Genomic DNA, 56772 nt, shown 5'->3' on the forward strand with positions numbered 1-56772 from the left:
TCAGAAGTGAAACGCGGTAGCGCCGATGGTAGTGTGGCATTCGCCATGCGAGAGTAGGACACTGCCAGGCACCCAATACAAGAAACCCCGCTCATCGAGCGGGGTTTTTTATTGCCAGAAAATCAGCCTTTTCCTCTCTGAACCTCGTTTATCTGATCGCTCAAGGTCATCTTTCCTGACCCCGTTTTCTATATGCTCTGCTTCTTGTCTGGCTGATATTTGTTCATCAATTCAATTGCTGAACAGAAAAAGCACAGAATGTGATGCCTCTACCTTTCTTGTGATGCCCGCTCTGCTTTAATTCGTCTGCCCACGTTCGATGGGCCAAGGAATCACAATAATCTGAGGAATGGACACATGTTCAAAAGAACAGTAACGATGATGCTGGCGGCGGGAACCCTGGTATTAGGCGGTTGCGCATCTCACGGTGGCGCTGAGCAAGCGGCTGCGGACAACAGCGATTTCGGTGGTAAGTCCATCTACCTGCGTGGGGAGATGAACGACTGGATGGCAACCGACGCGAGCAAGGTGGTCAAGGTGGCCGACAAGCTCTACATGGCCAAGGGAACGCTCAAGAAAGAGTGGGCTCCCTACAAGTTCAAGTTCGCCGATTCTGGCTGGAGCTGTGGCACCAACTTCGGCTACAAGAGCCCGAGTGACGGTGTTGCCGTGCTGGGTGGTGAAGCCGTGCCGGTCAACCCCTGCTCCAAGTATGAAGACATGAAGTTCTCTCCGGATGCGGATGGCGTCTATGAGTTCTATCTGAACATGGCGGGCGATACCCCGACCGTGTACGTCAAGAAACCCTGATCTGGACCGGGAAGCACGTTTCCCGGGCGATGAATCGGTCAATGCCCCGGCTCAGCACACTGCTGGCCGGGGCGTTTTTTTAGGATGAGGCAGGCTCTCTTGTTATTAAAAATACTACATATAGTGTTTTTATTTTGTTTGTTCGCTATTGGTTGTGTTTGTTGCTACTGTCGTGACGTTGTTCCATTCACATGAGGTTGATTGAACATGGCTAAATCCAACCCGGTGCAGGAGAGTGAGAGCGCCTCTCGCCTGATCCCGCTGCAGGACACTTCCTTCGAGATCTGGGACAGCAAGTATCGTCTCAAGAGCAAGGATGGCGTCCCCATTGATGGCACGATCGATGAAACCTGCCAGCGGGTCGCCCTTGCCCTGGCTGGCCAGGAGTCGCAGCCAGACGTCTGGTATGAGCCCTTCCTGTGGGCGCTGCGCAACGGTGCCATCCCGGCGGGACGCATCACGTCCAATGCGGGAGCCTTCGAGCACAAGCCGGCGACCTCGACCATCAACTGCACCGTCTCCGGCACCATCGAGGATTCGATGGACGACATTCTCGGCAAGGTGCATGAAGCGGGACTGACCCTGAAAGCCGGTTGTGGCATCGGCTATGACTTTTCAACCCTGCGTCCACGCGGGGCTTTTGTCTCCGGTGCCGGGGCCTATACCTCGGGTCCGCTCTCCTTCATGGATATCTACGACAAGATGTGTTTCACCGTCTCGTCAGCCGGTGGTCGTCGCGGCGCACAGATGGGCACCATGGATATTCGTCACCCCGATGTGGTCGAGTTTATTCAGGCCAAGCGGGAGGATGGCCGTCTGCGTCAGTTCAACCTCTCCCTGCTCATCACCGAAGAGTTCGTCAAGGCGGTAAAAGAGGATGCCCCCTGGCAGCTTATCTTCCCCTACACCGCCAGGGAGGTGGAGCAGGACGGCATAGCGCTGGACGATCCTGCTCAGGTGTTCTGGGCCGACTGGCCCAACAGGGAAGGGGTGGTGTTCAACGAGCTGGGGCAGGTCGCCTGCAAGGTCTACAAGACCCTGCCTGCCCGCAAGCTGTGGAACGTCATCATGACCTCCACCTATGACTATGCGGAGCCCGGTTTCATCCTGATCGACAAGGTCAACCAGATGAACAACAACTGGTTCTGCGAGGAGATCCGCGCCACCAACCCTTGCGGTGAGCAGCCTCTGCCCCCCTATGGTGCCTGCCTGCTGGGGTCGGTCAACCTGACCCGGTTCGTGCGCGACCCTTTCGCCGAACAGGCCGCCTTCGACTGGTCCGCGTTTCGCAAGGTGGTGGCCATCTTCACCCGCATGCTGGACAACGTGGTGGAGATCAACCAGCTACCGCTTGCCAGGCAGCGTGAGGAGATCATCAGCAAACGCCGTCATGGCATGGGCTTCCTCGGCCTCGGCTCGGCCCTCACCATGTTGCGGATAAAATACGGCTCTGCCGCCGCCGTCGCCTTTACCGAGCAGGTATCTCAGGAGCTGGCCATGACCGGCTGGCGCGAGTCCCTGGCCTTGGCGAAGGAGAAGGGCCCGGCCCCCATCATGGAGCAGGAGTTCGAGGTGACCGGCAAGTTGCTGCGGCTGCGTCCCGAGATGGCGGCAGACGGCATCAAGCTCGGTGACAAGGTGAAGGGCAAGGTGCTGCACGCCCGTTACAGCCGCTACATGCAGCAGGTGGTCGAGGTGGATCCCGCCCTGGTTGCCGAGCTGGCCGAGGTGGGGGGGCGTTTCACCCACCACAGCAGCATTGCGCCGACCGGCACCATCTCGCTGTCGCTGGCCAACAACGCCAGCAACGGCATCGAGCCGAGCTTTGCCCACCACTACAGTCGCAACGTCATCAAGCCGGGCAAGAAGAGCAAGGAGAGCGTGGATGTCTACTCCTATGAGCTGCTGGCCTACCGCGAGCTGGTCAATCCGGCTGCCATGCCCTATGCCGAGGATGAGGCGACCCGGTTGCCGGATTACTTCATCACCGCCGACGACATCAGCCCGGCCCAGCACGTGGACATTCAAGCTGCGGCCCAGCGCTGGATCGACTCCTCCATCTCCAAGACAGCCAACGTGCCGACCGACTTTCCGTTTGAGCAGTTCAAGGACATCTACCTCTATGCGTCGGATTCGGGGCTCAAGGGCTGCACCACCTTCCGCTTCAACCCGGCAGCCTTCCAGGGGGTGCTGGTGAAGGAGCAGGATCTGGAGAACACCCTGTACGAGTTCACCCTGGAGGATGGCTCGGTCGTCACGGCGAAAGGGAACGAAGAGATCGAATACGATGGTGAGCTGCACACCGCTGCCAACCTCTATGACGCCTTGAAAGAAGGCTATTACGGTAAATTCTGAGGACGAGCGCATGGTCAAGAAAATCGACAGGAAAATCGTCGCCTACCAGGTGAAAACCCGGGATGAACCGCAGCAACCCCCTGTGCAGGATGACGTGGTTCACATGCACGAGACGGTGTTGCGGCCGGAGCGGTTGATGGGCACCACCTACAAGCTGAAGACGCCGGAGCATGTCTCCGAACACTCGCTGTTCATCACCATCAACGACATCATTCTCAACGAGGGGACGGTGCACGAGACTCGCCGCCCGTTCGAGATCTTCATCAATTCGAAAAGCCTGGAGCACTATCAGTGGATCGTGGCGCTGACCCGCATCATCTCGGCGGTGTTTCGCAAAGGGGGAGACGTCACCTTCCTGGTGGAGGAGCTGCGCTCGGTGTTCGATCCCAAGGGGGGCTACTGGAACAAGGGCAAGTACGTACCCTCGCTTATCGCCGAAATTGGCAACGTGATCGAAACCCATCTCACTGAGATCGGCATGCTCAAGGTGGCTGGGCTGGATGAACACCAGCAGGCGTTCCTGGCCGACAAGCAGGCCGAGCTGCAAGCCCGGCAACAGGCCGACGAGCAGCAGGCCGGCAGCGGCTTCCCACCCGGTGCAGCGCTTTGCTACAAGTGCCACAGCAAGGCGCTGGTGCAGAAGGATGGCTGCATGACCTGCCTCAACTGCGGCGATTCCAAGTGCGGTTGAGTGATTGAGCGCAGACAACAGGCCGGCCTTGGTGCCAGCCTTTTTCATTGCTGCTTTTCTGTTCGAACGCACTGGCAGCACACGCGATTTGTTGCGCGATAGTAAAATCGGGCGTAGCGTTGGGGGTAATAAAACTGTCACGGCCGTGTGGTTTCAATGACATCTGAGATTCACACACGTGGCACCTTCAGTGCCAAGGAGGATGCTTATGGACAACACGGACCGAAAGCTGTTTATCCTGGATACCAACGTTCTGCTTCACGAACCCCTCGCCATCTACTCCTTCAAAGAGCACGACGTGCTCATCCCCATGACGGTGCTGGAAGAGCTCGACAACATCAAGGATCGCCACAAGGACGTCAGCCGCGATGCGCGGGTGGCCATCCGGGCGCTGGAGGATGTATTCCGCGATGCAACGCCGGAACAAATTGCGCAAGGGGTGGCGCTGGCCGGTGAGGCGAGCGGTCACATCTCCATCTTCAGTGACCACCATCTGCCGCAGGATGCCGAGGTGTTCACCGACAAGGAGGCCGACAACCGCATCATCAACGCGGCTCTCTACCTGCAAAAGCACGAGTTGAAACGTCAGGTGGTGCTGGTCACCAAAGACATCAACATGCGGCTCAAGGCGAAGGGCGCCGGGCTTGCCCACGTCGAGGATTACCGCAGCGACCAGCTGATCGACGACATCCGCCTGCTGGCCAAGGGCTTCCAGGTGGTGCCCGGCAGCTTCTGGGAGCGGGTCGGCGAGTGCGACAGCGAGACCCATGGCCGCGATACCGTTCACGTCATCGATGCCAACCTGCTGGAGGGCATTCACGTCAACCAGTACCTGATCGATGAAGAGAACTTCTTCGCCGCCCGGGTGCTCAGCCACGACAGCCAGAAGATCCGCATCAAGGATCTGGGGCGCGAACGGCTGATGTCCCGCAAGGCGTGGGGGGTTCATCCCAAGAACGTCTATCAGGGGATGGCGCTCGATGCACTGCTCGATCCGCACATCGACCTGGTGATCCTGACCGGCCCGGCGGGCTGCGGCAAAACCCTGCTGGCCATGGCCGCCGCGCTGGAGCTGGTGATCGAGAAGGGGATCTACGAGAAGGTGATCGTCACCCGAAATACCCCGGAAATTGCCGAGAGCATTGGCTTCCTGCCTGGCACCGAAGAAGAGAAAATGATGCCCTGGCTGGCAGCGGTGACCGACACCCTGGAGGTGCTGCACAAGCAGGACGAGAACATGAGCGGGTCCCTCAGCTACATCATGGAGAAGGCCAACATCCAGTTCAAATCGGTCAACTTCATGCGTGGGCGCAGCATCCAGAACACCTTCGTGCTGCTGGACGAGTGCCAGAACCTGACCGCGTCCCAGATCAAGACCATCATCACCCGCTGCGGCGAGGGCACCAAGATCGTCTGCTCTGGCAACCTGGCCCAGATTGACTCCAACTACCTGAGCCCGGTGACCTCGGGGCTGACCTATATCGTCGAGCGTTTCAAAGACTTCGATGGCAGTGCCAACATCTTCCTGAACGGGGTGGTGCGTAGCAAGCTCGCCTCCTTCGCCGAGGAAAACCTCTGATTTGACTGTCTATCTTCATATGAAAAAGGGAAGCCACTTGGCTTCCCTTTTTTGATACCGCCACCAGTTCAGTGTTCTTGGGTCATTGTCCAAGATAGCGCAGCAGCCCGGGGTGGTCGCTGTTGTGCAGGATGTCCGGCGTACCCTGCAGGGCGATGTGCCCCTCGTCGACGAACAACACCTGATCGGCGCAATCAGCTGGGCATCCTCCGGCATGACAGGGGGATACCATCAGTTTTTAGCCATCTACTATGGCGCTAGCGCGCGGCCAAGGTAGCGCAGCAGCCCGGGGTGATCGCTGTTGTGCAGGATGTCCGGGGTACCCTGCAGGGCGATGCGCCCCTCGTCGACGAACAGCACCTGGTCGGCGATGAGCTGGGCATCTTCCGGGTTGTGAGACACCATCAGCACGGTAATGCCCTGTTCGCAGGCGAGCCTCGCCACCTCCGCCAGCATCTCCCGGCGCAGGGCGGGATCGAGTGCCGAGAAAGGCTCATCCAGCAGCAGCAAGGGTTTGCCACGCACCAGGGCACGCGCCAGCCCGACCCGCTGTTGCTGGCCGCCAGAGAGCTGTTCCGGCAGCCGGGTGAGCATCTCGCCAAGGCCGACCCGGCTCGCGGCATCCTTCACCTGAGCCCGTTGGGCCGCGTTCAGGCGCAGACCGGGGTGCAGGCCGATAGCGATGTTGTCGAACACCGACAGATGCAGGAACAGGTTGTGATCCTGAAACAGGGTGGTGACCGGTCGCGCGGCCGGGCCCAGCGGCAGCAGATCCTCGCCATCGAAGTCGAGGGTGCCGGACTCTACCGGCACGAAACCGGCGATCATGCCGAGCAGGGTCGACTTGCCAGCACCGCTTGGGCCGATCAGCGCAGTGATCTCCCCCTTGGGCAGGGTGGCGCTGAAGCTGACGCGCCAGTCCGGGTAGCTGGTGACCAGCTGATCAATATTCAGCATCTTCTCTTCTCCAAGGGGCTGTTCGACCGGCCGGAGCGGGCGAATAAACGGTTGGGGCGTGCGTTTCAATGTTCGGCATGCTTGCCTCCCAGGCCACGTTCAATCAGCCAGAACAGCGAGAAACAGAGGATCAGCAGCAGCAGGGCGGTGGCGGCCGCCTCGGTCAGCCGGTAGCTGCCGAGCTGCTGATAGAGCAGCCAGGGCAGGGTAGTGAGCTCCTGGCTGCCGAACATGGCGATGGCGCCGAGATCTCCCAGCGACAGGATCATCGAGAGCGCGGCCGCCTGGGCCAGCGGGCGGCGCAGCAGGGGCCACTCCACCAGTCGCAGGCGATGCAGTCCGCGTACCCCCAGGCTGTCGGCCAGCCGGTCGTACTGGCGCACCACCAGCTGCATGGGGGCGGAGAGGGTGCGCAGCACATAGGGCAGCGCCATCAGGGCATTGACCAGCACCACCAGCCAGGGACCGAGGGCGAACACGTCAGCGAACGGCATGAACAGGATGAACAGGCCGGTGGAGAGCACCACCGCCGGGATCATCAGGATCACCGAGCCGCTGGCCTCCCACATGGCGGCGGCCCGCCGCTTGCGATCCCGCACGCGCAGGTGACGGCTGGTGAGCAGCAGCGCGCTGCCGAGCAGAGTGGCCAGGCTGCCTGCCGCCAGCGCGATCAGCAGCGACTGGCCGCTGGCCAGCCACAACTTGCTTGAGGTCAGCGCGCCCGGCAGGCCGGGGTTGAGGCCGGCTACCACGATCGCCAGCAAGGGGGGCAGGAACACGGCCAGCCCGATCCCGAGGGCGAGGACGTCCACCAGACCGGTTCCCGGCTGATGGCGGTCCGGGCGCAGACAGGGACGCCGGGCGCTGATCCGGCTGGTCGGGCTGCTCTGCAGCTTGTGTTGCAGCATCAGCAGACCCGCGGTGAGGATCAGTTGCACCAGCGCCAGCCCGCCGGCGGTGGCGAGATCGAAGTCAAAGCGCAGCGCTTGATAGACGGCCACCTCCAGGGTGGTGGATTTGGGGCCGCCCCCGAGCGCCAGCACTGTGGTGAAGCTGGTGAAGCAGAGCATGAAGATGAGGCTGGCCAGACCTGGCAGCTGGGCCCGGATCAGCGGCCACTCCAGCAGCCGGAAGATGTGGGAGGAGCGCATGCCGAGTTGGCTGGCGAGGCGCCAGGAGGACTCGGGGATGCCCTCTAGGCTCTGCAGCAACAAGCGCGCCGCCAGCGGCATGTTGAAGAAGATGTGGGCCAGCAGGATACCGAACAGACCATAAAGATAATTGCCAGGGGCGAGCCCCAGCCCGTGCAGCAGCTGTGGCAACCAACCCTGTTTGCCGTGTACCGCGACGATGCCGAAGATGGCGATGATGACCGGCAATACCAGCGAAAGGCCGAACAGCTTGATGAGCAGGGTGCGACCCGGAAAGCGGCGCCGCGCCAGGGCGCGGGCCACCGGAATGGCCAGCCCCAGGCTCAGCAGGGTGGAGAGCAGCGCCTGCCAGAGGCTGAAGCCCAGCACGTGGCGCAGGTAGGGGTCGGCCAGCAGGGTACGGGGCGCCAGCGCCCCGGCCTGCCACAACAGGGCCGCCAGCGGCCCCAAGGAGAGCAGCAGGATGATCAGGGTGGCAGCACTGCCCGGCAGCCACCAGAGGGGACGAGCCTGCGCTCTGGCGAAGATACTGCTCACTGGGTGACGGCTTGCAGCCACTCGCGGATCCAGTTCTTGCGATTGGCGGCCACCTCGTCGCTGCTGAAGGCAAGCGGCTTGGCTACGGTGATCATCTGCTCGAAGCCCTTGGGCAGCGGCGTGTCGATCACCGGATACATCCAGTTGCCGGTGGCCATCTCGTTCTGGAAGGCGGGGCTTGTCATGAACTGCAGGAACTTATCCGCCAGCTTGCCCTGGGTGGCGCTGCTGAGCTTGGCGGCCACTTCCACCTGGCGGTAATGACCCTCCTCAAACGCCGCAGCCTGATACTGCGGCTTGTTTTCGGCAATCAGGTGATAGGCCGGGGAGCTGGTGTAGGAGAGCACCATGTCCGCCTCGCCGTCGAGGAACATGCCGTAGGCCTCGGACCAGCCCTTGGTGACGGTGACCGTCTTCTTGGCCAGCTGTGCCCAGGCGGCTGGTGTCTCATCCCCGTAGACCGACTTCATCCACAGCATCAGCCCCTGACCCGGGGTGGAGGTGCGCGGATCCTGATAGATCACCTTGAGGTCCGGGCGCGCTACCAGCTCTTTGAGGCTCTTGGGCGGGTTCTTGAGCTTGCTCTGGTCGTAGACGAAGGCGAAGTAGCCGTAGTCGTAGGGGACGAAAGTATCGTCCTGCCAGCCGCCCGGCACCTTGACTCCGTCCAGCTTGCTGCCGTGGGGGGCAAACAGGCCGCTCTGTTTGGCTTCGCTGACGAGTGCATCGTCCAGCCCCAGCACCAGATCTGCCTTGCTGTGTTTGCCTTCCAGCCGCAGCCGGTTGAGGATCGCCACGCCATCTTCAAGCGGCACCAGTTTGAGGGTGCAGCCGCACTCCTTCTCGAAGGCCTGCTTGATCTTGGGACCGGGTCCCCATTCGGCGGTGAAGGAGTTGTAGGTGTAGACGGTGAGGGTCTCGGCCGCGAAGGCCTGGGCACTGAGCAGGCTGGTGGCGACCAGCAGCAGGGTTTTCATGAGTGGCACTCCCTTAGCAATGAGGTGCCAGCGGATGAGGGCGCAAAAAATGAGCGCCATGCCTCAAATTCCTCCGCCAGCATTATCTGGATCAGGTTCACGGGTATAATCTCAGCGGTAAACCGCACCCCGTTTGAGAAACGAACCGCATTGTATTAACGTTCTTGGGGGGAGGCCAGCACAATTGTTCCTGCGGGCCAGCGAGACGGCGTCAGACAACAGAGGATGTTCGCGTGATCACCAGCACCAAGGAAAGGCGCGCCTTCCAGCGCATGATAATCAATGCCCCCGTCACCATCTTTCAGCAACAGCAGGTACTGGAAGGGGTCTGCCGGGATCTCAGTGCCAACGGCATGGGGATCGCCGTCGCCGAGCATCAGCTCGATGTGAGCCAACCCATTCGGGTGAGCCTGGCCACCAACAACAACCTGCTGCCTCCCTTCGAGGCGCAGGCCCGCATCATCCGGGTGCTGGAAGAAGAGGATGGGCTGCTGCTGGCCATCGAGTTCCAGGCCCTCGCCTGACCGGCCGTCACACCCTTCGTCATGCATCGACCAGCCCCGCGCTGGTCGATTTCATTCTGGCGTGCTCCCTCATGTTTACGACAGCTCCGACGAGCAGCGCTACTTGTCCGCGCGAACCGGCTGCACGCTCAGCTGCTGGCTGTCGATGAGGGTCTTGCTGGTGGGGGCCAGCTGGCCCATTGCCAGCTGGGCCGGGCCGGTGGGCTCCATCAGCAGATAGGTTTCCCCTTCCCGGTTCAGGGTGGCCTCACCCGGCTTGGCTGGCAGCGCCACTCCCAGCAGGGCATGACCCGGCACGAACACCATGGCCTGTTTCAACTCGGGAAAGAGCTGGGCCAGCATGGCGGCCATCAGGGTCACCTTGCTGTCACAGTCGCCCTGGTTCTGCTCCAGCACCTGGCGCGGGGTTAAAAAGCCCTTCCCCTGGCGCCCCGACTGGCTGTCGAGCAGCTGATAGGGGATGGATTGCACGAAGTCGAGCATATGGGCCACCGTCTTCAGGCGGGCTTCGGTCTCGGTGCTGCCCTGCTGCTTGAGCTGCTCGGCCAGCGGCGCCAGTTCGCTGCGGCTCTCCAGCGCGATACGCACATGGTCCTGCTTGATGGCGGCGGCGCCGTCGGGGGCGGTGAAGGGCTGGAAATAGTGCTGCTTGAGCCACTCGGACTCCAGCTTGTCCCGTTGCTGGGTGAGCCAGCCCATGGCCTTGTTGACCTGCTCCGGCTGGCGTCCCTTGATCTTGAGCTCCATCTGGGGGCGAGAGAGGGAGAGCTGCACGGTAGGGAATTCGGCCATCCCCTGTTGTAGCAGGCTCTGCAGCACGTCTTCCTGCATGCGGGCCGGCCGATAGGCGATGAGTGGCGGCAGCTTTCCCGCTTCCAGCCGATAGGTGAGCTGCTGCGCCTTGCCGTCCTTGTCCTGCCAGCCGACGTTGAGCTGCCCGCCGCTGCTGTTGAAATAGGTCTGCGCAGCGCAGACCGGCAGCGCCAGCCAGAGGCCGCAGAGCAGGGGGAGGGCGATCGTCATCTTCATTCAGGTGTCCCGTCGGGCATGCATGGCCTCACAATAAAACAGGGAGCCGCGGCTCCCTGTTGATTCTACTCGTTTTATGACACCTGATGGGTCAAATCCATCTCGGCTGCTTCGCCTCGAAGGCGCTGATGGCGGCCTCGTGTTGCAGGGTCAGGCCGATGGCGTCCAGCCCGTTGAGCAGGCAGTAGCGGCGGAACTCGTCGATCTCGAAACCGAAACGGAGGCTACCTGCGCGTACCTGATTGGCCTCCAGGTCCACTTCGATCTCGATGCCCGGCTGGGTGGCAACCAGCTGGAACAGGGCCTCGACCTCCTCCTCCTTCAGGCGCACCGGCACCATGCCGTTGTTGATGGCGTTGCCGTAGAAGATGTCGGCAAAGCTCGGGGCAATGATGGTCTTGAAGCCGTAGTCGGCCAGCGCCCAGGGGGCGTGCTCGCGGCTCGAGCCGCAGCCGAAGTTCTCGCGGGCCAGCAGAATGCTGGCACCGGCGAACTGCGGCTGATTGAGCACGAACTCGGGGTTGGGCTGCTGACCGGCATCGTCCAGGAAGCGCCAGTCGTGGAACAGGTGCTTGCCAAAACCGATGCGGTTGACCTTCTGCAGAAACTGCTTGGGAATGATGGCGTCGGTGTCGACGTTGGCGCTGTCGAGGGGGACGACGATCCCTTTATGCTGTTTGAATCCTGTCATCACTCTTTCCTCTTACAATGCGCGAATGTCGGCGAAGTGGCCGGTGACGGCTGCTGCAGCAGCCATGGCCGGGCTCACCAGATGGGTGCGGCCGGCGCGGCCCTGACGCCCTTCGAAGTTGCGGTTGCTGGTGGAGGCGCAGCGCTCCCCCGGTTGCAGCCGGTCGTTGTTCATGGCCAGACACATGGAGCAGCCGGGCAGGCGCCACTCAAAGCCAGCCTCGATGAAGATCTTGTCCAGCCCCTCGGCCTCGGCCTGGGCCTTCACCTGTTCGGAGCCCGGCACCACCAGAGCCTGCACCCCGGCGGCGACCTTGCGACCGCGGGCGATGGCGGCAGCCGCGCGCAGATCCTCGATGCGGCTGTTGGTGCATGAACCGATGAACACCTTGTCGATGGCGACGTCGGAGAGCTTCTGGCCCGGTTGCAGGTCCATGTAGGCGAGCGCCTTGCGGGCGGATTGCTGCTCCATCAGGTCGCTGAAGGATTCCGGTGCCGGAATCGGCTCATTGACGGCGATCACCTGACCCGGGTTGGTGCCCCAGGTGACCTGCGGGGCGATGTCGGCGGCGTCGAGCACTACTTCGGCATCAAACCTGGCATCGGCGTCGCTCTTGAGGCTCTGCCAGTAGGTGATGGCCTGTTCCAGCGCCTCGCCCTTGGGTGCGAACTCCTTGCCACGGATGTAGTCGATGGTGGTCTGGTCGGGGGCGATCATGCCGGCCTTGGCGCCGAGCTCGATGGCCATGTTGCACACCGTCATGCGCCCTTCCATAGTGAGCCCTTCGATGGCCTCGCCGGCGAATTCCACCACATAGCCAGTACCGCCGGCATGGCCAACCTTGCCGATAATGGCCAGCACCACGTCTTTGGCGCTGATGCCTGCGGCCAGCTTGCCGTTGACCGAAATGCGCATGGTCTTGGCGCGGCCCTGTTTCAGGGTCTGGGTGGCCATCACATGTTCCACTTCGGAGGTGCCGATGCCGAACGCCAGCGAGCCGAACGCGCCGTGGGTGGCGGTGTGGGAATCGCCGCAGACGATGGTGGTACCGGGCAGGGTGATGCCGAGCTCGGGGCCCATCACGTGGACTATGCCCTGGTATTGGTGGTTCAGGTCATACAGACGGACCCCGAACTCCTTGCAGTTGACGGCCAGCGTTTCCATCTGGATGCGGGCCATCTCGCCGGAGGCGGCGATGTCCTTGGTGGTGGTGGAGACGTTGTGATCCATGGTGGCCCAGGTCAGGTCCGGGCGGCGCAGCTGGCGGTTCATGGCGCGCAGGCCGTCGAATGCCTGCGGGCTGGTCACTTCATGCACCAGGTGGCGGTCGATGTAGATGAGGGGCGTTTCTCCTTCCACTTCCCGGACCACGTGGGCGTCGAATACTTTCTGATAGAGGGTCTTGGCCATTGCTCGGTTTCCTTGTTATCGATGCCGTGGGGTCAGATGCGCGCGGCGATCTGGCTGCCCATCTCGGCCGTGCTCTGCACCGGGTGACGGGCGCTGGCCTGATGCAGGTCGGCGGTGAAGTAACCCTCGGCCAGGGTCTGGGCTACGGCCTGCTCGATGGCCTGGGCGGCGGCTTCCTGGCCCAGGCTGTAGCGCAGCATCAGGGCGGCGGAGAGGATCTGGGCAATGGGGTTCGCAATCCCCTTGCCGGCGATATCCGGGGCCGAGCCACCGGCCGGCTCGAACAGACCGAAGCCCGACTCGTTGAGGCTGGCGGAGGGGAGCAGCCCCATGGAGCCGGTGATCATGGCGCACTCGTCGGAGAGGATGTCACCGAACAGGTTGGAGCAGAGCAGCACGTCGAACTGGGACGGATCCTTGATGAGCTGCATGGTGGCGTTGTCGATGTACATGTGATTCAGCGCCACGTCCGGATAGGACTTGGCGACTTCGGTCACTACCTCGCGCCACAGAATGGAGGAGGCGAGCACGTTGGCCTTGTCGATGGAGGTGACCTTGGCCTTGCGCACGCGGGCGGACTCGAAGGCTATCTTGGCGATGCGCTCGATCTCGAAGCGATGGTATACCTCGGTGTCGAATGCCTTCTCGGTGGGGCCTTCCCCTTCACGCCCCTTGGGCTGGCCGAAGTAGATGCCGCCGGTCAGCTCGCGCACGCAGGCGATGTCAAAACCGCGATCCGAGATGTCGGCACGCAGCGGCGAGAACTGCTCGAGGCCGGTGTAGATGCGGGCCGGACGCAGGTTGCAGAACAGCTTGAAGTGGGCGCGCAGGGGCAGCAGGGCGCCGCGTTCCGGCTGATCGTTGGGGGGCAGGTGCTCCCACTTGGGGCCGCCCACCGAGCCGAACAGCACGGCGTCGGCCGCCTCGCAGCCTGCAATGGTGCTCTGGGGCAGCGGGGTGCCGTGGTTGTCGATGGCGATGCCGCCCACGTCATGGCGCTCGTAGTCGAGGGCGAAGCCGAATTTGGCCTGCACCTTTTCCAGCACCTTGACGGCCTCGGCCATCACTTCCGGGCCAATGCCGTCACCCGGCAATACTGCGATCCGATAACTGCTCATACTCACACGCTCTCCGTATTGATCTTGTCTGTTTTTGCGACGTTGCGTTCCATCTGTTCGGCCACCTGATCGGCGCGCCAGATGCTGTTGATCACGTGGATCAACGCCTGGGCGGAAGACTCTATGATGTCGGTGGCCAGGCCCATGCCATGGAATTTGCGGCCCTTGTACTGTGCGACTATGTCGACCTGGCCGAGGGCGTTCTTGCCTTCCCCCTTGCCCTTGAGTTCGTACTTGTCGATGCTGATTTCGTAGCCGGTGATGCGGTTGATGCACTGGTAGACAGCGTCCACCGGGCCGTTGCCGGTGGCGGCTTCGCTGACGATCTCCTGGCCCACCTTCAATTTCACCGAGGCGGTGGCCATCACCGAGCTGCCGCTCTGCACGCCGAGGTACTCCAGCTTGAAGTGTTCCGGCTCTTCGTGGATCTGGCTGAAGAAGGCGAGCGCCTCCAGATCGTAATCGAACACCTGCCCCTTCTTGTCGGCCAGGGTGAGGAACTTGCCGTAGAGATCGTCGAGGTCGTAACTGCTCTCGGCGTAGCCCATGGACTCCATCCGGTGCTTGATGACGTGGCGGCCGGAGCGGGAAGTCATGTTGAGGTTGTTCTGGGTGAGGCCGATGCTCTCTGGGGTGATGATTTCGTAGGTGTTTTTCGCCTTGAGCACACCGTCCTGATGGATGCCGGAGCTGTGGGAGAAGGCGTTGGCCCCGACGATGGCCTTGTTGGGCTGCACCGGCATGTTGCAGAGCTGGCTGACCAGGGCGCTGGTGCGATGAATTTCGCTGTGGCGGATGTTGGTGTGCACCCCGAGCAGATCGGCGCGGGTCTTCAGGATCATCGCTACCTCTTCCAGCGAGCAGTTGCCGGCCCGCTCGCCGATACCGTTGATGGTGCACTCGATCTGGCGGGCCCCCATCTGCACGGCGCCGATGGAGTTGGCCACCGAGAGGCCCAGATCGTCGTGGCAGTGTACCGAGATGATGGCCTGATCGATGTTGGGTACCCGGTTGAACAGGGTCTGGATGATGCCGGAGAACTCGGTCGGTACCGTGTAGCCGACGGTATCCGGAATATTGATGGTGCGGGCACCGGCCTTGATGGCGGCCTCCACCATGCGGCACAGGTTGTCTATCGGGGTGCGGCCCGCATCCTCGCAGGAGAACTCCACGTCGTCTGTGTAGCGGCGGGCATGCTTGATGGCGTTGACCCCCATCTCCAGCACGTCTTCGAAGCTCTTCTTCAGCTTGCTCTCGACGTGGATGGAGGAGGTGGAGATGAAGGTGTGGATGCGAAACGCTTCGGCGACCCGCAAGGCTTCGCCGGCGGCGTCGATGTCCTTGGGCAGGGCTCGGGCGAGGGCACAGACCCGGCTCAGTTTGATATGGCGGGCGATGGTCTGCACCGATTGAAAGTCGCCGGGGGAGGAGACCGGGAACCCCACCTCCATGACGTCGACACCGAGCCGCTCCAGCGCCTGGGCGATCTGCAGCTTCTCCTTGACCGTCAAGCTGGCCGCCAGAGCCTGCTCACCATCGCGCAGGGTGGTGTCGAATATGATGACCCGATCTGACATGTGACTTCCCTCTTCCTAAGTTCGGTGACGTGCATCCTGCGTTGGCATAAAAAAACCCGTGCAGGGTGCACGGGTTTTTGTAAATTCCGGCTATGCCTGAGCCCGGCTACAAGGATCCCGCGCGACTGGTCGCGATTAGGGAGATTAGTAGTAGCGGAGCGGCAATACGCATGATGAATCAATCCTTCCAGTCGATAACGCTTTTACCAATATCGAGATTTTTATGCTGTGTCAACCGCGCAGACCCGGTTCATTTCGCTGGTTTATTTAATCGGATTGTAAAGGAGTGCAAATTTACTTGTCCCATATTCGGCCCTTGCACGATTATCTGGTCATTCCTGCTGTACTCGATCATCTGTGCAATCAGATCGACTTGTCAGTTTTTGCTGAATTATCCGAGGTATTAAATGGAAAAACGTAGACCTGGTCGTCCGGTCGGACGTTCTGACATTCGTGACAAGTTGCTCTCTGCCGCCCGTGAGCGTTTTCTCAACACCCCCTACAGCAAGGTGACGACCCGTGAGATCGCCGAGCTGGCCGGCTCCAATCTGGCGATGATCCACTACTACTTCGGCAGCAAAGAGGGTCTCTACAAGGCGGTGCTGGGCGATGTGGCCGAGCCGCTGGACCAAGCCTGGCACGATGAGGCCGGCAACCGCAGCCTCAACGACCTGCTCAACACCTACTATCAGGTGATGGCACCCAACAGCGAGCTGACCTCCGCCATCTCCAGCGCATTATCGACCGAGAAAAGCCCAGGTCGGGATTTTGTGCTGAACCGTCTGCTGGAACGCCAGCTGCCCCAGTTCGATGCCTTGCTGGAGTCCATGAAGAACAACGGCGAACTGGGTGACAACCTGGATCCCGAGATGCTGAAGATCTCCTTCCTCAGCATGATGTGGCAGCCGTTCGTGATGAAGGATCTCTACGAGCAGGTGTTCGGCCTGACCGTGGATGAACACTTCATGGCCCGCCTGGCGGATCACAACTGCCGTCTGATGGAAAACGGTCTGCGCGGCACCCTGAACTGATCATTTGCCACCTAAGACAGCAAAAAGGGCCATTCGGCCCTTTTTTCATAAATCTGTTATCCCACGTTCAACCAAGTGTCACCCCGTCGCCCTAGTCTGCCCTAAGACTTCAGGGAAGGAGGGGTTATGAACAAGATCCAGCAATGGGACCTGCAGGTGTGCCGTATCTGCCTGCTGCACGCCTATAACCGGCAGCAAGCCAGGGTGAGTCGCCTTGTCTCCCGCACCGGTGACGGCCCGCTCTACGCCGTGCTGGCGGCCCTGCTCTGGTGGCAGGGGGAGGCCGAGCGCGAGCTGGTGAAGCTGGCGCTGCTCGCCTTCGCCTTCGAGCTGCCGCTCTACCTGCTGCTGAAGAACCTGCTCAAGCGCCAGCGCCCGGTGGGGCTGCCGGTCTTCATCACCCCTTCCGATCGCTACAGCCTGCCCTCCGGCCACACCGCCGCCGCCTTCCTGATGGCAACCGTGCTGGCCGCAAGCTTCCCGCTCTGGGCCCCCTTGCTGTTTGTCTGGGCCGCGCTGGTGGGGGCGTCCCGTCTGCTGCTCGGGGTGCACTATCTGAGCGATCTGGTGGCCGGCGCCCTGCTCGGCGGTGGCTGCGCCCTGCTGGCGCTCGGCTGGGGCCAATGATGAGGATCCTGTTCGGGGTACAGGGCACCGGCAACGGTCACATCAGCCGCAGTCGTACCCTGGCGCGGGCGCTGCGAGCCCGTGGTCTGGAGGTGGACTATCTGTTCAGCGGCCGCCCCGCGGAAAGTTACTTCGAGATGGCCGAATTCGGCGATTATCGTGCCTTTCCCGGTATCACCTTCGTCAGCCACGAGGGGGCCATTTCGGGCTGGCGAACCCTCAAGGGGCTCTCGCCGCTGCGTTTCTGGCGTGACATGCGGGCGCTCGATTGCCGCGACTACGACCTCGTCATCAGTGATTTCGAGCCGATCAGTGCCCACGCCGCCCGTCGCTGGGGCAAGCCGAGTCTCACCATCAGCCACCAGGCGAGTTTCGACTGGCCCATTCCACGCTGGGGGGAGAGCGGCTTCAACCGTCAGCTGATGCGCCACTTCGCGCCGGTGCGCCAGGCGCTTGGGTTGCACTGGTTCCACTTCGGCCAGCCCTTGCTGCCACCCATCATAGACGCCATTCCGTCTGCGCCCGACAATCAGCAGATCCTGGTCTACCTGCCGTTTGAGCAGACCGAGGCGATCGCAGCGCTGCTGTCGCGCTTCAACCAGCAGCGCTTCGTCTGCTTTCATCCGGCCATTCGCAGCGCCAGTCAGTGGCGCAACATAGCGTTTGAGCCGCAGGCGAGGGAGGGGTTCAAGCAGATGCTGGCCGGCTGTCGCGGGGTCATCACCAACGGTGGCTTCGAGCTCGCCTCGGAGGCGCTCTCCCTTGGCAAGAAGCTGCTGGTCAAGCCGCTGGGGGGTCAGTTCGAGCAGCTGACCAACAGCAAGACCCTGGAGCTGATGGGGCTGGCCCGTCTGATGGATGCGCTCGATGCCAACGCGGTGCGGGCCTGGCTGGATGCTGCCGCCCCTGGCCAGATTATCTACCCCGATGTGGCCAGCGAGCTGGCAGGCTGGCTGGCGGACGGAGCGCAGGAGAGCGTGCCGGCGCTCTCCCGCCGGCTGTGGGCTCGTACCTTGTTCCCGGAAGAGGTGTGCGATCGGCTGAGCGAACTGGAGGGGGGCAGCCCGCTAAACAGCAGTTGGTTATCGCAAGTGAGCGCCTTTGACTAGACTGAGAGGGATCCCACCAAGGAGAGGACGGACACCATGCGCTTTACCAATGAAAACGGCGACACCATGAATCTGGCGGACAATCTCACCCTGCACGAACTGCTGGACATGGGGGTCAGTATCTCGGTCTGCGAGGAGACGGATCCGGATCAGCAGATCTGGCTGGCGGAGCCCGAAGAGGATCACTGATCCCCTGCCAGGCTTGCGGGCCCACCCTGGCGGTGGGCTTATTTTTTTCCATTCAGGGCCGCCGTGGCAGCATGATCCGCTGGTCATTCCCCCAACTTCCCCGCATTGTCCCCACCCTTTTTCTCAAGTCACTGAATGTTAATAGCTGTTTGAAATTTATGACTGTTCTGGTCAGACAAAGCCGTGGACAAGCGTTCACAAGCGGGTTAAGTTGGTTTTTCACCCGCTTTTTGGGTGAATGATGGAAAAAACCTATTTTTCTACTATCGACAGCGCCGAACTCGCCGGGTCCGTATTCAGACAACAACAATGCACGGACCGGCGGTGCCGGGAAGCAGCGGACTGCCGATAGCTTTCGCTTAACGGAGCAAAGCCTGGAGGGCTTTATCATGGAGATGTTATCAGGCGCCCAGATGGTGGTTAGAGCGCTGGAAGATCAGGGAGTTGAGCACGTTTTCGGCTACCCTGGTGGCTCAGTGCTCGACATCTATGACGCTCTCTTTGAAAACGGCAAGATGGAGCATGTCCTGGTGCGGCACGAACAGGCCGCGGTGCACATGGCGGACGGTTACGCCCGCTCCACCGGCAAGGTGGGCACTGTGCTGGTGACCTCGGGTCCCGGCGCCACCAACTGCATTACGGGGATCGCGACCGCCTACATGGACTCCATCCCCCTGGTGATCCTGTCCGGCCAGGTGCCGACCAGCATGATCGGGGAGGATGCATTCCAGGAGACCGACATGATCGGCATCTCCCGCCCGGTGGTGAAGCACAGCTTCCTGTGCAAGAAGGCCAGCGACATTCCCGATGCCATCAAGAAGGCCTACTACATTGCTGCCAGCGGCCGCCCGGGGCCGGTGGTGGTGGATCTGCCCAAAGACGTGCAGAACCCGAAAGAGAAGTTTCCCTATCAGTATCCCGAGACGGTTTCCTTGCGCTCCTACAATCCGACCAAGTCGGGCCACAAGGGGCAGATCAAGCGGGCCGCCAAGCTGCTGGTGGAGGCCGAGCGCCCGGTGATGTACGTCGGCGGCGGCGCCATCAATGCCAATGCGGATCACCTGGTGACCAAGCTGGCGGAGCTGTTGAACCTGCCGGTGACTACCACCCTGATGGGGTTGGGGGCTTTCTCCGGCACCCATCCGCAATTCATCGGCATGCTGGGGATGCACGGCACCTTCGAAGCGAACAAGACCATGCACAACGCGGATCTGATCTTCGCCGTGGGTGCCCGCTTCGATGACCGCGTGACCAACAACGTGGCCAAGTTCTGCCCCAATGCCACCATAGTCCACATCGACATCGATCCCACCTCCATCTCCAAGACGGTGCAGGCCCACGTGCCCATCGTCGGTTCGGTGGAAACCGTGCTCGAGCAGATGCTGGAAGTGATCCGCGAGTGTGGTTTCGACAACGACAAGCAGGTACTGGCGGACTGGTGGAGCCAGATCGGCCAGTGGCGCTCGCGCAACTGCCTGGCCTACGAGACCCACCCCACCCTGATCAAGCCGCAGCAGGTGATCGAGACCCTCTACAAGGTGACCAAGGGGGAGGCGTTCGTGGCCTCCGACGTGGGCCAGCACCAGATGTTTGCCGCGCTCTACTACCCGTTTGCCAAGCCACGCCAGTGGATCAACTCAGGGGGCCTGGGCACCATGGGGTTCGGCATTCCGGCCGCCATGGGCGCCCAGTTTGCCAACCCGGATGCGGTGGTCTGCTGCGTGACCGGCGACGGTTCGGTGCAGATGAACATTCAGGAGCTCTCCACCTGCATGCAGTACGGGGTGCCCATCAAGATCATCTCCATCAACAACCGGGCGCTGGGCATGGTCAAGCAGTGGCAGAAGATGTTCTACGGTGGTCGCCACAGCCACTCCTACATGGAGTCGCTGCCGGACTTCGTCAAACTGGCGGAAGCCTACGGCCACGTCGGCATCGCGGTGAGCGATCCGGCCGAGCTGGAGAGCGCCATGGAGAAGGCCTTCGCCATGAAGGATCGGCTGGTGTTCATGGACATCTCGGTCGACCCAGATGAGCACGTTTATCCGATGCAGATAAAGTTCGGTGCCATGGACGAGATGTGGTTGAGCAAGACGGAGAGAACCTGATGAGACATATAATTTCCGTTCTGCTGGAGAACGAATCCGGCGCCCTGAGCCGGGTGGTGGGCCTTTTCTCCCAGCGCGGCTACAACATCGAGACCCTGACGGTGGCCCCCACCGAGGATCCCACCCTGTCGCGCATGACCATCGTCACCATGGGTGACGAGCGGGTGCTGGAGCAGATCCAGAAGCAGTTGCACAAGCTGGTGGACGTGCTCAAGGTATGCGACTTGAGCGAGGGTGAGCACATCGAGCGGGAGATCGCGCTGGTCAAGGCGCGCGCCGCCGGTGGTGGTCGTGACGAGCTGAAACGGCTGGCGGATATCTTCCGCGGTCAGATCGTCGACGTCACCCCCGAGCTCTACACGGTGCAGCTGGTGGGTACCAGCGACAAGCTGGACGCCTTCATCAAGACGGCCGCCCAGACCAACGAGATCATCGAAGTGGTGCGCTCCGGTGTCTGCGGTATCTCCCGTGCCGACAAGGCGCTGCGCCCCTGAGTAGGTGGCTGGCGGGTTTGTTGTCCAAAGGGGCTCTTCGGAGCCCCTTTTTCATGGACGCAAGGCGTGGCCGAGTCTGTCATTTTCTTTCAAATGATCGGTAAACTATCCACAAAAGCTGTGGAAAAGTCTGTAGATTAGCGGTGGGTCTGACGTTAGTGTGCTGATCTTAAAGAAGTATTTGGATCTGATCTCGGCTGGGGCGCAATTGTGCAATCGACTCTGGCGGGTGTGAGCGTTTGCTTATCCCGCCGCCCTTGCCGGGCTGGCCTCTGAACGAGAATGCGGGATCCGAACTGGATCCTGATTTGATCTCGCGGATCAACATCTGCCCGTCAGCCATAAAAAAACCCGCCTTGCGGCGGGTTTTTCAACAGGGATAAGCTCGGACGATTACTCGGCCTGGGCTGCCTGGATACCGGTCAGGGCGATGGTGTAGACGATGTCGTCCACCAGGGCGCCACGGGACAGGTCGTTGACCGGCTTGCGCATGCCTTGCAGCATCGGGCCGATGGAGACCAGATCCGCGGAGCGCTGTACCGCCTTGTAGGTGGTGTTGCCGGTGTTCAGGTCCGGGAACACGAACACGGTGGCTTTACCTGCAACCGGTGAGTTCGGGGCCTTGGACTTGGCCACGTTCTCCATGATGGCCGCATCGTACTGCAGCGGGCCGTCGATGATGAGGTCGGGGCGCTTGGCCTTGGCCAGCTCGGTGGCTTCACGCACTTTCTCTACATCGGCGCCGGCGCCGGAAGTGCCGGTGGAGTAGGAGATCATGGCGACGCGTGGCTCGATGCCGAAGGCGGCAGCGGAGTCGGCGGACTGGATGGCGATCTCGGCCAGCTGCTCGGCAGTGGGATCCGGGTTGATCGCGCAGTCACCGTAGACCAGTACCTGGTCCGGCAGCAGCATGAAGAAGATGGAGGAGATCAGGGAAGAGCCCGGAGCGGTCTTGATGATCTGCATCGGCGGACGGATGGTGTTGGCAGTGGTGTGCACCGCGCCGGATACCAGGCCGTCAACTTCATTGCGCTCCAGCATCATGGTACCCAGTACCACGTTGTCTTCCAGCTGCTCGCGGGCAACCACTTCGGTCATGCCCTTGTTCTTGCGCAGCTCGACCAGACGGGCCACATAGCGCTCGCGCACGGCAACCGGATCGATGATCTCGACGCGGTCGGTCAGTACCACGCCCTGCTGTTCGGCAACGCGACGGATTTCTTCCGGGTTGCCCAGCAGGACCGGACGGGCGATGCCACGCTCGGCACAGATGGCGGCAGCCTTGATGGTCCGCGGCTCTTCCCCTTCCGGCAGCACGACACGCTTGTTGGCCTGACGGGCCAGTTCGGTCAGCTGGTAGCGGAAAGCCGGCGGGCTCAGACGACGGGAGCGGGTGGACTTGGCGGAGAGAGACTCGATCCAGTGCTTGTCGATGTGGCCGGCCACATAGTCCTGCACCAGCTCGATCCGTTCGCGGTCATCTTCCGGAATGTCGACGTTGAAGTTCTGCAGGCTGACGGCAGTCTGCCAGGTGTTGGTGCCGGTGATCATGATCGGCAGACCGGTGGCCATGGCCTGTTGGCACAGCGCCATCACCTGTGGTTCCGGGTGGTAGTTGCCGGTCAGCAGCAGGGCACCCAGCTTGACGCCGTTCATGGCGGACAGGCAGGCGGAGACGATGACGTCGGAGCGGTCGCCGGAAGTCACCAGCAGGCTGCCCGGACGGAAGTGCTCGATCATGTTGTGGATGGAGCGGGCACAGAAGGTCACAGTCTGCAGGCGACGGCTGTCCAGCTCACCTTTGTGCAGGATCTTGGCGGCCAGGTGCTTGGCGAGGTCCTTGGCGCGCGGGGCGATCAGCTGGGTATTCCAGGGGATGCAGCCGAGGATGCGCAGCGGGCTCTTGCCGAATACCTGCAGCACTTCCAGGTTATGGGCGGCATCGGAGGTGTGGTGGTGGGCCTCGAACATCTCGGTCAGGTCGGGGCGGGTCACGCCATGCTCGTCAACCGGAGCGCCAACCTTGTTGATGACGCAACCAACGATACGGGGGTTGTTGACGCCACCGAAGTTGGAGCAGGCCAGCTCGATACGCTCTTTCAGCTTCTGGCTGGAGTCGTTGCCCGGATGGGTCACGAACACCATGTCGGCGTCCAGCGCCTTGGCGACGTCGTAGTTCAGCTTATTGGCAAACGGCTGCTTGTCGGTCGGCACCATGCCTTCGATGACCAGCACTTCGGCACCGCTGGCCTTCACGTGCTCTTCGAAGCGGGCCACGATCTCTTCCAGCAGGATGTCGGTGTTGCTGGAGGTGATCATGTTCTCGGCGTAGGAGAGGGCGAACGGCTCGGGCGGGTTGATGTTGGCAGCGGCGCGGATCACGGCGGTGGAGCGCTCGGTACCGGTTTCACCCGGACGCGGCTGGGCGACCGGTTTGAAGAAGCTGACATTGACACCGTGACGTTCCATGGCGCGAACAACGCCAAGGCTCACGGAGGTTACGCCGACACCAGTGCCGACCGGGATAAGCATAATAGTGCGTGCCACTTTATACCCCTTGTTCATTTTTGGGATCAGGAAAAGGCCGCCCTTGGGCGGCCTTGCTCTACAGCGAAATTATGCGCCAACCAGTTCCAGCGCGTCGTGGGCGATGACCCACTCTTCATTGGTCGGGATAACCAGGGCTTTGGTGGAACCAGCCTTGGTGATCTCGCCACCCTTGCCGAAACGAGCCTTCAGGTTGGCGTCGTGATCGACGTCGAAGCCCAGCAGACCCAGCTTGTTCAGGGTGATTTCACGGATCGGGGCGGAGTTTTCACCGATACCACCGGTGAAGACCACGGCGTCCAGACGACCGTCCATGGCGGCGGCGTAGGCGCCGATGTACTTGGCCAGGCGATAGCAGTAAACGTCCATGGCACGCTTGGCTTCTTCTTTGCTGTCGTAGTTGTCTTCAACGAAACGGCAGTCGGAAGTCACTTCGGTCAGACCCTGCAGGCCGGACTCTTTGGTCAGCATGGTGTTGATGTCGGCCACGCTCATGCCCAGTTTGTCGTGCAGGAAGAAGATGATGGCCGGATCGATATCACCGGAACGGGTACCCATCACCAGGCCTTCCAGCGGGGTCAGGCCCATGGAGGTGTCGACGGATTTGCCGTTCTTGATGGCGCAGACGGAACCGCCGTTGCCCAGGTGGCAGTTGATGATGTTCAGCTCTTCCACCGGCTTGTTCAGCTGCTTGGCGGCTTCCAGGCTGATGTAGTAGTGGCTGGTGCCGTGGGCGCCGTAGCGACGGATGCCGTTCTCTTTGTAGAGCTTGTACGGCAGGGCGTACAGGAAGGCTTCTTCCGGCATGCTCTGGTGGAACGCGGTGTCGAACACGGCAACGTTCTTCTCGGCCAGCGCCGGGAACACGCGACGGGCTTCACGGATACCGATCAGGTGAGCCGGGTTGTGCAGCGGCGCGTACGGTACGGCGGCTTCGATGCCGGCGATGACGTCGTCGCAGATGCGCACGGAGGAGGTGAAGCGCTCACCGCCGTGTACCACACGGTGGCCGATGGCGATCAGGTTCTTGGACAGCTCCGGGTTGAGCGGCAGGATCTTGTTGACGATGTAGTCCAGCGCTTCCTGGTGAGCGGCACCGGCGCCCAGATCGGCACTGCCTTTCTCACCGTTCAGTTTCCACTTGATGCGGGCGTCGTCGAGGTTGAAGCACTCGGCCAGGCCGGACAGCAGGTCATCACCGGTGGTTGCGTCAATGACAGCAAACTTCAGGGACGAGCTGCCACAGTTAAGAACAAGAACCAGCTTACTCATGAATAAATCCTATCGCAGATTGGGTTGTGTAGGAGGATGCGTTGGACGAGCCGTGTCCAAAAACTTTCAACTTATCCTTATAGGGTTGGCAATCTGTTGCTTGCCCCTTGTATAGTGATACAAGACCCGAAATCCAGACGTCCCTGACAGCGTAACGGCAGGCCGTTGGCGCAAAAATTGGGCGTACAAAGGATAACCCGATTGTTGAAAAATAACAAAGTCATCCTCAACCTTTGTTATTGCGCATCAAATATTGTCGTGGTTTTGCCGTTAATACGTTCAAAAAGAGCTCGGAGGTAGCATGAGCATGAACATTTTTGGAACTAAGTTACAGCAAGGCCGTCATTATATGACCCTTTGGCCCCGCCGTCCCGAGCTTAATTCCATGTTCCCGGAGAATCGGGTGATCAAGGCCACCGAGTTCGCCCTCAAGGTCATCCCGGCGCTGGCGGTGCTCAGCGTCATGCTGCAGTTCCAGTTCGGTGAGCTGCACTACTGGCCTTCCGTCATGACCTCGGTGCTGTTTCTGCTCAGCCTGCCGCTGCAGGGCTACTACTGGCTCGGCCAGCGCGCCGATACCAGGTTGCCGCCCTCCCTTGCCAGCTGGTATCGCGAGATCAACGGCAAGATGAACGAGCAGGGCGGTCGTCGCCAACTGGTGGCTCAGCCCAGATACGAAGAGCTGGCCGATACCCTCAACGCCGCCTTCAAGCAGCTGGACAAATCCTTCCTCTACGAGTGAGGCCTGTGGCCCATGACTCGGACCAAGGCGCCTCGCGGCGCCTTTTTCATGCCTATCAGGCTGCCAGGACCTTGCGGATCTCCTGGATGGAGAGCTTGTACTGACGCGGGCACTGGCGCCAGACCGCCAGCATGCGCTGGTACTTGTCGCGCATGGCGATGTCGCTGGAGAGTTCGTCGCACGGGCACTTGAGCTCGGGGAAGCGCTTGTCCACTTCCAGCAGGAAGCAGACGTAGTCGGCCAGCTCCCGCTCCTGGCTGCGGCTGTAGCCGTTGAACTCCAGCCGGCTGGCATTGATTTCGCCCTGATCGGCCGCTTCCAAGTTGCCCCAGGAGATGGCCAGCGCGTGGTGCAGTTCCAGGGTGTCGATCACCTCCTGGCAGGTGGCCAGATCCAGATGGCCGAAACTCTTCTCCAGTTCGAGGATCTGCAGGCAGTAGCCGCGCTCGATGATGGTGCTGGCCCGTTGGTAAAACGCCGCCTTCTCCGGATTGAGTTTGGCCAGAATCTCGTACTGGTTGCTCAGGATCAGACGTTCGGTGTGGCTCATGTTCATGGGCTTTTCTCACTGGAAAATGAAACTGGGGCCACGTTAACCCATATATAAGATGAATTTTTTGATCTGGCAGGGGAGGTTGGCGAGATAGCGGGGCGGGAAATCAACGTCGGCCCCGGCTGGTTAATTAAATGTAACGGCTGGCGGCTTGCTTTCTGGCTCGCTGGCGCAACAATAAGGGCGTCATTTGGCCTGTGCCGAAAGACCCGTCACCAAGGCATCCCATCGTGGATGCAAGCCGGCGCCTTCATGACAAATGAGAACGTCGCCGCCAGTCACTTGCCTGGCAGGCGATCCGAAGGACCGGGCATCGAGCCTCCTGCCCGCAACGCGAGGCAGGCAACGACATACGAATAAAAAAAGGGCCTGCACTTGCAGGCCCTTTCCATATCGGCAGTACCGGTATCTGGGGTTCAGCCCTTGAGCAGGTCGAGCACCACCTGATGGTGATCGCTGGTCTTGAACTTGTCGAAGCGATGGCTAATCTTGCCCTCTTCGTCGATGAGGAAGCTCAGCCGGTGGATACCGTCATACTCCTTGCCCATGAACTTCTTCGGGCCCCAGACGCCAAACGCATCGGCCACCGCATGATCTTCATCGGCCAGCAGGCGGAAGTTCAGGCTGTCGCGCTCCTCGAATTTTTTCAGCCGCTTGGCCGGATCCGGGCTGATGCCGAGCACCACCACATTGAGGGCGGCCAGCTCGGTGTTGACGTCGCGCAGGCCGCAGGCCTGGGTGGTGCAGCCCGGGGTCATCGCCTTGGGATAGAAGTAGACGAGCACTTTCTTGCCGCGCAGGTCGGCAAAGCGTACCTGGTTGCCGTCCTGGTCGGACAGGGAAAAATCGGGGGCCAGGCTGCCAGCGGATAAAGGTTGCATGGGATCTCCTTGGATGAGCCGTCAGGCGTGTTTGTGATTGACGAGGAATTCGAACGATTCTGCGCCCAGTTCACGACAGAATCCGGCGAAGGCTGTCTGCGAGCCGGCCGCTTCTCCCTGCTTGGCCAGATTGAGCTGAAAGCTGGCCTTGAGCAGGTTGAACGGCTGCTGTTCCAGGGTGATGGTCTGCATGGCCTGGATGTCCCAGCCGTGATCGCTGAAGAACTGGGTGCACTGGCTTACGATGCCCGGCTGGTCCCGGATCAGGATCTCGGCGTTGGCGCTGATGTCGTATTGCAGCGACTGGTGGCGTTCGGTGCGCTTCATCATGGTGATGAGGTCCCACTCCTGGCTGCGCAGGGGCAGGCTAATCTCGAGTTGCATCAGGCTGTTCCAGTCACCGGACAGCAGCATGATGAAGGTGAATTCATTGCCGAAGATGCCAAGACGGCTGTCGACAATGTTGCAGCCACACCCACTGACGTGGCGGGTGACCTCATTGACGATGCCAGGCCTGTCCGTGCCGATGGCCGTTACGACCAGGTAATGAGTCATAAATCTTCTCTCGTCCATTAGCGGGTTGCGAATGTGGATGCAGTGGCATAGCCCGAACGGGCTGGCCATGGGCCACTGCCAGCGATCCTGCATGGCAACCTTGTTGAGAATCTCGTTGCAACGAGCACGGTATCGGGGTGTCACGACCAAAGTCCGGCGTGTTCCACCGCGGCTCGCGCAGTGCGGTTTTTGCCGGATGGTAACACGGCTTGCCCCTGGCCTCCCTTGTTTTTCCAAGGGGGCAGCTTTACCATAACGCCCCTGAAAATCGGGAGAAATATCCATGTTGCGCGGTAGTATTGTTGCCCTCGTTACCCCCATGCTGGCTTCAGGTGAAGTCGATTGGGCCAGTCTGGCCACTCTGGTCGACTATCATGTCAGCGCCGGGACCAGCGCCATCGTGGCGGTCGGGACCACGGGGGAATCGGTGACCCTGAGCGAACAGGAGCACATCGCCGTCGTGGAGAAAACCGTGGCGTTGGCCGCCGGACGCATTCCGGTCATCGCCGGCTGCGGCTCCAACAATACCGCCCATGCCATCGACCTGGCCAAGCGCTTCGCCGAAACCGGCGTGGTGGCGGGTCTCTCGGTCACCCCCTATTACAACAAACCCACCCAGGAAGGCCTCTATCGTCACTATTGTGCGATCGCCGAGGCTAGTGGTCTGCCCCAAATTCTTTATAATGTGCCCGGTCGTACCGGTTGCGATCTCAAACCGGAGACGGTAGCCCGACTGGCCAAGGTGCCCGGTATCATAGGCCTGAAAGAGGCAACCGGGGATCTGAGCCGTACGCCGCTGCTGCGCGAGCTGTGCGGCGCACAATTCGCGCTTTATAGTGGCGATGATGCCAGTGGATGTGATTTCATGCTGCAAGGCGGGGACGGAGTCATTTCGGTCACCACCAATATTGCAGCGGCCCAGATGGCCGACATGTGTCGTGCTGCGCTGGCCGGTGATGCCGGACGAGCGCACGACATCAACAATCGATTGATGCCGTTGCATCAGACTCTGTTCTGCGAACCGAGTCCTATCCCGGTGAAGTGGGCCTGTGCCCAGCTGGGATTGATTGCGACGGCCACCTTGCGTCTGCCGCTCACCGACCTCACCCCCGAGGGCGAACAGGCGATGGCGCGAGCACTGACGACTGCGGAGTTGATGGCGAGTGTTTAAAGCAAATGGAAAGGGAAATGCAGTGCGCCTGGTGCTGAGTGTGGCGACCGTTGCCGTGCTGGCAGCCTGTAGCTCACCCCAGGAACGCAAGATGGCCAACCGTGGTTTCGAGTACGAGGATGCCCGCCTTGAAGGCCGTGCGTTTCTGGTGCCGGCCGGGTTGAATACCCCCACCTTTAACAGCAGTTTCGACATTCCGGCCCTGCCCGAAAGCAGCCGTGACGGTGCGCTGGGTGCCAAGGTTGACGTGCGTCCACCCGCCCAGCTGCTGACCGTGGTACCGGGCAGCCAGGTGGTGGCCAATGCTGGCGAACCTACCATGGCCTTCTACGCCCTCAGCACCTCCCAGAGTGTGGAGCGCGATACCTGGGCCTTCCTGATGAACTTCCTCGCCCAGTACAAGGTCACCACCGAGAAGCTGGACCAGCAGGCTGGCGTGCTGCAGACCGGCTGGTTTGACAACACCAAGGCGCTCGACGGCTGGAGTGAAGAGGACGATGACTTCGTCATTCGCCAGCGCTACCAGTTCACCCTGCGCAACGATCCTCAGCGCCACGCCGTCAACATGTCGGTACGGGTGCTGGATCATGAAGAGACCGTCGATGGCGAGACCAGCAAGGAGCTGACCCCGGCGGATGCCCAGCGCTACGCGACCCGGGCCCTCAACCAGTTCTCGCTCTACTACGACAAGCAGCTCAAGTCCCGCGAACAGCACAAGGCCAACGACGGCATGGGGCTGGAACTGGGTCTGGACAACAACGAGCTGAGCGCCTGGATCGTCGATGGTTCGTTTGATCAGGTGTGGCGCCGTCTCAATCAGGTGCTGCCGGCCTACGGTTTCACCATCAAGGATACCCAGCAGTCGCTGGGCTGGATCGACGTGGAGTACGACGAGCCGGGCAGCGAATTCTGGAAGGCCAAGGGCAGCGAGCCGTTCAAGCTGGACGAAGACAAGTATCGCTTCCAGCTTGGCGAGATGGCGGGGGGCAAGACCTCCATCACCCTGTTTGACAAGGACAAGAAGCCCGTGTCGTCCGGTGTCATCTCCCAGATGTACATCAGTCTGTCCGAGGCATTCGCCAAGGGTCTGGCTGACCAAGCTGCAAAAACAGAATAGAAACAGGGGCCTTGTGCCCCTGTTTTGTTATGTAAACCCCCCACAAACAGGAAGTGTTACTTACCATGAGTCTTGCAGATCAAGTATTGGCGGTGAACGACGATTTGCCGATCCGTACCGATAAACCCGTCCATTCCGGCAAGGTGCGCAGCGTCTACTGGCTGACCGCCGCAGACAGTGCCCGCCTCATCCGCGAGAAGGGTTACGACGTGCCGGCAGATGCGCCGCTCGCCATCATGGTGATCAGTGACCGGATCTCGGCCTTCGACTGCATCTGGCAGGGCGTGGACGGGCTCAACGGCGTGCCGGGCAAAGGGGCTGCGCTCAACGCCATCTCCAGCCACTGGTTCAAGCTGTTCAAGGAGAAGGGGCTGGCCGACAGCCATATCCTGGACATCCCCCATCCCTTCGTCTGGATCGTGCAAAAAGCCCGCCCCGTGATGATCGAGGCGATTGCCCGCCAGTACATCACCGGCTCCATGTGGCGTGCCTACAAGGATGGCGAGCGTGAGTTCTGCGGCATCACCCTGCCGGAAGGGCTGAAGAAGGATCAGAAGCTGCCCGAGATCCTCATCACCCCCTCCACCAAGGGTGTGCTGACCGGGCTGGACGGCGTGCCGGAAGCCGACGACGTCAACGTCTCCCGTGCCGACATCGAACGCCACTACCGGGGCTTCAACTTCAGCAAGCCGGCCGACATCGACCGCTACGAAGTGCTGCTCAAGGAAGGCTTCAACGTCATCAGTGACGCGCTGGCCGAGCTGGATCAGATCTTCGTCGACACCAAGTTCGAGTTTGGCTACGTCAATGATGCCGCCGGCAATGAGAAGCTGATCTACATGGATGAAGTGGGTACCCCCGACAGCTCCCGCATCTGGGATGGCGCCGCCCTGCGCGACGGCCAGATCGTCGAGAAGTCGAAAGAGGGCTTCCGCCAGTGGCTGCTCAATCACTTTCCGGATCCGGACATCCTGCTCAACAAGCACCGCATGCCTGAGCGCTTCGCCCTGGCCCGCGACAACAAGTTGCCGACCGAAGTGATGATGGACATCTCCAACACCTATGTGGGGATTGCCGAGAAGATCATCGGTCAGCCGCTGGTACGCAGCGCCAATCCGAAGCAGGAGATCATCGAAGTGCTGCGCGCGCAGTACGGGCTGATCGACTGAGGCACACCGCCTTTTTTGTTGCCGTAAAAACAAACGTTTGCCATCAGCCAACTGCAAGTCGGCATGCTGGCTGCTATGGAACGGGCCCCATCACGGGGCCCGTTTTTGTTGCCGTGCCGGCTGGGTGGCAGCAGGGCGGCAATCAGCCGTTGACCCTGAACACCTGGCCGGTCTGCACCCCCAGCACCGACTTCTGGTAGGCCTGCGCCACCCTGGCGGCGGGCACGGGGACGAAGCCCGGGAAGAAGCTGGCGTATTTATCCATCGACTCCGTCAGCACGGTCGGACTCACCACATTGATGCGCAGACCCCGCGGCAGCTCGCAGGCCGCCGCCTTGACGAAGTGATCGATGGCGCCGTTGATGGTGGTCGCGCTCGCCCCCCAGTTGATGGGCTCCTCGCTCAGGATGCCGCTGATCAGGGTGATGGAGCCCTTGTCGTTCAGGTGGGGGATGGCGGCCCGGGTCAGGTTGATCTGGCCCATCAGCTTGCTCTCCAGTCCCACCTGCCACTGCTCGTCGGTCATCTCGGTGAGGGCGTTGAAGGCCACGCTGCCACTGGCCACCACCAGCGCATCGAACTGGCCCAGCTTGGCGAACAGCGCCTTGATGGAGGCGGGATCGCGCATGTCGACCGTGGCGTCCCCCTGGCTGTGACCGACCCGGATCACCTGGTGGTCTTTGGCAAGCAACTCGCTGACGGCGGAGCCGACGGTGCCGGAGGCACCCACAATCACAATCTTCATCTGTTTCACTCCTGGTTGGGATGTGTTGATTTTAGCGCGATGAAAAGGGAGAAAAAGCGCGTAAAATAAACGCATTGTTTCCATATTGGAGCTAATTAATGGATATCTCCCACCTGGCCAGCTTTTACGAGGTGGTGCAAAAGGGCAGTTTCTCGGCCGCGGCCGACAGCCTGGGGGTGAGCAAGGGGATGCTGAGCCGTCACGTCAGCGCACTGGAATCGACTCTCAATGCCCAGTTGCTGCAGCGTACCACTCGCCGACTCAGCCTCACCGAGGCGGGCCGGACCCTCTATCAGCAGGCCGGCGAGATCTTCGCGCTGGCGCGCCAGGCGGAGCAGGATATCCAGGCCCTGACCGAGGAGGATGGCGGCCGGCTGCGCTTCACCTGCCCGGTCAGTACCGGCGATCGCATGGTGAACGATCTGCTGGCCCGCTTTGCCGAGCTCTGCCCCGGCGTTCAGGTCGAACTGAACTTCACCAACGCCATGATCGACATGAGCCAGGGGGAGCACGACATCGCCCTGCGCGCCATGAGCAGCATTCCCGACAACCTGGTGGCCCTGCCGCTCGGCAGGCTCAAGGATGTGGTGGTGGCAAGCCCCGCCCTGCTGGCGCGGGAGGGGATCCCCGTCACCCCTTATGAGCTGGGAGGACGGTCCTGTCTGCTACAGGGCCATAACCCGGCCTGGGAGCAGTGGTACTTTCGCAAGGGGGAGGAGGAGGCGCACATCCTGGTGCAGGGCAAGGTGCGGGCCAACCACTACAGTACCTTGCTGCAGCTGGCTCGGGCCGGCATGGGGTACGCCAAGTGCCCGCTGATGCTGGTGGAACCCTGGCTGGCGCAGGGGGAGCTGGTCACCGTGCTGGCGGAGTGGCAGACCGGGTTGCACCCGCTGCACGTCCTGCACGCCCAGCAGCGGCGGGTACCGCGCAAGATCCGGCTGTTCAAGCAGGTGCTGGCCCAGTGGTTTGCCGAGCGCCCCCACTACCTGCTCTGAGTCGCCGTTATTTTTCTGTCATCTTCGGCTGCTAGCCTGCGCCCATCAACGCGAACAGGAAGATGAGCGAACATGAAGAGTTGTCGGTACGGGCGTGGGGTATCGCTGCTGTGGGCAGCGCTGGGCATGAAGATGGTACTGGGCAGTGCGGCTTGGGCGGCTGTCGAGGTGAGGGTGCCGGCGGATTTCCAGATCCTGGCGGTGAGTGCGGGCACGCTGCACGACGAGCAGCATGCCACCCTGCCGGATGGGGAGCAGCAGTTGCTGGTGCGTTATGAAGGGGTGATCCCGAGTCGCAGCAGCAGCGAGAATGACCGCCAGCTGCGCTCCGCACCGCAGGTATTGCGTTATCAAGCCAGTCAGCAGCTGGTGCGGCTGGTCGCCAACTTGCCGAGCGATGAAAGGGGCATGGCGCAGTATGCCGAGTCTCCCGTCATGGGGCTGCAGGCCGGTGGCCAGAGCATTGCCAGCCAGCAGGATGCGCTGATCACCAGCGGCATGCTGATTGGCATGGATTGGCGGGCCAAGCTCGCCGAATACAACCAAAGCGGCGGCAAGGCGGCAGTGAGCACGGTCGTGCCCGTGACCGCAGCCGCCGAGCCGGTGGCGGCCAGCGCGCTGGAGGGCCAGTTGCAGCAACTCTTCCTCAAGGCCGACCCTGGGCTTCGCAAGCGCTTTGTCAGCTGGGCCGTGCCGCGACTTTAAGTTTGCGGCCCGTTGCAGTAACGTGGGTGCTCTCATCGTGCATCGCGCCCACCTTACGTCAACGAGGTCTTCATGTTTGAACTGCACAGCCGCCTGCAGGCAGATACCCGCCTGCTCGGCGATCTGCCCCTTTGCCGCGTCCTGCTGGCCAGGGACAGCCAGTATCCCTGGCTCATCCTGGTGCCGAGAGTGGCCAATCTGCGGGAAATTCACCACCTGGCTCCGGCGCAGCAACAGCAGCTGATGGAGGAGTCCTGCGCGGTCGCCACCCTGATGGAGCAGGCGCTGCGACCGGACAAGATCAACGTGGCGGCGCTCGGCAATCTGGTACCCCAGCTGCATCTGCATCATGTCGCCCGTTTCAGTACCGACAAGGCCTGGCCCGGTCCCATCTGGGGGGCTCATCCCTCCGTGCCCTATGAGGAAGCCGCATTGCTGGCAGAGGCGGCCAGCTGGCGCCTCAAGCTGGCCAATCTGGCCGGATTCAGCCCGCTTGGCACTGACAATTGAATCAACTGAGAGGCGGCTCGCTATTTCGAAGCCCAAGCCGCGCTATCTGTTAGAGTTATGGTATAGATAAGCCCATTTTCGATGTTCAGGAAGGTCCCATGATAGTGACAAGAGCCGACAACGATACCGTATTGACCACAGAGGACGTGCTGCTGAGTCTGTGCCATTCGGTCACGGATGTATTGAGTGCGGCAACCCAGAGTCAGGTGCGTTTCTCCGGCATGGTGCAGCGGATCAGCAAGACCTGTCTCAAGCCGGATATCGGCTGCTTCGTGCTGTTTGATGGCGGCTTCTCCGGCCTGGTGGTGATCAACTTCTCCGCCTCCGCCGCCATGGAGCTGTACGAGAGCTACATGCTGAGCATGGGGCTCTCCAAGGAAGATCTCGCCATCTCCCATACCTCGGACGAGGTGAGCAACGTGATGGGCGAGCTGATGAACCAGATCGTCGGCAGCTTCACCGTCAAGGTCGGCCGGGATCTGCAGACCCACATCACCCAGAACCAGCCGAAGATGCTGGCCCTCAACAAGCAGGTGATGCTGAGCGTCGATACCAACCTCGACAGCCCGGAGTCGCGCCGGGTCACCTTCTTCACCGCCCGCAACAACATCTTCTATCTGGAGCTGGCGATGGACAAGACCGAGTTCATCCGCATCCACAACGACGGCATGGATCAAGAAGAGTTGGATCCGGATGCCCTGATCGCCCAGACCAAGCGCGAGGCTGCCCAGCCGGCTCCGGCCGCCGCTCCGGTGGCCAACGATCACGACGATCTGCTCGATTCGCTCGGGATCTGATGGCCGCAGGCCGTTGCAAATGACGAGGCCACCCATGGGGTGGCCTCGTTTGTTGATGCGGGTCTGGTTTAGAAGTTATAGAGCAGACCCGTGCTGAAACGGGTGGACTGGCTGTCGTAGAAGTTGATGTCCGAGTCGGCGCTGGCATAGGCGGCGGTGAAGGTGGCGGCGAGGGCGTTGACGCCAAACAGGTTGTGCCAGAAGAAGGTGCCATTGATGGCAAATTCGTCGGCATCGGCGCGCTGGCCGAAGATGGGGTTCGCCTCGTCATACTTGCGCTTGCCGGTATAGAGGTTGCTGACGAAGGACCACTGGGGGCCGCGCTTGGCATAGGTCAGCTTCAGGCCGGTGTTCTTGAAACTCTCGGCGCTGCCGTCAAGGCGGGCCTGCTTGTAGACGATGGCCGGCTCCAGCAGCTGGTTGCCGCCAAAGTGCCACTGGTAGGAGAGCTCCATGTCGTGCATCTTGCCGTTGCGATCCAGCAGGTCGGCGTAGTGGGTGCCGTGGCTCTGGTCATACTGCTGGCCGCTGCGCTCCTCATCCATGTCCACCTCCCGGGTGGTCAGGTTGCCGTAGAAGTTGCTGCCCCAGATCTTGTCCCAGGCAAAACGCGCCCCTTTTGATTTCACATCGGTGGAGCTGCGATCCACCCCGGTGGCGAAGGGATCGCTCCACAGCTCGACCGGCATGACGTTGAACACCAGCGAGGTGGCGACTATGCCCTTGTCACCCATCTCCTGGCGCAGGCCGAGCTGCTGGGTGAAGTCGAAGCGCACCGCGTCCTGGATCAGGTTGCCGAGGAAGATCTGGGTACGGGTATCGGCAAAGGTGTAGCGGATATCGGCGTTGAGCAGCGGTGTCAGGCCGCTCTCGCTGTCAGGCGAACCGAGGTCATTGATGCGACTGTGGTTGTCATCGCCGGCATAGAAGTTGGACTTGTAGCTGACGGCGTTGACCCCGCCCAGCAGGAAACCGGACCAGCCGGACTGCTTGGGGATCTCGCCCAGATCGGCGTGGGCGGCATTGGCTGCCAGCAGGCCAAGACTCAGCAGGGTGAGATTACGCATCGATGAGACTCCTGAAATATCAGTTGGTTGAATTGAACGGCCGAACATTATAGCCAGCCAGGCTTAACCCGGGCTGACCGAATTGACTCCGGCATGCTACCCCAGCGGAAGGAGGAGGTTAACCGATAATTTATCGTGCGACGGCACAAGAGTTCGGCGCGCCGTGCTGGTATTCTGTTCGGCGAATATCGGGGAGAAAACAATAAGATGAAACAAATCAAATCCTGGGCGCAATATTACGTCGACCTGATGACCAAGCTGGGACTGGTGCGCTTCAGCATGTTCCTGGCCACCGGCATCATAGTGCTGGCCGTTTCGATCCAGATGGGGGTCACCCTGTTCCTGCGCGGCACAGTGGACATCGTCGACCTGGTGCGCTCGGTCTTCTTCGGCCTGCTGGTTACCCCCTGGGCCGTCTATTTTCTCTCCATCGTGGTGGATCAGCTGGAGGATTCCCGCCAGCGGCTGACCCGCATGGTGCGCAAGCTGCAGGACATGCGCGAGCGGGATCTCGAGCTCAACAGCCAGCTGCAGGAGAACATCAGCCGCCTCAATGCCCAGATCGCCGAGACCAACCGGGCCGAGACCCTGCGCCAGCAGGCCATCGAGGATCTGGAGAACGAGGTATTCCAGCGCGAGAAGGCCCAGCTGCATCTGGGGGAGCGCACCGCCCTGTTGCGCTCCTTCATAGACTGCTCCCCCGATCTGGTCTACTACCGCAACGAAGACGAGCAGTTCTCCGGCTGCAATCGCGCCATGGAGGAGCTCACCGGCAAGGTGGAGGCGGAGCTCATCGGCTTGACCCCGTTCGATGTCTACAAGCACGACATCGCCAGCAAGGTGGTGGAGACCGACAAGCAGGTCTTCGCCCAGAACGAGCCGCTCACCTATGAGCAGTGGCTGGAGTACCCAGACGGTCGCAAGGCCTACTTCGAGCTGCGCAAGGTGCCCTTCTTCGATCGTTTCGGCAAGCGGCTCGGCCTGCTCGGGTTTGGTCGCGACATCACCGAGCGCAAGCAGTATCAGGACAAGCTGGAGAAGGCGAGCCGCGACAAGACCACCTTCATCTCCACCATCAGCCACGAACTGCGTACCCCGCTCAACGGCATCGTCGGCTTAAGCCGGATGCTGATGGATACGCCGCTCGATCCCAAGCAGCACCAGCAGCTCAAGACCATTCACCTGAGCGCGGTGACGCTCGGCAACATCTTCAATGACATCATCGATCTCGACAAGCTGGACCGGCGCCGGCTGGAAATCGCCCCGACTCCCATCGACCTGCCTGCCTTCCTCGACGAGCTGGAGACGCTGTCGCGCATCCAGGCGGAGCAGAAGGGGCTCTATCTGCATTTCGACCGGGATGGCGACGTGCCGCAGTTCGTGATGGCGGACGGAACCCGGTTGCGCCAGGTGTTGTGGAATCTGGTGGGCAATGCGGTCAAGTTCACCGACGAGGGGGGGGTGACGGTGCGCTGCCTCACCCACCCGGCCGACACACCGGGCAAGCTGGCGCTGCACTTCGAGGTGGAAGACACCGGGGTCGGCATTCCCCGCGCCCAGCAGGAGAAGATCTTCGCCATGTACTATCAGGTGCAGGGCAAGAAGCACGCCACCGGCACCGGCATCGGGCTGGCGGTCTCCCGCCAACTGGTGCAGGCGATGGGGGGCCAGCTCTACGTGGACAGCGACCCGGGCGAGGGCGCCTGCTTCACCGCCGAGCTGGAGGTAGACTGCGTCGCCGCCCAGACGCCCGCGGCGGAGCCCGAGATGCCCTGCCTCGATATCCTGCTGGTGGAGGACGTCGAGCTCAACGTGACCGTGGCCTGCGCCCTGCTCAACAAGCTGGGCCATGAGGTGAAGGTGGCGCGGGACGGAGCCCAGGCGCTGGCCATGGCCAATCCCGACGATTTTGATCTGATCCTGCTGGATATCCAGCTGCCGGACATGACCGGCTTCGATGTGGCGGAACAACTGCTCGCCCGCTACGGCGACAGCCTGCCGCCCATGGTGGCACTCACCGCCAATGCCACCGGCGATCGCCAGTACTACCGGGATCACGGCATGCAGGATGTGATCAACAAACCACTCGGTTCGAAGGCGGTGCGGGAGGTGATTGGCCACCTGTTTGCCGATCTGGCCGAGGATGAGGCGGACGAACAGGCGGATGCGGACAGTCAGGATGCGCTGCTGGACTTGCCCTTCCTCACCGATTATGCCGATACCGTGGGCAAGCAGGTGCTGATCTCCAGCGTCGAGCTGTTCGAGAAGATGATGCCCGACTACATGGCGGTGCTCGACTCCAACATGATTGCCCGGGATCAGGCCGGCGTGGTGGAGGAGGCGCACAAGATAAAAGGGGCGGCCGGCTCCATCGGTCTGCGCCGGTTGCAGCAGCTGGCTCAGCTGATCCAGAGTCCGGATCATCCCGCCTGGTGGGAGAACGTGGAAGACTGGATAGAGTCGCTGCGCCGCGAATGTCCGGGTGACATCGCCCGCTTGAAGCGCTGGCTGCTCTCGTAGATGCGAGCCGCAGGCAAGGAGCCGCAACATGTATAGCCGTTTGATTACCCCCGAGCGCATCCATCACTGGGGCGAGGAAGATCTGCTGGAGGCGACCGAGCAGGATCGCGCCCGCATCGTGCAGGCGGCGCCGGTGCGCCGGCTGCAGCAGAAGACCCAGGTCTTTCCGCTCGACGTGAAGGCCTCGGTGCGCAGCCGTCTCACCCATTCGCTGGAGGTGCAGGAGACCGGCCGCCAGATCAGCCGCCGCGTTCTGGCGGCCCTGCCGGCGGGGTCGGTGTGCGAGGGGGCCTTCATCAATCTGGTGGAGATGTCCTGCCTGTTGCACGACGTCGGCAACCCGCCGTTCGGTCACTTTGGCGAGCAGGTGATGAGCCAGTGGCTGGCGCAGGCGCTGGATGGGTTGTTTGCCGAGGCCCTTGGCAGCGCACCCAGCCCGCAGTGGGCAACGCTTCGCCAAGATCTGCTGGTGTTTGACGGCAATGCCCAGAGTCTGCGGCTGGTGCACAGCCTGCACGAGCTGAACCTGACTCTGGGGCAGCTGGCGGCGCTGTGCAAGTACCCGCAGCAACCCCTGCACGGCGGTCAACATCACGGCTGGGCCAGCAAGCGCGGCATCTTCTTCAGCGAACAACCCCTCTACCGCGCCCTCGGCCAGAGCCTGGGGTTGGCCCCCGGCTGCCGTCATCCGCTGGTCTACATCATGGAGGCAGCCGACGACATCTCCTACTGCATCGCCGATCTCGAAGATGCGGTGGACCGGCGCATCCTCAGCCTGAGCGAGCTGCAACAGGCGCTACGGCTGGCCGATGACGGCGCCTACATGGCCGGCTTGCTGGCGGAGGCGACCGCCTCGGGCAGGGGCTTCTTCCCCCACTTTCGCCAGCAGTTGACCCGGGACCTGGTGGAACTGGCCGCTCACACCTATGTGAGCGAGCACCCACAGATCCTGAGCGGCGCCTATCCCCAGGCCCTGCTGCATGGTCAGGCACCGGCGGCGCGGGTGCTCGATACCCTCAAACAAGTGGCTCGCGAGCTGGTGTTCATGCGTCCCGAGGTAGAGGCGCTGGAGCTGGAGGGTTATGCCGCCCTGCGCGGCGTGCTCTCCACCTATGCCTGCCTGCTGGCGTTGCCGGCCGCGCAGTTCGAGCGGCTGCTGGCCGGACAGGGGGGCAGCGAGCTGTTCTTCGCCCGCCGGCTGTTCCATCGACTGTCGGCCCGTCATCTCAAGGCATACCGGCTGGCGGTGGCCAGCCGGGATCCGCGCTTCAGCGACGGGGCGGAGCAGGAGTGGTACTTCCGGGTGCGGCTGCTGCTCGACTACGTGAGCGGCATGACGGATACCTATGCGCTGGAGGAGTTCCGGCTGTTGTCCGGGATCTGAGCCGGAGCGGCATGGGTTTGCCTGTGCCTGTGCCGGATGAGTATTGATAGATGACTCACCTCCCCATATGGGGGGTGAGGTTCTTGTATAAAATTCGGTCTTTTTTTAGACTGTGGCAACTTGTTCAACTTTCACTCGGTAAGGAGACGGATATGCAACATTCAATGCTAAACGTTGCGTTCGACCGCTGCATCAGCAGCGCGAAGACTCGTGCTCTTTTTCTGCCGCGTGGAGGAAACAGGTAACACCTGCTTTTTCATCACCCGCGGTTGTCCCGCAGGGTGATCTCTTCTCTCCGGGGGAACCGCACGTTCAACTGGAGAATATTATGTCTATCGAACTGACCCTGCTGCGCACCGTCGAAACCCTGGTCCAGAAACGGATTACCCGGCTGGAGCGTCGTGTCAGCTACCTGCATCTGTCGCCTGCTCTGCTCAAGGACATCGGTCTGGAAGGGCAAAATGTGCAGATCGCCCACATCCGTGAGCGGGAATATCAAACCGGCTTCCGACTCGGGAACCGAATAACCTGACAAGAGGGGGTCTTGGCCCCCTTCTTGCTAGAAAACGGCAGGCGTGAGCCTGCCGTTTTTCGTATCCGGACGAGTTCTGCTACCAATTTCTATTCGCACATTTTGCCAAAATCCCTATGATCGCTCTCCAAGCCGTTCAGGAGTTACCCATGCTGCGCCTCTGTTATCGCGCCATTTTGTTGTGCTGGTTTACCTGCTGTAGCCTGGTGGCTGCGGCAGAAACCTCCCTGGACAAGGATCAGCTGGGGCTGGCGGAGCGGCTCTGGCTCGCCTCGCGCAGCGACCTGGTGGTCGGCATGCCGTCGGTGGCCTGGCCACCCTACATCTATGCCAATAGCCGGGGTGGCTTCAGCGGCCCGCTCGACGATTTTGCCACCCTGATTGCCGGCCGGCTGGGGCTGACCGTGCGCTACAAGACTTACCCCTACTATGCCGGCGCCCAGCAGGCGCTGCTCGATGGCGAGGTGGACATGCTGATCGGGGTGACACCGAGCCAGTCGCGTCAGCAGAAGATGCGCTTTACCTCGGATCTGATGACCCTGCCGCGCGGCGTGCTGCTGGCGCGAGAGGAAGGGGAGCCGACTCTGGCGACGGCGCGCCAGCTGCGCTGGGTGTGTGAACATGGCTTCAGTTCCTGCGAGGAGCTGGCGGAGCTCGGCATGACCCAGCTCACCGAGGCGGACAGCAGTGACGAAGCGGTTTTCATGGTGAAAAAGGGGCTGGCGGATGCCTATCTCTCCGATCTGCCCTCTCTGGTTCGCCTGCAGCGCCTGCAGCAGCAGGCCGGGCTCAAGGTGATCACCCCGGAGTGGGTGACGGACACCTCGCTGGCCATGGCGGTAGGGCCCGACAATCAGGGGCTGCTCGGTTTGCTGGAGCTGGCCCTCAACGACATTCCGCTGGATGAGCGGCGCCGCATTCTGGAGACCGGCGGGATTGTCGACTACGAGCTGGCCAACGGTCCCCGCCAGATCGTGTTCAACCAGAGCGAGCTCGAATGGTTGGCCCGCCATCCGACCCTGCGCTTCGGGGTGGCGCCGGACTGGCCGGCGGTGAGCGAGATCGACGGCAATGGCCAGCTCAAGGGGTTCATCGCCGACATGCTCAAGCTGGTGAGCCTGCGCTCCGGCCTGCAGTTTACCCTGGTGCCCACCAGCAGCTGGGCCGAGACCCAGGCGCTGTTCCAGGCGCGCAAGCTGGACTTCATCCCGGCCATCACCCCGACCGCGGAGCGGCGACAATACTCCCTGTTTACTCCCGACTACGCCTTCATCCACCGGGTGATCGCCGCCAGACAGGGGTGCGAGGAGCTGGACAACCTCAACGAGCTCAAGGGGCGACGGGTGGGGATTGTCGGCGGCTCGGTGGAGGAGCTGGTACTCAACGAGGTGGGGGCCCATCCGGTGACGGTGAGCAGCGATACCAAGCTGCTGCCGCTGCTGGACGGGCATCAGGTCGACTACGTGCTGATGAGCATGACCACCCTGGAGCAGGCGCTGCAAAAAGGGTTCAACAATCGCTATCAGGTGGTGTTCTCCGGCAACGAGCTGAGGGTGCCGGTCGCCATGGCGGTGCACCAGCAAGACCCCATGCTGCAGCAGATCCTCACCAAGGTGCTGCTCTCCATCCGCCCGGAAGAGATGACCAAGCTAGAGCACAAGTGGCTGGCGCTGACCATCCAGACCGGCATCAACCCTGCCACTGTGGCGCTCTGGTCCGCGGTCGGTGTGGGCGCTTTCCTGCTCTGCGTGCTGTTGTTCATGGGCTGGAACCGGACCCTGCGCCGCCAGATAGTGCAGCGCAAGCTGGCCGAGCACAAATTGAACGAGCAGCTGACCTTCGTGCAGACCCTGCTCAACTCCTTGCCCAACATGGTGGTGCTGCGGGATCGCGAGCAGCGCATCACCCTCTGCAACCAGGCCTATCGGGATGCCTTTATCGGTGAGCTGACCCAGGATGATGGCGACGATCTGGACCGCATGCCGGCCAGAGAGCGGGAGCGGGTGCTGCGCGAAGAGTCGGGGGTATGGCAAAGCGGCGAGCAGCTGGAAGGGGCGGGCAACAGCCGCCGTCAGGATGGCGCCATGTTCCACGTCATTTACACCAAGCGTCCCTATCGCTCGCCAAAGGGCGACATGCTGGGGGTCCTGACGGTGCTGACCGACGTGACCCGCATCAAGGAGGCCGAGGCGCGTGCCCGCAAGGCGGAGACCCGGCTCACCCAGATCACCGACAGCATGCCGGGCATCGTCTATCAGTACCTCTGGCTCGGCCCCGGCAAGGGGCGCTTCCTCTATGCCTCGCAGGGGGCGAGCGAGATCCTGGGAGCCAGCCGGCAGGAGATATTGTCGGCCGAGTCGGGCGGCGAGGTGTTCGGCTTTACCGAGGAGGCACTGCAGGATTTCGTCAGCAAGGTGGCCAATCATGCCGAGACCCTGGCCCCGCTCGATCTGGAAGTGCGGGTGGAGCGGCCGGAGGGGGCCCGCTATCTGCAGGTGCGCGGCAGCTTCGTGCCGCAGGAGGAGGGGCACCTGATCCTCAACGGGGTGATCCAGGACATCACGGCCCTCAAGCACCAGGAGCACGACCTGAGGGAGGCGCGCGCCTATGCCGAGCAGGCGATGCAGGTGCGCAGCCGCTTCTTGGCCACCATGAGCCACGAGTTGAGGACCCCCATCTCCGGCATGCACGGCATGCTGGAGCTGCTGCAGATGAGCGAACTGAACGACGACCAGCGCTATCTGCTGCGCAACGTGGTGACCTCCACCAACAACCTGCTCTATCTGGTCAACGACGTGCTCGATTTCTCCAAGATAGAGGCGGGCCAGCTGCAGTTGCACTATCAGGATTGCCGTCTCGCCTCCGTCATCTGCGACGTGATCCGCGGTCACGCCACCCTGGCCCATGGCAAGGGGCTCAAGGTGACGCTGGGGTGGGCGCCGGAGGTGCCGGATCAGGCCCGCATCGATGCGGTGCGGGTGGGGCAGGTGCTTTCCAACCTGCTCAACAATGCGGTCAAGTTTACCGAGCGGGGCGAGATCCGTATCCAGGTCAGCTTTGAGAAGGAGCGGCTCGCCATCGCGGTCAGCGACACCGGCATCGGCATTGCCGAGGAGAAGCAGGATCGCCTGTTTACCCCGTTCGAGCAGGTGGAATCCGACATAACCCGACGCTTCGGTGGTACCGGGCTCGGCCTTGCCATCTGTCACCAGCTGGCCCAGAAAATGGGGGGCTCGCTGACGCTCGAGAGCAAGCCGGGGCATGGTACCCGGCTCACCTTCGACTTCCCGCTGGCGGAGTGTCAGTGGGATGCCCCGCCGCTGGCAGGCCACGATTGGTGGCTGTTTGGCGAGGATGCGGCCCTGCAGAGCGCGATGCAGCGGCTGGGGGCCAGGCTGCATCGTCTGGATCCGCAGCAGTGGCAGCAGCCGGTGAGTGGTTTGTTATTAGCGGAAGAGAGCTGGCTCGAGCAGGCCCTGGGCAGCGAGTGGTTGACACATTTGCAGCGCTCGGCCCTCAAGGGCATAGTGCTTTCCCCGCAGGAGGCCCTGCGCGGCCGCATGGGGTCGGGTGCCTGGTGGCGGCTGGGGCAGTCGCCACTCTATCCTGACCTGCTGCTGGAGACCTGTCACCAGTTGCTGGGGGAGGCGGCGACCAGCCCGGTCGAAGCCAATGCCCCCAAATTGCAGGGACGGGTGCTGGTGGCCGACGATCACCCCATCAACCGTGCGCTGCTGGCTCGCCAGCTGGCGATCCTCGGGGTGGATGCCGAGGTGGTGGACGACGGTGACAAGGCCTTGCGCACCTGGCAGGGGCAGGCATTCGCCCTGCTGCTGACCGACTGCCACATGCCGGTGATGGATGGCTACAGTCTGACCCGGGCCCTGCGGGCACAGGGGGTGTCGGCTCCCGTCATCGGGGTGACGGCCGATACGTCCGAAGAGGCCAGCCTGCAGATGCAGGAAGCCGGCATGAACGACATGCTGTTCAAACCCTATACCCTGGAGACGCTGCACCAGATGTTGATGCGCTGGTTGCCGGTGAGCCCTCAGACCCAAGAGCTGGGCCAGCCCGCTCCGTCGGCCAGCGAGCAGGGGGAGTGCTGGATCTCGCTGTTTGGCGATGAGGCGGTGGCGCGCAGCATGGCGCGGGAGTATCTGGATTCCAATCGCCAGGATGGTGATGACATGATGCAGGCACTGGCCAGGCAGGACACCTATGCCCTGGTGGAGACGGCGCACCGCATCAAGGGGGCTGCCCGCATGGTGGGGCAGCAGGCTCTGGCGGAGGAGGCGGCCCGGCTCGAAGCGGCGGCCCGCCTCAAGCAGCTGGACGAACTTACCGAGTTGAGTCAGACGGTACTGGCGCTGATGAACTCTATTACATGCGAAATTGGATTATGGCTCGATGAACAAGACACAGCATGAGTTGGTGATCATGGTGGTGGAAGACCACGCGTTCCAGCGCAAGGCGTTGATGCACCAGATCCGCGGGATCGGTTACGGCTCCCTGCTGGAGGCGCAGGACGGGGTGGAGGCGCTGGCCATGTGTCAGCGTCATCAGGTCGATATCCTGTTTTGCGATCTGCGCATGCCGGGCATGGACGGTATGGCGCTGCTGCGTCGCCTCTCGCTGGGCGGTTTTCGCGGTGGCATCATCCTCTCCAGCGCGCTGGAGGATGACGTGGTCGAGGCCGTGCTGCGCATGAGTGCCGCCTATGGTCTGCAAGTGCTGGGGCGCATCGAGAAGCCTTCCAGCCAGCAGCAGATCAGCCAGCTCATCGGCGCCTGGCGCCCGCAGCAGGAGCGCGCCCAGGAGGAGGACGGCCACCGCCTGACCCTGGATGAGTTGAGCCTGGCGCTGGAGCAGGATCAGCTGCTGCCCTGGTATCAGCCCAAGGTGAGCTTCGGCTCCGGCCAGTGGGTCGGCATGGAGGCGCTGGCGCGCTGGCAGCACCCGGAGTACGGTCTCATCTCGCCGGCCCGCTTCATTCCGCTGGCGGAACACAACGGCCTCATCGATCAGCTGACTGAGGTGATCATCAGCAAGTCGCTGCGCGATGGCCATCTGTGGGAGCAGACCGGGCTCTCCCTCAACCTGTCGATGAACCTCTCCACCACCTCCCTCATCGAGGGGGATCTGTGCAATACCCTGATCAACCAGTGCCAGCGCTGGAGCATCAACCCCGAGCTCATCACCCTGGAGGTGACCGAGAGCTCGTTCGTGAAGGATCTGGGCAAGTCGCTGGAGGTGCTGACCCGCCTGCGCATGCACGGCTTCGGCCTCTCCATCGACGACTTCGGCACCGGCTACTCCTCCATGCAGCAGCTGGCCCTGCTGCCCTTCACCGAGCTCAAGCTGGATCGCTCTTTCGTCGATCGCTGCTTTGAGGACCCCTCCCGCTTGGCCATAATAGAGTCAAGCATCGAGCTGGCCCGCAAACTGGGGCTCAAGTCCGTCGCCGAAGGGGTGGAGGATGAACTCACCTGGCGGCTGCTGGCACGGCTGGGGTGCGACGTGTGCCAGGGCTTCTTCTCGGCCCGGCCCATGCCGCGTGAGGAGTTGATGGGATGGCATGATTCCTGGCGTGAACGGCTACCGGCACTGCTCGGGGAGTGAATGTCGGGCAGGATGCCCGCAACGAAACAAGGATGTTCATGAAAATTTCAAGCAAGTTGCTGCTCAGCTTCTGTTTTATCAATCTGCTGGTGATCCTCTCTTCCAGCCTCGTCTACCACCAGCTCGGTCGCATCGGACAGGCCGGCAGCGCCCTGCTGGAGCAGGCTCTGCCCGCCCTGCAACGGGATGAGGCCAGCCAGAAGGCGCTGGTGGCGACCATCTCCTCCCTGCGAGCCTATCTCATCCTGGGCAAGGATCCGGCGCAGGCCGTCCGCCTCAAACAGGAGTGGGAGGGGGCATGGCAGGTGATCGAGCATCAGCAGTTCACCGCCGAGCTGACCCGCTCGCTCAAGGCCTTCAAGACCAGCCAGCAGAAGGTGTGGGACATCGCCCATACCGACGAGAACCTGCCCGCTCATACTCTGATGCTGCAGGAGGCGGGGCCGCTGGCGGAGTCGGCCCTCGATCAACTGCAGTCCTTTGCCAACGAAGAGGTGGCCACCCCGCAGGATCAGCTGCCCGGCGATCGCCGCCTGCTGCTCAAGCAGGTGGGGGATGCCTACAATGGCCTCTCCAATGCGCTCTCCGCCCTGCGCGACTTCCTCATCTCCGGCGATCCGGACTATCGCACCAAATACCAGGATTATTACCAGTTCCACCAGCAGCGGGTGGCCGAGCTGAAACAGCAGGAGGCCAACTTTACCGAGGCACAGAAGGGGATCTGGTCGCTGTTCGAGGAGATGTCGGCCCCCTTCGCCGAGCTGGTAGGGCAGGTGATCAGCAAGCGGCAGGCACCCGACTGGGATCAGGCCAACCATCTGATGGCGACCGAGATTGAGCCGGCTCTCGGTCAGCTGGCGACCCAGCTGGCCGGCCAGGTGACCCAGACCCGCGCCGAGGTGGAAAGCATGGGCCAGAAGATGACCAGTGCCGGTCAGGCCATCAATCGCACCCTGCTGCTGGCCACCCTGACAGTGATCGTGCTGGGTACCCTGGTGGCGCTGCTGTTCAGTCGCCGGCTGACCCGTGACATTGCCAGCCTGGTGCTGCGGGCCGATCTGGTGGCCAACGGTCGGCTGCCGGCCCGCCCTCTGCCGGTACAGAGCCAGGATGAGCTGGGTGGGCTGACGGGCTCCATCAACCAGATGTCCGGCCAGCTACGCCAGCTGGTGGGGGAGATCCAGGGGGCGGTGGGGCAGGTGGATGGGGCCTGCGGCGAGGTGGGCAGCACCACCCGCGCCATCGTCACCGATCTGGCGAGCCAGAATCAGCGGGTCGATACGGTGGCGGCGGCCATCGAGCAGATGTCGGTCAGTACCCGGGATGTGGCGGGCAATATTGCCGAAGCGGCACGGGCCGCTCAGCAGGCGGAGCAGCAGACTCGCCAGGGCGGCCACGAGCTGGCCCGTATGACTGCCACCATGCAGCAGATTGCCACCATGATTGCCGAGGCGAACGAGGCGATGGGGCAGCTCAGCAGCCAGAGCGAGCAGGTGGGACGCGTCACCGAGGTGATCGCTACCATCGCCGAGCAGACCAATCTGCTGGCGCTCAATGCCGCCATCGAGGCGGCGCGGGCTGGCGAGCAGGGGCGCGGGTTTGCCGTGGTGGCCGACGAGGTGCGGCTGCTGGCGAGCCGCACCAGCCAGTCCACCGAGGAGATCAGCCAGACCATCGCCAGCATCCAGCAGCAGACCCGCCAGACCGTCAACACGGTCGGCAGCGGTACCCGCTTGGTGGAGGAGGGGCGCGGCGCCGTCGACTCGGTGACTGGCACCCTGAATGCCATGCTGCAGCTGGTGCAGGATCTGTCGGGCCAGCTGGGGACCATCGCCACCGCGACCGAGCAACAGTCACGGGTGGCCCAAGAGGTGGCGGGAACGGTGGAGGAGATCGCCGGCCTCAGCCGGCAGTCGAGCCAGCGCAGCCAGCAGGGGGAGGAGATTGTGGCCCGGCTGGCGCAGGATACCGGTCGCTTGACGGCGGTGATCAGCCGCTTCGAACTGGATGCCTGAGGCGGACGAGGGCCATGAAAACGGGGCAGGCCGCTGGGCCTGCCCCGTTTCTTTTCAGCCTGATGGTCGCTCTGGCCTGGCGGGTCAGTCCAGCCGGCGGAAGGACTGGTTATCAAAGCTGCTGCTGGTCTCCTGGTTGAGCAGGCTCACCAGCAGGATCGCCCGCTTGTCGCCGTCCGGCTCCAGATAGATGGCTTCGAAGCCGGCCAGCGGACCGGATTCTATCAGCACCTTGTCGCCCTGAGTCGGCAGGCTGGCGTAGCTGGCGCGGGCCTCGTCGCTGTCGTCCCGACTCATCAGCTGATAGACCAGCTGGCTGCTGATGGAGGTCCACTCTCGACCGAAGTGGATGATGCGGCTGATGCCGCGGGTCGACTTCAGGGTGACCGGGGTGACCTCTTCCAGATCCACGTAGATGAACAGGTAGTTGGGGAACATGGGCTCCCGCACCGGGACACGCTTGCCCCGCCGCAGTTTTTCAATTTCCACCATGGGGTAATAGGACTCGATCCCCTGGGCTTCGAGATGGGCGCGGGCGCGGGCCTCTTCTTTTGGCTTGCAGTAGGCCAGATACCATTTTTTCATGTGCTGAGTATGTTCGTGTTGCCGTGCTCGCCGATATGATAACGGCAGCAAAAAAAAAGGCCACGCATTGCGTGGCCTTTTTTGCCGAGTGAGTGATTACCAACCTTTCACCAGGCCGCCCTTGAACAGTTCCAGCCCTTTCTTGTAGACGTCGTCGGTCTGGAAAGCCTGTACGAACTGTTTGACCTTCTCGTCGTCCTTGTTGTTGTCGCGGGCAACGATCAGGTTGACGTAGGGGGATTCTTTATCCTCAACAAACAGACCGTTCTCGGTCGGGGTCAGCCCAATCTGACCGGCGAAGGTGTTGTTGATGATGGCCAAGTCCACGTCTTCCAGTGAGCGCGGCAGCTGGGCAGCTTCCAGCTCGACGATCTTGAAGTTGCGCGGGTTGCTGGCGATGTCCAGTACGGTCGCTTCCAGACCGGCGCCTTCCTTCAGCTTCAGCAGACCTTGCTTCTCCAGCAGGATCAGGGAGCGGCCCAGGTTGGTCGGATCGTTCGGCACCGCGATCTGGGCGCCATCTTTCAGCTCGCTCAGCGCCTTGATCTTCTTGGAGTAACCGGCGATCGGGTAGACGAAGGTGTTGCCGACCGGCACCAGCTTGAAGCCGCGATCACGGATCTGGGCATCCAGATAGGGCTTGTGCTGGAAGGCGTTGACGTCGATGCTGCCATCGTTCAGCGCCACGTTCGGGGTGACGTAGTCGGAGAAGTTGACCACCTCGACGGTCAGACCGTATTTCTCCTTGGCCACTTTGGCGGCCACTTCAACCAGTTCGGTTTCGGGGCCGGCGATGGCGCCTACTTTCAGGGTCTTGTTCTCTTCTTTTTGACCGCAACCGGCCAGTACCAGAGTGGCCAGCAGGGCTGCCGCAACGGATTTGATGCCAAATTTCATAAAACCTCCTGTCAGAAATCGACGATTAACGATGATCACATTTGTTGACCAGGCGCTCACCCGCGCTCTGGATGAGTTGAACCAGTACGACCAGAATAACCACGGTCACCAGCATGACGGTCGGGTCGAAGCGCTGATAGCCGTAACGAATACCCACATCGCCCAGACCACCGCCCCCGATGGCACCGGCCATGGCGGAGTAGTTCACCAGCGTGACGAGGGTGATGGTGACGCTGTTGAGGATGCCGGGCAGGGCCTCGGGCAGCAGCACCTTGGTGATGATTTGCAGGGGCTTGGCGCCCATGGCCTTGGCCGCCTCCAGCAGGCCGTCCGGCACCTCCATCAGGGCCCCTTCCACCAAGCGGGCGATGAAGGGAATGCAACCGACGGTCAGCGGCACGATGGCGGCGATGGTGCCGATGCTGGTGCCGACGATCAGCCGGGTCAGCGGGATGATGGCGACCAGCAGGATGATAAAGGGCACCGAGCGACCCACGTTGACCACCATGCCCAGGGTGCGGTTGAGCAGCGGGTTGGCCAAGATCTGGCCAGCCTTGGTCACGTGCAGCGCCACACCGAGCGGCAGACCGAGCAGGCAGCCAAACAGGGCGGAGGCAAACACCATGATGAGGGTGTCACCCAGGGCCGTGAACAGCAGATTAATCATGGCTTCGGACATAACCCATTACCTCCAGCTGAATATGGTTGTCGATGAGGAACTGCTGGGTCGCCTCGCACTGGGCTTCATCCCCGAACAGTTCTGCCAGCAGGAAGCCGAATTTGACGCCCCCGGCGTATTCGATATCGGCGCTCAGGATGCTGATGTCGATGTTGAAACGGCGGCTCGCCTCGGAAATCAGGGGCGTATCGACCGTGCTGCCGGTAAAGCCAAGCTTCACCAGTGGATAGCTGCCGGGGACCCGCTCCGCACTCATCCGATCCTGATACTCCTGGGGCACTTCCAGGTGGATGGTGGAGTGGATGAAATCCCGCGCCAGCTGGGTCTTGGCATTGCTGAAGAACCAGGCCACTTCGCCCTGTTCGATCAGGCGGCCGTCGCTGATGATGGCCACTTCGTCACAGATCCCCTTCACCACGTCCATCTCGTGGGTGATGAGCAGGATGGTGAGACCCAGCTTGACGTTGATCTCCTTGAGCAGAGTCAGGATCGAGCGGGTGGTCTGCGGGTCGAGGGCCGAGGTGGCCTCGTCGCACAGCAGCACCTTGGGGGCCGGCGCCAGCGCCCGGGCGATGGCGACCCGCTGTTTCTGGCCACCGGAGAGCTCGGACGGATAGGCGTGAGCACGGGCTTCCAGCCCGACCAGTGCCAGCAGCTCTTCGACCCGTTGCTGGATCTTCTCTTTGCTCCAGCCTGCCAGCTCCAGCGGGAAGGCGATGTTGGCGGAGACGGTGCGGGAGGCGAGCAGGTTGAAGTGCTGGAAAATCATCCCGATCTGGCGGCGGGCCTGGGTCAGGTCCCGCTCGCTCAGAGCGACCAGATCCTGGCCGTCGACGATGACCTGACCTTCCGTCGGGCGCTCCAGCAGGTTGACGCAGCGGATGAGGGTGCTCTTGCCGGCACCGGAGGCGCCGATCACCCCGAAAATTTTGCCTTGCGGCACATGCAGGCTCACGTCACGCAGGGCGTGCACGGCATCACTGCCTTTACCGTAGACTTTGTTGAGACCGATCAACTTAATCATGGATTCTTCCGTGCTAACAGCCTTAAAGCACAGGGCGCTACAGGCGGGTGAATTGGGCAGAGGTTTCACTGGGTTGCTCTGCCATCATGGAGGATGATGCTAAGATGTCTGGATGGCCGTGTCAACGCGTGTTTATACATCTAGACGTCTAAAAAAGTGCTAAGGATTCCCGCCTGCCGACTAACGCCGACGGTGATCTCGCTCACATCAATATTGTATTTGGTGGTATGGCATGATTGCCGAATATCACATGGTAAATAACCGCTTACGGCCTCCTTTATTAGCCACCAACCGGATTCACCTGCTCATCCTTTTATTACCTCCGGGTTGGCACAAATCATTCCACTTTGTATCGATCGCTGCTTTCTTGGCCACTGGCTTGATGCAGCACAACAAGGGTCGCGCTTTGGCTTGGATTGCAATTGCCTGTTTTTTATACTTAAAGGGCACGATATACAGGAGGGCAACCTGATGCGATTTCAACAAATCAAAGACTTGCTGCTCTATCTGGAGCAGGTGCATCACCAGCTTGGGCTCGGTTACGGGCGTCTCATGGCACAGGTGGATGGCGAGCGCAGCCGGCTGCTGCTGGCCTATCTGCAGCAGCGCGAGGAGGCGGCAAAGAGCCAGCTGGATGACTACCTGAGTGAACTTGGCGAAGGGGTGAAGGAGACCTGGCTGGAGCGAGGCTTCAGCGAGGATCTGCTGCCCGGGATCCGGCGCCTGAGCCTGCCCGCCACGGCCCAGACCCAGGACATAGTGCAGTTGGTGTGTCGTCAGGAGGAGAAGCTTATCGGTGAGCTCAGCCATCTGGCCCGGGAGTGTCCGACCGAGGAGACGGTGCGGCTGCTCGGCGGCCTGGCCGAGCAGGAACAGACCCGCCTGACCCGACTGGTGCACGGCGCCCATCGCCTCAACGACTTATAGGAAATAGCCGGCCGGGCGACATGTCCCCGGGCGACAAGTAGGGTGAAAAATGGGCGCTGAAAACAGCAGAGGCCCGGCAATGCCGGGCCTCTGCTGTTTGTTCACGACGGTATCATGCCGACTGGCGGGCGACGGTGAGCTCGGCGGCGTGCAGGGCGGCGCCTATGATGCCGGCCTGGTTGAGGTTGGCGGCCGCCACCAGCGGGGCTCGGGTCTCAATCTTGTCGATGAACTTGTCGAGCTTGGCGGCGCTGCCGCCGCCCAGGATGAAGAGGTCGGGGGAGAACAGAAACTCAAGGCGAGCCAGGTACTTGTTGAAGCGCTTGCCCCAGCGGCCCCAGGAGAGATCCTCGCGCTTGCGCACCGCATCCGAGCAGTAGTGCTCGGCCACCATGCCTTCCAGCATCAGATGGCCCAGCTCGGTGTTGGGCAGCAACTGGCCATTGACGAACACGGCGGTGCCGATGCCGGTGCCGACCGTGACGAGGATGATGACCCCCCTGCTGCGATCCTTGCCTGTCCCGAAGCGCATCTCGGCCAGGCCGGCCGCATCGGCGTCGTTGAGTACGTGGCAGGGTTGGCCGGTCACGTCGGCGAACAGGTGGGCGACGTCGGTTTCAATCCAGCTCTTGTCGATGTTGGCCGCGCTCTTGGCGATGCCGTTGTGGATGGTGGCGGGAAAGCCGCAGCCCACCGGGCCCTTCCAGTCGAAGTGTTCCACCAGCGCCTTGAGGGTATGAGCCACGGCGGCCGGGGTGGCCGGCTGCGGCGTCACCAGTCGGTGACGTTCGCCAATCAGCTCGCCCGTTGCGGTGTCGACCAGGCATCCCTTGATCCCCGAGCCACCGATATCCACTCCCAACATCTGCATCAGCTTGTTCCTTTTATAGTGCCGACGATCGACCGTCGGCAGAGCATGAAAAAATGGCTTCGATCCGGCAAGGGGCAGATCGTCTATGCGTGATCCGGCAGACCTTTTTCGATGCAGCGGATCAGCAAGCGCGTCTTTTTGTTGTCATCCTGCTGGCGTTTGGCCAGGGTGGCCAGCGCCCATTCGATATGTTCGGCCACCAAGGGTTCGGCTGCTGTCAGCGCCTGCTGCAGGGCCGCCATGACCTGAGGACTGGCCGGGCCGTTGCCAAGGGCCACCGCCAGGTTGCGGCGCCAGCGCTGATAGCCGATACGGCGGATGGGGCTGCCTTCGGTGTGCTTGAGAAACTCGCTCTCGCTCCAGCCCCACAAGGTCAACAGCGGCGGGCGATGCAGATTGGGGCGCGGGCTGAAGTCGGGCTCCGGGCTGGCGTTGGCATAGCGGTTCCAGGGGCAGATGAGCTGGCAGTCGTCACAGCCATAGATGCGATTGCCCATCAGCGGCCGAAATTCTTCGGGAATGGGGCCGTCGTTCTCGATGGTGAGATAGGAGATGCAGCGGCGGCCGTCCACCACGTAGGGGGCGATGATGGCGCCGGTGGGGCAGATGTTGATGCAGGCCACGCACTTGCCGCACTGTTCTTTCTCCACCGGGGCATCCAGTGGCAGCGGCAGGCTGAGCAGCAGCTCCCCCAGAAAAAAGAAGGAGCCCGCCGACTCGTTGAGCAGCAGCGAGTGCTTGCCTACCCAGCCGAGGCCCGCCTTGGCCGCCAGCGGCCGCTCCAGAATGGGGGCCGAGTCGACGAAGGGGCGCCAGCCTAGCGCCTCGCAGCGCTGCTCGATGCGCTCCCCCAGCTGCTTGAGCCGGTTGCGCAGCAGCTTGTGGTAGTCGCGACCGAGGGCATAGCGGCTGATGTAGCCAAGGGTGGGGTCGCGCAGGGTGGCTGCGAAGCCCGCCTCGAACGGCAGATAGTTCATCCGCACCGAGAGCACCCGCAAGGTGCCTGGCAGCAGTTCGTGGGGGCGGGCCCGCATCATGCCGTGACGCGCCATGTAGTCCATGCTGCCGTGATGGCCCGCATCGAGCCAGGCCTGCAGCCTGGGCTCCTCGAGGGTGAGATCCGTGTCGGTGATACCGACCTGGTCGAATCCTAGCTCGCTCGCCCAGAGCTTGATATCTTGGGCCAGTTGATGGAGTTCGGTGGTGGTCATGGGGCCGTCTGCCTGCCCGGGTGCTGACCGGGATGGAGGTGTACTGTCATGCTGTATCGCATCTCTGGGGTCTTGTTGCCAAGGTTGACCGACTGGCATGGCGGTTGCCGTCATACTGCATCATGTGCCCGGTGCCAGCTGGCCCGGATAAATGAATGAGAGTCAGGAGCCGTCATGGTACAGATCATCGGGGATGCTATCAGCGGGAAAGAGGTGCGCAGTTTACCACAATCACTGTGGCGGGCTGAACAGATCCGTGCCCTGGAGCGGGAGTGGGCCGAGCGCGAGGGGCTGGCACTCTACACCCTGATGGAGCGGGCCGGGGCGGCACTGCGCACCTACGCCACCCACCACTGGCCGCACAGCCGATGCTGGTGGATCTTCACCGGCCCCGGCAACAACGGTGGCGACGGCTATGTATTGGCCCGCCTTGCGAGGCAGTTGGGGCTGGAGCCCCAGGTGATTGCGCTGAGGGATCCCGCCGAGCTGACGGGAGACGCCAGGCGGGCCGCCGACGAGTGGCTGGCGACGGGGGGCACAGTGGTGTCGGCCGAGGCGGGCGAACTCGACCGGCTGCCGGCCCCGGACTTGGTAATCGACGCACTGCTCGGCACCGGTGTCCATACCCGGCTGTCACCGCTTATGACAAAGATCGTCGCAACAATCAATGGCTTGCAGGTGCCCGTGCTATCGGTGGATCTCCCCTCCGGCCTCAATGCCGACACCGGCTGCGCCATGGGGGCCGTGGTGCGCGCCAGCCGCACCCTCACTTTCATCGGTATCAAGCAGGGCCTGCTCACCGCCGACGGGGTGGATTGCGTCGGTCGGCTCGACTGCGACCCCCTCGGCGTCAGCGTCCCGCCCGGGTGGCAGGCGGCGGCCGAGCGCATCGATTATCCCTCCCTGCACGCCCGGCTGACACCGCGCCAGCGCTCGTCCCACAAGGGCTCCCACGGCAAGGTGCTGCTGGTGGGGGGCAATGCGGGGATGCAGGGGGCCATCGTGCTGGCCGCTCGTGCCTGCCTGCGGGCCGGCGCCGGTCTGGTGCGGGTGTGCCAGCATCCTGACCATCTGCCCGCCAGCCTCTACCAGGCCGAATTGATGGGCAGTCAGGGCGGTGGCGAGGAGAGCTGGGCCTCGGTGCGGGTGGTGGGACCCGGCCTGGGGCAGGATGAGTGGGGGCGGCGCCATTTTGAGTCATTTGTTAACGAGCAGGTGCCACTGGTATTGGATGCCGATGGATTGAATTGGCTGGCGCAATGTCCCCGTCATCAGGATAATTGGGTGCTCACGCCCCATCCGGGCGAGGCAGCCCGCCTGCTGGGCTGCACCATTGCCGAGATTGCCGCGGATCGTTTTGCCGCGGTGCAGCGTCTGCAGCAGCGTTTCGGCGGTGTGGTGCTGCTCAAGGGGGCGGGGACGCTAATCCACGACGGCAAGGGGATGGCGCTCTGCGACGAGGGCAATCCCGGCATGGCCAGTGGCGGCATGGGTGACCTGTTATCTGGTATAATCGCCGCCCTTTTGGCCCAGGGCTGGTCTGCCGCCGAGGCAACCCGACTGGGCGCCGTGATCCACGGGGAAGCGGCCGATCTGGCCGCTGCAGACGGAGAGCGGGGCATGCTGGCATCGGACCTGCTGCCCTTTATCCGTCGACTGGTAAATCCCGACACCATAACAAGCTAAAGAAGAACATGGCAAAACAGTTGATGATGACACTGCCGGACGAGGCAGCAACAGTGGCACTGGGTGGCCGACTGGCCCACGCCTGCCAGCAGGCAACCACGGTGTTCTTGCACGGCTCTCTCGGGGCCGGCAAAACCACCCTGACCCGGGGCTGGGTACAGGGGCTGGGGCATGAGGGCAAGGTCAAGAGCCCGACCTATACCCTGGTCGAGCCCTATGAGCTGGCCGACTGGCAGCTCTACCACTTCGATCTCTATCGATTGGCCGACCCGGAGGAGCTGGAGTTCATGGGGATCCGTGACTACTTTGGCGCCAATACCCTCTGTCTGGTGGAGTGGCCGGAGAAAGGGGAAGGCTGGCTGCCTGCTCCCGATCTCGACATTACCCTGAGTTATGCAAACGAGCAGCGCGAGGTCCTGATAGAGGCCCGCACCGCTATTGGCGAAGCCATTCTGGAACGGTTGTCATCTACGTGCGCTTGATCCTTGTTATTGCCCTCTCCCTGCTGGCCTTACCCTCCTGGGCGAATCAGCTCAAGAGCGTGCGGGTGTGGCCGTCGCCGGACAACACCCGGGTGGTGCTCGACATGAGCAGCGCCCCCAATTACAACTACTTCACCCTGACCGGCCCCGACCGGCTGGTGATCGACCTGAAAGGGGCGAGCAACGTCACCAATCTGGCCCGCATCGAGAACAAGAGCGAGCTGGTGCGCAAGATCCGCGAGAGCTCGCCGCTGGAGAAGGGGGGTCTGCGGCTGGTGCTGGATCTCAGCTCCACCATCAAGCCGGTGGTGTTCCCGCTGGCGCCGGCGGGACCCTACGGCCACCGCCTGGTGATCGACCTGCCGTACGAAGAGAAGGCCTCCGCCGCGGTGCAAGCCACGCCGGTGGGTGGCAAGGGCAAGGGGGTGGTGATCGCCATCGACCCGGGCCACGGCGGCGAAGACCCTGGCTCCATCGGCCCGCGTCGCACTTACGAGAAGCGGGTGACCCTGGCGGTCTCCCAGAAGCTGGCCGCCCTCATCGACCG

Annotated in this window: 50 protein-coding genes and 1 riboswitch (1 of these 51 only partly in view); of the genes, 29 read left to right on the forward strand and 21 right to left on the reverse strand. The window is 62.1% G+C overall.

Translation table 11 applies throughout. The features are described from left to right. The first annotated feature begins 357 nt into the window (after nt 1–357). The 4 genes from OKC29_RS10175 (at nt 358) to OKC29_RS10190 (ending at nt 5435) form a co-directional block, all read left to right on the forward strand. Entirely contained in the window at nt 358–810 is a 453-nt protein-coding gene (locus OKC29_RS10175) for a pullulanase (RefSeq protein WP_011704809.1), read from the forward strand. Between the two features lie 207 nt (nt 811–1017). Further along, nucleotides 1018–3165, forward strand: a complete 2148-nt coding sequence (locus tag OKC29_RS10180) for an adenosylcobalamin-dependent ribonucleoside-diphosphate reductase (RefSeq protein WP_073352344.1) — start codon at nt 1018–1020, stop codon at nt 3163–3165. A gap of 10 nt (nt 3166–3175) precedes the next feature. After that, the gene (locus tag OKC29_RS10185) at nt 3176–3856 is read left to right on the forward strand and encodes a TSCPD domain-containing protein (protein ID WP_017410266.1); all 681 of its coding nucleotides are present in this window, start codon (nt 3176–3178) and stop codon (nt 3854–3856) included. A 208-nt stretch (nt 3857–4064) separates the two neighbouring features. Beyond that, on the forward strand, nt 4065–5435 hold the full coding sequence (locus OKC29_RS10190) for a PhoH family protein (RefSeq protein ID WP_011704812.1): 1371 nt from the start codon (nt 4065–4067) through the stop codon (nt 5433–5435). A gap of 249 nt (nt 5436–5684) precedes the next feature. Here OKC29_RS10190 and thiQ read toward each other — a convergent pair whose 3' ends face one another. The 3 genes from thiQ to thiB all read right to left on the reverse strand — a co-directional run bounded on the left by thiQ (nt 5685) and on the right by thiB (nt 9057). Beyond that, a complete protein-coding gene (gene thiQ, locus OKC29_RS10200) occupies nt 5685–6392 on the reverse strand; it encodes a thiamine ABC transporter ATP-binding protein (RefSeq protein ID WP_045527994.1) in 708 nt (235 codons plus the stop codon). A gap of 65 nt (nt 6393–6457) precedes the next feature. Further along, nucleotides 6458–8080, reverse strand: coding sequence for a thiamine/thiamine pyrophosphate ABC transporter permease (thiP, locus tag OKC29_RS10205; RefSeq protein WP_073348957.1), 1623 nt, complete (start codon nt 8078–8080; stop codon nt 6458–6460). Next, a complete protein-coding gene (gene thiB / locus OKC29_RS10210; protein WP_073348959.1) occupies nt 8077–9057 on the reverse strand; it encodes a thiamine ABC transporter substrate binding subunit in 981 nt (326 codons plus the stop codon). Before thiB ends, thiP begins: the two co-directional genes overlap by 4 nt. Before the next feature lie 51 nt (nt 9058–9108). After that, nucleotides 9109–9199: riboswitch (TPP riboswitch) on the reverse strand. A 91-nt stretch (nt 9200–9290) separates the two neighbouring features. Here thiB and OKC29_RS10215 point away from each other — a divergent pair. Beyond that, nucleotides 9291–9581 carry a PilZ domain-containing protein gene (locus OKC29_RS10215; RefSeq protein ID WP_017410271.1) on the forward strand — a complete coding sequence of 97 codons (291 nt, stop codon included), beginning with the start codon at nt 9291–9293 and terminating at the stop codon, nt 9579–9581. Nucleotides 9582–9680: 99 nt separating this feature from the next. On the opposite strand, the gene OKC29_RS10220 is transcribed toward OKC29_RS10215, so the two are convergent. From OKC29_RS10220 to leuA, 5 genes are all read right to left on the reverse strand, one after another. Continuing rightward, nucleotides 9681–10610, reverse strand: coding sequence for a hypothetical protein (locus tag OKC29_RS10220; RefSeq protein WP_073348961.1), 930 nt, complete (start codon nt 10608–10610; stop codon nt 9681–9683). A gap of 91 nt (nt 10611–10701) precedes the next feature. Beyond that, nucleotides 10702–11301, reverse strand: a complete 600-nt coding sequence (gene leuD / locus OKC29_RS10225; protein WP_073348964.1) for a 3-isopropylmalate dehydratase small subunit — start codon at nt 11299–11301, stop codon at nt 10702–10704. Between the two features lie 12 nt (nt 11302–11313). Continuing rightward, on the reverse strand, nt 11314–12711 hold the full coding sequence (gene leuC / locus OKC29_RS10230) for a 3-isopropylmalate dehydratase large subunit (RefSeq protein ID WP_073348966.1): 1398 nt from the start codon (nt 12709–12711) through the stop codon (nt 11314–11316). Between the two features lie 32 nt (nt 12712–12743). Then, the gene (gene leuB, locus OKC29_RS10235; RefSeq protein ID WP_043125041.1) at nt 12744–13829 is read right to left on the reverse strand and encodes a 3-isopropylmalate dehydrogenase; all 1086 of its coding nucleotides are present in this window, start codon (nt 13827–13829) and stop codon (nt 12744–12746) included. 2 nt (nt 13830–13831) lie between these two features. After that, on the reverse strand, nt 13832–15406 hold the full coding sequence (gene leuA, locus OKC29_RS10240; RefSeq protein WP_073348968.1) for a 2-isopropylmalate synthase: 1575 nt from the start codon (nt 15404–15406) through the stop codon (nt 13832–13834). A gap of 407 nt (nt 15407–15813) precedes the next feature. On the opposite strand from leuA, the gene OKC29_RS10245 reads away from it, so the two are divergent. The 6 genes from OKC29_RS10245 to ilvN all read left to right on the forward strand — a co-directional run bounded on the left by OKC29_RS10245 (nt 15814) and on the right by ilvN (nt 20964). Further along, nucleotides 15814–16437 (forward strand): TetR/AcrR family transcriptional regulator, encoded by a 624-nt coding sequence (locus OKC29_RS10245; protein WP_011704823.1) that lies wholly within the window; start codon nt 15814–15816, stop codon nt 16435–16437. Between the two features lie 126 nt (nt 16438–16563). Further along, nucleotides 16564–17064 carry a phosphatase PAP2 family protein gene (locus tag OKC29_RS10250; RefSeq protein WP_073348970.1) on the forward strand — a complete coding sequence of 167 codons (501 nt, stop codon included), beginning with the start codon at nt 16564–16566 and terminating at the stop codon, nt 17062–17064. Then, nucleotides 17064–18173 carry an MJ1255/VC2487 family glycosyltransferase gene (locus OKC29_RS10255; protein ID WP_073348972.1) on the forward strand — a complete coding sequence of 370 codons (1110 nt, stop codon included), beginning with the start codon at nt 17064–17066 and terminating at the stop codon, nt 18171–18173. Before OKC29_RS10250 ends, OKC29_RS10255 begins: the two co-directional genes overlap by 1 nt. A gap of 36 nt (nt 18174–18209) precedes the next feature. Further along, nucleotides 18210–18362, forward strand: coding sequence for a hypothetical protein (locus tag OKC29_RS10260; protein WP_011704826.1), 153 nt, complete (start codon nt 18210–18212; stop codon nt 18360–18362). Between the two features lie 389 nt (nt 18363–18751). Next, nucleotides 18752–20470, forward strand: coding sequence for an acetolactate synthase 3 large subunit (locus OKC29_RS10265; protein ID WP_011704827.1), 1719 nt, complete (start codon nt 18752–18754; stop codon nt 20468–20470). Then, the gene (gene ilvN / locus OKC29_RS10270; protein ID WP_011704829.1) at nt 20470–20964 is read left to right on the forward strand and encodes an acetolactate synthase small subunit; all 495 of its coding nucleotides are present in this window, start codon (nt 20470–20472) and stop codon (nt 20962–20964) included. Before OKC29_RS10265 ends, ilvN begins: the two co-directional genes overlap by 1 nt. A gap of 393 nt (nt 20965–21357) precedes the next feature. Here the strand turns inward: ilvN and pta are convergent, their stop codons facing one another. Then, nucleotides 21358–23529 (reverse strand): phosphate acetyltransferase, encoded by a 2172-nt coding sequence (gene pta, locus OKC29_RS10275; protein WP_017410280.1) that lies wholly within the window; start codon nt 23527–23529, stop codon nt 21358–21360. A gap of 51 nt (nt 23530–23580) precedes the next feature. Beyond that, nucleotides 23581–24783, reverse strand: a complete 1203-nt coding sequence (locus tag OKC29_RS10280; protein WP_011704831.1) for an acetate kinase — start codon at nt 24781–24783, stop codon at nt 23581–23583. Nucleotides 24784–25084: 301 nt separating this feature from the next. Here OKC29_RS10280 and yfbV point away from each other — a divergent pair, with 301 nt between their 5' ends. Next, nucleotides 25085–25525 (forward strand): terminus macrodomain insulation protein YfbV, encoded by a 441-nt coding sequence (gene yfbV / locus OKC29_RS10285; protein ID WP_011704832.1) that lies wholly within the window; start codon nt 25085–25087, stop codon nt 25523–25525. Nucleotides 25526–25580: 55 nt separating this feature from the next. On the opposite strand, the gene OKC29_RS10290 is transcribed toward yfbV, so the two are convergent. From OKC29_RS10290 to OKC29_RS10300, 3 genes are all read right to left on the reverse strand, one after another. Next, nucleotides 25581–26081, reverse strand: a complete 501-nt coding sequence (locus tag OKC29_RS10290; protein ID WP_010634968.1) for a YfbU family protein — start codon at nt 26079–26081, stop codon at nt 25581–25583. 413 nt (nt 26082–26494) lie between these two features. Then, nucleotides 26495–26959, reverse strand: coding sequence for a thioredoxin-dependent thiol peroxidase (gene bcp / locus OKC29_RS10295; protein WP_073348974.1), 465 nt, complete (start codon nt 26957–26959; stop codon nt 26495–26497). A gap of 21 nt (nt 26960–26980) precedes the next feature. After that, nucleotides 26981–27514 (reverse strand): glycine cleavage system protein R, encoded by a 534-nt coding sequence (locus tag OKC29_RS10300; protein WP_029301733.1) that lies wholly within the window; start codon nt 27512–27514, stop codon nt 26981–26983. A 283-nt stretch (nt 27515–27797) separates the two neighbouring features. On the opposite strand from OKC29_RS10300, the gene dapA reads away from it, so the two are divergent. From dapA to OKC29_RS10315, 3 genes are all read left to right on the forward strand, one after another. Next, nucleotides 27798–28685 (forward strand): 4-hydroxy-tetrahydrodipicolinate synthase, encoded by an 888-nt coding sequence (gene dapA / locus OKC29_RS10305; protein ID WP_011704836.1) that lies wholly within the window; start codon nt 27798–27800, stop codon nt 28683–28685. Beyond that, a complete protein-coding gene (gene bamC / locus OKC29_RS10310) occupies nt 28678–29802 on the forward strand; it encodes an outer membrane protein assembly factor BamC (RefSeq protein WP_073348976.1) in 1125 nt (374 codons plus the stop codon). Before dapA ends, bamC begins: the two co-directional genes overlap by 8 nt. Before the next feature lie 65 nt (nt 29803–29867). Continuing rightward, nucleotides 29868–30971, forward strand: a complete 1104-nt coding sequence (locus OKC29_RS10315; protein ID WP_024944314.1) for a phosphoribosylaminoimidazolesuccinocarboxamide synthase — start codon at nt 29868–29870, stop codon at nt 30969–30971. A gap of 142 nt (nt 30972–31113) precedes the next feature. Here OKC29_RS10315 and OKC29_RS10320 read toward each other — a convergent pair whose 3' ends face one another. Then, on the reverse strand, nt 31114–31716 hold the full coding sequence (locus tag OKC29_RS10320) for a short chain dehydrogenase (RefSeq protein WP_029301730.1): 603 nt from the start codon (nt 31714–31716) through the stop codon (nt 31114–31116). A 98-nt stretch (nt 31717–31814) separates the two neighbouring features. Here OKC29_RS10320 and OKC29_RS10325 point away from each other — a divergent pair, with 98 nt between their 5' ends. The 4 genes from OKC29_RS10325 to OKC29_RS10340 all read left to right on the forward strand — a co-directional run bounded on the left by OKC29_RS10325 (nt 31815) and on the right by OKC29_RS10340 (nt 34726). Further along, complete coding sequence (locus OKC29_RS10325; protein ID WP_073348978.1) at nt 31815–32714, forward strand: LysR family transcriptional regulator; 900 nt, start codon at nt 31815–31817, stop codon at nt 32712–32714. Nucleotides 32715–32786: 72 nt separating this feature from the next. Next, entirely contained in the window at nt 32787–33419 is a 633-nt protein-coding gene (locus OKC29_RS10330; protein WP_029303852.1) for a DUF2057 domain-containing protein, read from the forward strand. Nucleotides 33420–33491: 72 nt separating this feature from the next. Continuing rightward, a complete protein-coding gene (locus OKC29_RS10335) occupies nt 33492–33929 on the forward strand; it encodes an HIT domain-containing protein (RefSeq protein ID WP_029303851.1) in 438 nt (145 codons plus the stop codon). A 98-nt stretch (nt 33930–34027) separates the two neighbouring features. After that, the gene (locus tag OKC29_RS10340; protein ID WP_016349593.1) at nt 34028–34726 is read left to right on the forward strand and encodes a DUF3334 family protein; all 699 of its coding nucleotides are present in this window, start codon (nt 34028–34030) and stop codon (nt 34724–34726) included. Between the two features lie 68 nt (nt 34727–34794). On the opposite strand, the gene OKC29_RS10345 is transcribed toward OKC29_RS10340, so the two are convergent. Then, nucleotides 34795–35793 (reverse strand): DUF2860 family protein, encoded by a 999-nt coding sequence (locus OKC29_RS10345; RefSeq protein ID WP_045790557.1) that lies wholly within the window; start codon nt 35791–35793, stop codon nt 34795–34797. Between the two features lie 207 nt (nt 35794–36000). Between OKC29_RS10345 and arcB the strand changes: the two genes are divergently transcribed. From arcB to OKC29_RS10375, 6 genes are all read left to right on the forward strand, one after another. Further along, nucleotides 36001–38313, forward strand: a complete 2313-nt coding sequence (gene arcB, locus OKC29_RS10350; RefSeq protein WP_016349595.1) for an aerobic respiration two-component sensor histidine kinase ArcB — start codon at nt 36001–36003, stop codon at nt 38311–38313. A 28-nt stretch (nt 38314–38341) separates the two neighbouring features. Further along, on the forward strand, nt 38342–39697 hold the full coding sequence (gene dgt, locus OKC29_RS10355; RefSeq protein ID WP_045790555.1) for a dGTPase: 1356 nt from the start codon (nt 38342–38344) through the stop codon (nt 39695–39697). Between the two features lie 328 nt (nt 39698–40025). Continuing rightward, nucleotides 40026–40229 (forward strand): hypothetical protein, encoded by a 204-nt coding sequence (locus OKC29_RS10360; RefSeq protein ID WP_011704847.1) that lies wholly within the window; start codon nt 40026–40028, stop codon nt 40227–40229. A gap of 149 nt (nt 40230–40378) precedes the next feature. Further along, nucleotides 40379–44656 (forward strand): ATP-binding protein, encoded by a 4278-nt coding sequence (locus OKC29_RS10365; protein WP_073348980.1) that lies wholly within the window; start codon nt 40379–40381, stop codon nt 44654–44656. Beyond that, nucleotides 44637–45848 carry an EAL domain-containing response regulator gene (locus tag OKC29_RS10370; RefSeq protein ID WP_162275615.1) on the forward strand — a complete coding sequence of 404 codons (1212 nt, stop codon included), beginning with the start codon at nt 44637–44639 and terminating at the stop codon, nt 45846–45848. The genes OKC29_RS10365 and OKC29_RS10370 overlap by 20 nt, the downstream gene beginning before the upstream one ends. A 38-nt stretch (nt 45849–45886) precedes the next feature. Next, nucleotides 45887–47863 (forward strand): HAMP domain-containing methyl-accepting chemotaxis protein, encoded by a 1977-nt coding sequence (locus OKC29_RS10375; RefSeq protein ID WP_073348982.1) that lies wholly within the window; start codon nt 45887–45889, stop codon nt 47861–47863. A gap of 84 nt (nt 47864–47947) precedes the next feature. On the opposite strand, the gene rfaH is transcribed toward OKC29_RS10375, so the two are convergent. From rfaH to metN, 4 genes are all read right to left on the reverse strand, one after another. Further along, the gene (gene rfaH / locus OKC29_RS10380; protein WP_016349600.1) at nt 47948–48448 is read right to left on the reverse strand and encodes a transcription/translation regulatory transformer protein RfaH; all 501 of its coding nucleotides are present in this window, start codon (nt 48446–48448) and stop codon (nt 47948–47950) included. A gap of 96 nt (nt 48449–48544) precedes the next feature. Further along, complete coding sequence (metQ, locus tag OKC29_RS10385) at nt 48545–49345, reverse strand: methionine ABC transporter substrate-binding lipoprotein MetQ (protein WP_011704853.1); 801 nt, start codon at nt 49343–49345, stop codon at nt 48545–48547. Nucleotides 49346–49370: 25 nt separating this feature from the next. Beyond that, the gene (locus OKC29_RS10390; RefSeq protein ID WP_011704854.1) at nt 49371–50024 is read right to left on the reverse strand and encodes a methionine ABC transporter permease; all 654 of its coding nucleotides are present in this window, start codon (nt 50022–50024) and stop codon (nt 49371–49373) included. After that, nucleotides 50005–51048: a methionine ABC transporter ATP-binding protein MetN gene (gene metN / locus OKC29_RS10395; RefSeq protein ID WP_024944324.1), complete on the reverse strand. Its 1044-nt coding sequence runs from the start codon at nt 51046–51048 to the stop codon at nt 50005–50007. The genes OKC29_RS10390 and metN overlap by 20 nt, the downstream gene beginning before the upstream one ends. A 471-nt stretch (nt 51049–51519) precedes the next feature. Here metN and OKC29_RS10400 point away from each other — a divergent pair, with 471 nt between their 5' ends. Continuing rightward, nucleotides 51520–51975 carry a hypothetical protein gene (locus OKC29_RS10400; protein ID WP_043125007.1) on the forward strand — a complete coding sequence of 152 codons (456 nt, stop codon included), beginning with the start codon at nt 51520–51522 and terminating at the stop codon, nt 51973–51975. Between the two features lie 112 nt (nt 51976–52087). On the opposite strand, the gene ppgK is transcribed toward OKC29_RS10400, so the two are convergent. Continuing rightward, nucleotides 52088–52846 carry a polyphosphate--glucose phosphotransferase gene (gene ppgK, locus OKC29_RS10405; protein WP_043125005.1) on the reverse strand — a complete coding sequence of 253 codons (759 nt, stop codon included), beginning with the start codon at nt 52844–52846 and terminating at the stop codon, nt 52088–52090. An 83-nt stretch (nt 52847–52929) separates the two neighbouring features. Further along, nucleotides 52930–54057, reverse strand: coding sequence for a tRNA epoxyqueuosine(34) reductase QueG (gene queG, locus OKC29_RS10410; protein WP_270669271.1), 1128 nt, complete (start codon nt 54055–54057; stop codon nt 52930–52932). A gap of 174 nt (nt 54058–54231) precedes the next feature. On the opposite strand from queG, the gene OKC29_RS10415 reads away from it, so the two are divergent. The 3 genes in view from OKC29_RS10415 to OKC29_RS10425 are tightly spaced (at most 8 nt apart) and all read left to right on the forward strand, a layout consistent with a single transcriptional unit that may run on beyond the window. Next, on the forward strand, nt 54232–55743 hold the full coding sequence (locus tag OKC29_RS10415; RefSeq protein WP_073348988.1) for a bifunctional ADP-dependent NAD(P)H-hydrate dehydratase/NAD(P)H-hydrate epimerase: 1512 nt from the start codon (nt 54232–54234) through the stop codon (nt 55741–55743). Between the two features lie 8 nt (nt 55744–55751). Next, complete coding sequence (gene tsaE / locus OKC29_RS10420) at nt 55752–56225, forward strand: tRNA (adenosine(37)-N6)-threonylcarbamoyltransferase complex ATPase subunit type 1 TsaE (protein WP_011704860.1); 474 nt, start codon at nt 55752–55754, stop codon at nt 56223–56225. Next, nucleotides 56216–56772 carry the beginning of an N-acetylmuramoyl-L-alanine amidase gene (locus tag OKC29_RS10425; RefSeq protein WP_043118558.1) on the forward strand. Its footprint extends 1009 nt past the window's final position, so 557 of the gene's 1566 nt are visible here — the first part of the coding sequence; it begins with the start codon at nt 56216–56218; its stop codon lies beyond the right edge, outside the window. The genes tsaE and OKC29_RS10425 overlap by 10 nt, the downstream gene beginning before the upstream one ends.

Source organism: Aeromonas sp. QDB34, from assembly GCF_027705405.1.
In the GTDB taxonomy this organism is placed as follows: domain Bacteria; phylum Pseudomonadota; class Gammaproteobacteria; order Enterobacterales; family Aeromonadaceae; genus Aeromonas; species Aeromonas hydrophila.

What these genes read in the sequence shown, in the direction of transcription:
- OKC29_RS10175 (WP_011704809.1), top strand. Translation starts at nt 358, where the DNA reads ATGTTCAAAAGAACAGTAACGATGATGCTGGCGGCGGGAACCCTGGTA.
- OKC29_RS10180 (WP_073352344.1), top strand. Translation starts at nt 1,018, where the DNA reads ATGGCTAAATCCAACCCGGTGCAGGAGAGTGAGAGCGCCTCTCGCCTG.
- OKC29_RS10185 (WP_017410266.1), top strand. Translation starts at nt 3,176, where the DNA reads ATGGTCAAGAAAATCGACAGGAAAATCGTCGCCTACCAGGTGAAAACC.
- OKC29_RS10190 (WP_011704812.1), top strand. Translation starts at nt 4,065, where the DNA reads ATGGACAACACGGACCGAAAGCTGTTTATCCTGGATACCAACGTTCTG.
- thiQ (WP_045527994.1), bottom strand. Translation starts at nt 6,392, where the DNA reads ATGCTGAATATTGATCAGCTGGTCACCAGCTACCCGGACTGGCGCGTC.
- thiB (WP_073348959.1), bottom strand. Translation starts at nt 9,057, where the DNA reads ATGAAAACCCTGCTGCTGGTCGCCACCAGCCTGCTCAGTGCCCAGGCC.
- OKC29_RS10220 (WP_073348961.1), bottom strand. Translation starts at nt 10,610, where the DNA reads ATGAAGATGACGATCGCCCTCCCCCTGCTCTGCGGCCTCTGGCTGGCG.
- leuD (WP_073348964.1), bottom strand. Translation starts at nt 11,301, where the DNA reads ATGACAGGATTCAAACAGCATAAAGGGATCGTCGTCCCCCTCGACAGC.
- leuC (WP_073348966.1), bottom strand. Translation starts at nt 12,711, where the DNA reads ATGGCCAAGACCCTCTATCAGAAAGTATTCGACGCCCACGTGGTCCGG.
- leuB (WP_043125041.1), bottom strand. Translation starts at nt 13,829, where the DNA reads ATGAGCAGTTATCGGATCGCAGTATTGCCGGGTGACGGCATTGGCCCG.
- leuA (WP_073348968.1), bottom strand. Translation starts at nt 15,406, where the DNA reads ATGTCAGATCGGGTCATCATATTCGACACCACCCTGCGCGATGGTGAG.
- OKC29_RS10245 (WP_011704823.1), top strand. Translation starts at nt 15,814, where the DNA reads ATGGAAAAACGTAGACCTGGTCGTCCGGTCGGACGTTCTGACATTCGT.
- OKC29_RS10250 (WP_073348970.1), top strand. Translation starts at nt 16,564, where the DNA reads ATGAACAAGATCCAGCAATGGGACCTGCAGGTGTGCCGTATCTGCCTG.
- OKC29_RS10255 (WP_073348972.1), top strand. Translation starts at nt 17,064, where the DNA reads ATGAGGATCCTGTTCGGGGTACAGGGCACCGGCAACGGTCACATCAGC.
- OKC29_RS10260 (WP_011704826.1), top strand. Translation starts at nt 18,210, where the DNA reads ATGCGCTTTACCAATGAAAACGGCGACACCATGAATCTGGCGGACAAT.
- OKC29_RS10265 (WP_011704827.1), top strand. Translation starts at nt 18,752, where the DNA reads ATGGAGATGTTATCAGGCGCCCAGATGGTGGTTAGAGCGCTGGAAGAT.
- ilvN (WP_011704829.1), top strand. Translation starts at nt 20,470, where the DNA reads ATGAGACATATAATTTCCGTTCTGCTGGAGAACGAATCCGGCGCCCTG.
- pta (WP_017410280.1), bottom strand. Translation starts at nt 23,529, where the DNA reads ATGAACAAGGGGTATAAAGTGGCACGCACTATTATGCTTATCCCGGTC.
- OKC29_RS10280 (WP_011704831.1), bottom strand. Translation starts at nt 24,783, where the DNA reads ATGAGTAAGCTGGTTCTTGTTCTTAACTGTGGCAGCTCGTCCCTGAAG.
- yfbV (WP_011704832.1), top strand. Translation starts at nt 25,085, where the DNA reads ATGAGCATGAACATTTTTGGAACTAAGTTACAGCAAGGCCGTCATTAT.
- OKC29_RS10290 (WP_010634968.1), bottom strand. Translation starts at nt 26,081, where the DNA reads ATGAACATGAGCCACACCGAACGTCTGATCCTGAGCAACCAGTACGAG.
- bcp (WP_073348974.1), bottom strand. Translation starts at nt 26,959, where the DNA reads ATGCAACCTTTATCCGCTGGCAGCCTGGCCCCCGATTTTTCCCTGTCC.
- OKC29_RS10300 (WP_029301733.1), bottom strand. Translation starts at nt 27,514, where the DNA reads ATGACTCATTACCTGGTCGTAACGGCCATCGGCACGGACAGGCCTGGC.
- dapA (WP_011704836.1), top strand. Translation starts at nt 27,798, where the DNA reads ATGTTGCGCGGTAGTATTGTTGCCCTCGTTACCCCCATGCTGGCTTCA.
- OKC29_RS10315 (WP_024944314.1), top strand. Translation starts at nt 29,868, where the DNA reads ATGAGTCTTGCAGATCAAGTATTGGCGGTGAACGACGATTTGCCGATC.
- OKC29_RS10320 (WP_029301730.1), bottom strand. Translation starts at nt 31,716, where the DNA reads ATGAAGATTGTGATTGTGGGTGCCTCCGGCACCGTCGGCTCCGCCGTC.
- OKC29_RS10325 (WP_073348978.1), top strand. Translation starts at nt 31,815, where the DNA reads ATGGATATCTCCCACCTGGCCAGCTTTTACGAGGTGGTGCAAAAGGGC.
- OKC29_RS10330 (WP_029303852.1), top strand. Translation starts at nt 32,787, where the DNA reads ATGAAGAGTTGTCGGTACGGGCGTGGGGTATCGCTGCTGTGGGCAGCG.
- OKC29_RS10335 (WP_029303851.1), top strand. Translation starts at nt 33,492, where the DNA reads ATGTTTGAACTGCACAGCCGCCTGCAGGCAGATACCCGCCTGCTCGGC.
- OKC29_RS10340 (WP_016349593.1), top strand. Translation starts at nt 34,028, where the DNA reads ATGATAGTGACAAGAGCCGACAACGATACCGTATTGACCACAGAGGAC.
- OKC29_RS10345 (WP_045790557.1), bottom strand. Translation starts at nt 35,793, where the DNA reads ATGCGTAATCTCACCCTGCTGAGTCTTGGCCTGCTGGCAGCCAATGCC.
- arcB (WP_016349595.1), top strand. Translation starts at nt 36,001, where the DNA reads ATGAAACAAATCAAATCCTGGGCGCAATATTACGTCGACCTGATGACC.
- dgt (WP_045790555.1), top strand. Translation starts at nt 38,342, where the DNA reads ATGTATAGCCGTTTGATTACCCCCGAGCGCATCCATCACTGGGGCGAG.
- OKC29_RS10360 (WP_011704847.1), top strand. Translation starts at nt 40,026, where the DNA reads ATGTCTATCGAACTGACCCTGCTGCGCACCGTCGAAACCCTGGTCCAG.
- OKC29_RS10365 (WP_073348980.1), top strand. Translation starts at nt 40,379, where the DNA reads ATGCTGCGCCTCTGTTATCGCGCCATTTTGTTGTGCTGGTTTACCTGC.
- OKC29_RS10370 (WP_162275615.1), top strand. Translation starts at nt 44,637, where the DNA reads ATGAACAAGACACAGCATGAGTTGGTGATCATGGTGGTGGAAGACCAC.
- OKC29_RS10375 (WP_073348982.1), top strand. Translation starts at nt 45,887, where the DNA reads ATGAAAATTTCAAGCAAGTTGCTGCTCAGCTTCTGTTTTATCAATCTG.
- rfaH (WP_016349600.1), bottom strand. Translation starts at nt 48,448, where the DNA reads ATGAAAAAATGGTATCTGGCCTACTGCAAGCCAAAAGAAGAGGCCCGC.
- metQ (WP_011704853.1), bottom strand. Translation starts at nt 49,345, where the DNA reads ATGAAATTTGGCATCAAATCCGTTGCGGCAGCCCTGCTGGCCACTCTG.
- OKC29_RS10390 (WP_011704854.1), bottom strand. Translation starts at nt 50,024, where the DNA reads ATGTCCGAAGCCATGATTAATCTGCTGTTCACGGCCCTGGGTGACACC.
- metN (WP_024944324.1), bottom strand. Translation starts at nt 51,048, where the DNA reads ATGATTAAGTTGATCGGTCTCAACAAAGTCTACGGTAAAGGCAGTGAT.
- OKC29_RS10400 (WP_043125007.1), top strand. Translation starts at nt 51,520, where the DNA reads ATGCGATTTCAACAAATCAAAGACTTGCTGCTCTATCTGGAGCAGGTG.
- ppgK (WP_043125005.1), bottom strand. Translation starts at nt 52,846, where the DNA reads ATGCAGATGTTGGGAGTGGATATCGGTGGCTCGGGGATCAAGGGATGC.
- queG (WP_270669271.1), bottom strand. Translation starts at nt 54,057, where the DNA reads ATGACCACCACCGAACTCCATCAACTGGCCCAAGATATCAAGCTCTGG.
- OKC29_RS10415 (WP_073348988.1), top strand. Translation starts at nt 54,232, where the DNA reads ATGGTACAGATCATCGGGGATGCTATCAGCGGGAAAGAGGTGCGCAGT.
- tsaE (WP_011704860.1), top strand. Translation starts at nt 55,752, where the DNA reads ATGGCAAAACAGTTGATGATGACACTGCCGGACGAGGCAGCAACAGTG.